This window comes from Phytopseudomonas daroniae, assembly GCF_004327285.1.
In the GTDB taxonomy this organism is placed as follows: domain Bacteria; phylum Pseudomonadota; class Gammaproteobacteria; order Pseudomonadales; family Pseudomonadaceae; genus Aquipseudomonas; species Aquipseudomonas daroniae.
Genome location: NZ_QJUI01000009.1, coordinates 113,736 through 167,728 on the forward strand (window position 1 = coordinate 113,736; position 53,993 = coordinate 167,728).

60 protein-coding genes and 5 pseudogenes (1 of these 65 only partly in view) are annotated in these 53,993 nt (G+C 60.2%); 40 read left to right on the plus strand and 25 right to left on the minus strand.

The features are described 5' to 3' along the window. Positions 1–292, minus strand: the 5' end (the start) of a protein-coding gene (locus tag DNK06_RS11780; RefSeq protein WP_131180209.1) for an NADP(H)-dependent aldo-keto reductase. 746 nt of this gene lie to the left of the window's left edge; 292 of the gene's 1,038 nt are visible here — the first part of the coding sequence; its start codon is at positions 290–292; its stop codon lies beyond the left edge, outside the window. Between the two features lie 246 nt (positions 293–538). Here DNK06_RS11780 and rplM point away from each other — a divergent pair, with 246 nt between their 5' ends. From rplM to DNK06_RS11825, 9 genes are all read left to right on the plus strand, one after another. Beyond that, positions 539–967, plus strand: coding sequence for a 50S ribosomal protein L13 (rplM, locus tag DNK06_RS11785; RefSeq protein WP_042556349.1), 429 nt, complete (start codon positions 539–541; stop codon positions 965–967). Between the two features lie 14 nt (positions 968–981). After that, complete coding sequence (gene rpsI, locus DNK06_RS11790) at positions 982–1,374, plus strand: 30S ribosomal protein S9 (protein WP_013789890.1); 393 nt, start codon at positions 982–984, stop codon at positions 1,372–1,374. Positions 1,375–1,938: 564 nt separating this feature from the next. Beyond that, on the plus strand, positions 1,939–2,532 hold the full coding sequence (petA, locus tag DNK06_RS11795; protein WP_131180210.1) for a ubiquinol-cytochrome c reductase iron-sulfur subunit: 594 nt from the start codon (positions 1,939–1,941) through the stop codon (positions 2,530–2,532). Further along, positions 2,532–3,758: a cytochrome b gene (locus DNK06_RS11800; protein WP_131180211.1), complete on the plus strand. Its 1,227-nt coding sequence runs from the start codon at positions 2,532–2,534 to the stop codon at positions 3,756–3,758. Before petA ends, DNK06_RS11800 begins: the two co-directional genes overlap by 1 nt. Next, positions 3,758–4,540 (plus strand): cytochrome c1, encoded by a 783-nt coding sequence (locus tag DNK06_RS11805; protein ID WP_131180212.1) that lies wholly within the window; start codon positions 3,758–3,760, stop codon positions 4,538–4,540. The genes DNK06_RS11800 and DNK06_RS11805 overlap by 1 nt, the downstream gene beginning before the upstream one ends. Positions 4,541–4,772: 232 nt before the next feature. Continuing rightward, positions 4,773–5,390 (plus strand): glutathione S-transferase N-terminal domain-containing protein, encoded by a 618-nt coding sequence (locus tag DNK06_RS11810; protein WP_131180213.1) that lies wholly within the window; start codon positions 4,773–4,775, stop codon positions 5,388–5,390. Between the two features lie 49 nt (positions 5,391–5,439). Further along, a complete protein-coding gene (locus DNK06_RS11815) occupies positions 5,440–5,853 on the plus strand; it encodes a ClpXP protease specificity-enhancing factor (protein ID WP_131180214.1) in 414 nt (137 codons plus the stop codon). Between the two features lie 364 nt (positions 5,854–6,217). Beyond that, complete coding sequence (locus tag DNK06_RS11820) at positions 6,218–6,583, plus strand: BON domain-containing protein (RefSeq protein ID WP_131180215.1); 366 nt, start codon at positions 6,218–6,220, stop codon at positions 6,581–6,583. Positions 6,584–6,644: 61 nt separating this feature from the next. Next, positions 6,645–6,842: a CsbD family protein gene (locus tag DNK06_RS11825; protein ID WP_131180216.1), complete on the plus strand. Its 198-nt coding sequence runs from the start codon at positions 6,645–6,647 to the stop codon at positions 6,840–6,842. A 147-nt stretch (positions 6,843–6,989) separates the two neighbouring features. Here DNK06_RS11825 and DNK06_RS11830 read toward each other — a convergent pair whose 3' ends face one another. Then, complete coding sequence (locus DNK06_RS11830; protein WP_131180217.1) at positions 6,990–7,940, minus strand: threonine dehydratase; 951 nt, start codon at positions 7,938–7,940, stop codon at positions 6,990–6,992. An 81-nt stretch (positions 7,941–8,021) separates the two neighbouring features. On the opposite strand from DNK06_RS11830, the gene DNK06_RS11835 reads away from it, so the two are divergent. Both DNK06_RS11835 and amn read left to right on the plus strand, forming a co-directional pair. Beyond that, on the plus strand, positions 8,022–9,359 hold the full coding sequence (locus tag DNK06_RS11835; protein WP_131180218.1) for an aminotransferase-like domain-containing protein: 1,338 nt from the start codon (positions 8,022–8,024) through the stop codon (positions 9,357–9,359). A 74-nt stretch (positions 9,360–9,433) separates the two neighbouring features. Beyond that, complete coding sequence (amn, locus tag DNK06_RS11840; protein WP_131180219.1) at positions 9,434–10,909, plus strand: AMP nucleosidase; 1,476 nt, start codon at positions 9,434–9,436, stop codon at positions 10,907–10,909. A 42-nt stretch (positions 10,910–10,951) separates the two neighbouring features. On the opposite strand, the gene DNK06_RS11845 is transcribed toward amn, so the two are convergent. Both DNK06_RS11845 and DNK06_RS11850 read right to left on the minus strand, forming a co-directional pair. After that, positions 10,952–11,176 (minus strand): hypothetical protein, encoded by a 225-nt coding sequence (locus DNK06_RS11845; protein ID WP_131180220.1) that lies wholly within the window; start codon positions 11,174–11,176, stop codon positions 10,952–10,954. A 76-nt stretch (positions 11,177–11,252) separates the two neighbouring features. Next, on the minus strand, positions 11,253–11,717 hold the full coding sequence (locus tag DNK06_RS11850; RefSeq protein WP_131180221.1) for an Lrp/AsnC family transcriptional regulator: 465 nt from the start codon (positions 11,715–11,717) through the stop codon (positions 11,253–11,255). Positions 11,718–11,944: 227 nt separating this feature from the next. Between DNK06_RS11850 and DNK06_RS11855 the strand changes: the two genes are divergently transcribed. Beyond that, positions 11,945–13,075 carry a cysteine desulfurase family protein gene (locus DNK06_RS11855; protein ID WP_131180222.1) on the plus strand — a complete coding sequence of 377 codons (1,131 nt, stop codon included), beginning with the start codon at positions 11,945–11,947 and terminating at the stop codon, positions 13,073–13,075. An 18-nt stretch (positions 13,076–13,093) separates the two neighbouring features. Continuing rightward, positions 13,094–13,969, plus strand: a complete 876-nt coding sequence (locus tag DNK06_RS11860) for an MBL fold metallo-hydrolase (RefSeq protein WP_207389984.1) — start codon at positions 13,094–13,096, stop codon at positions 13,967–13,969. 242 nt (positions 13,970–14,211) lie between these two features. Here DNK06_RS11860 and DNK06_RS11865 read toward each other — a convergent pair whose 3' ends face one another. Further along, complete coding sequence (locus DNK06_RS11865; RefSeq protein WP_131180223.1) at positions 14,212–14,985, minus strand: alpha/beta hydrolase; 774 nt, start codon at positions 14,983–14,985, stop codon at positions 14,212–14,214. Between the two features lie 88 nt (positions 14,986–15,073). Here DNK06_RS11865 and DNK06_RS11870 point away from each other — a divergent pair, with 88 nt between their 5' ends. Then, positions 15,074–16,513, plus strand: a complete 1,440-nt coding sequence (locus tag DNK06_RS11870) for an HD domain-containing phosphohydrolase (RefSeq protein WP_131180224.1) — start codon at positions 15,074–15,076, stop codon at positions 16,511–16,513. 68 nt (positions 16,514–16,581) lie between these two features. Here the strand turns inward: DNK06_RS11870 and DNK06_RS11875 are convergent, their stop codons facing one another. Next, positions 16,582–17,499 carry a LysR family transcriptional regulator gene (locus DNK06_RS11875; RefSeq protein ID WP_131180225.1) on the minus strand — a complete coding sequence of 306 codons (918 nt, stop codon included), beginning with the start codon at positions 17,497–17,499 and terminating at the stop codon, positions 16,582–16,584. Between the two features lie 120 nt (positions 17,500–17,619). Here DNK06_RS11875 and DNK06_RS11880 point away from each other — a divergent pair, with 120 nt between their 5' ends. Beyond that, complete coding sequence (locus tag DNK06_RS11880) at positions 17,620–17,949, plus strand: nuclear transport factor 2 family protein (protein WP_131180226.1); 330 nt, start codon at positions 17,620–17,622, stop codon at positions 17,947–17,949. Further along, positions 17,946–18,722, plus strand: a complete 777-nt coding sequence (locus DNK06_RS11885; protein WP_131180227.1) for an SDR family oxidoreductase — start codon at positions 17,946–17,948, stop codon at positions 18,720–18,722. The genes DNK06_RS11880 and DNK06_RS11885 overlap by 4 nt, the downstream gene beginning before the upstream one ends. Before the next feature lie 270 nt (positions 18,723–18,992). Here the strand turns inward: DNK06_RS11885 and DNK06_RS11890 are convergent. The 8 genes and pseudogenes from DNK06_RS11890 to phnD all read right to left on the minus strand — a co-directional run. Then, positions 18,993–19,112: pseudogene (locus DNK06_RS11890) on the minus strand (hypothetical protein); the annotation flags it as partial. A 94-nt stretch (positions 19,113–19,206) separates the two neighbouring features. Next, positions 19,207–20,034: a phosphonoacetaldehyde hydrolase gene (gene phnX / locus DNK06_RS11895; RefSeq protein WP_131180228.1), complete on the minus strand. Its 828-nt coding sequence runs from the start codon at positions 20,032–20,034 to the stop codon at positions 19,207–19,209. Positions 20,035–20,113: 79 nt separating this feature from the next. After that, positions 20,114–20,425, minus strand: a pseudogene (locus DNK06_RS11900) (LysR substrate-binding domain-containing protein); the annotation flags it as partial. Between the two features lie 15 nt (positions 20,426–20,440). Then, a pseudogene (locus tag DNK06_RS25475) lies at positions 20,441–20,596 on the minus strand (MFS transporter); the annotation flags it as partial. Positions 20,597–20,713: 117 nt separating this feature from the next. Continuing rightward, positions 20,714–21,805 (minus strand): iron-containing alcohol dehydrogenase PsrA, encoded by a 1,092-nt coding sequence (gene psrA / locus DNK06_RS11910; RefSeq protein WP_131180229.1) that lies wholly within the window; start codon positions 21,803–21,805, stop codon positions 20,714–20,716. A 225-nt stretch (positions 21,806–22,030) separates the two neighbouring features. After that, positions 22,031–22,849, minus strand: a complete 819-nt coding sequence (phnE, locus tag DNK06_RS11915) for a phosphonate ABC transporter, permease protein PhnE (protein WP_131180230.1) — start codon at positions 22,847–22,849, stop codon at positions 22,031–22,033. 1 nt (position 22,850) lies between these two features. After that, positions 22,851–23,645: a phosphonate ABC transporter ATP-binding protein gene (gene phnC / locus DNK06_RS11920; protein ID WP_131180231.1), complete on the minus strand. Its 795-nt coding sequence runs from the start codon at positions 23,643–23,645 to the stop codon at positions 22,851–22,853. Continuing rightward, positions 23,642–24,508: a phosphonate ABC transporter substrate-binding protein gene (phnD, locus tag DNK06_RS11925; RefSeq protein WP_131180232.1), complete on the minus strand. Its 867-nt coding sequence runs from the start codon at positions 24,506–24,508 to the stop codon at positions 23,642–23,644. The genes phnC and phnD overlap by 4 nt, the downstream gene beginning before the upstream one ends. Before the next feature lie 110 nt (positions 24,509–24,618). Here phnD and DNK06_RS11930 point away from each other — a divergent pair, with 110 nt between their 5' ends. Further along, a complete protein-coding gene (locus DNK06_RS11930) occupies positions 24,619–25,503 on the plus strand; it encodes a LysR substrate-binding domain-containing protein (protein ID WP_131180233.1) in 885 nt (294 codons plus the stop codon). Positions 25,504–25,534: 31 nt separating this feature from the next. Here the strand turns inward: DNK06_RS11930 and DNK06_RS11935 are convergent, their stop codons facing one another. Then, positions 25,535–26,422, minus strand: coding sequence for an AraC family transcriptional regulator (locus DNK06_RS11935; protein WP_131180234.1), 888 nt, complete (start codon positions 26,420–26,422; stop codon positions 25,535–25,537). A gap of 138 nt (positions 26,423–26,560) precedes the next feature. Between DNK06_RS11935 and DNK06_RS11940 the strand changes: the two genes are divergently transcribed. The 4 genes from DNK06_RS11940 (at position 26,561) to DNK06_RS11955 (ending at position 29,450) form a co-directional block, all read left to right on the plus strand. After that, positions 26,561–27,304, plus strand: a complete 744-nt coding sequence (locus DNK06_RS11940; RefSeq protein ID WP_131180235.1) for an SDR family NAD(P)-dependent oxidoreductase — start codon at positions 26,561–26,563, stop codon at positions 27,302–27,304. Positions 27,305–27,322: 18 nt separating this feature from the next. Continuing rightward, on the plus strand, positions 27,323–27,724 hold the full coding sequence (locus tag DNK06_RS11945) for a VOC family protein (protein WP_131180236.1): 402 nt from the start codon (positions 27,323–27,325) through the stop codon (positions 27,722–27,724). Then, complete coding sequence (locus DNK06_RS11950; RefSeq protein ID WP_131180237.1) at positions 27,721–28,698, plus strand: saccharopine dehydrogenase family protein; 978 nt, start codon at positions 27,721–27,723, stop codon at positions 28,696–28,698. Before DNK06_RS11945 ends, DNK06_RS11950 begins: the two co-directional genes overlap by 4 nt. 308 nt (positions 28,699–29,006) lie before the next feature. Beyond that, complete coding sequence (locus DNK06_RS11955; protein ID WP_131180238.1) at positions 29,007–29,450, plus strand: EF-hand domain-containing protein; 444 nt, start codon at positions 29,007–29,009, stop codon at positions 29,448–29,450. Between the two features lie 299 nt (positions 29,451–29,749). On the opposite strand, the gene DNK06_RS11960 is transcribed toward DNK06_RS11955, so the two are convergent. Continuing rightward, positions 29,750–30,145 carry a winged helix-turn-helix transcriptional regulator gene (locus DNK06_RS11960; RefSeq protein ID WP_131180336.1) on the minus strand — a complete coding sequence of 132 codons (396 nt, stop codon included), beginning with the start codon at positions 30,143–30,145 and terminating at the stop codon, positions 29,750–29,752. Positions 30,146–30,243: 98 nt separating this feature from the next. Between DNK06_RS11960 and DNK06_RS11965 the strand changes: the two genes are divergently transcribed. The 4 genes from DNK06_RS11965 (at position 30,244) to DNK06_RS11980 (ending at position 35,198) form a co-directional block, all read left to right on the plus strand. Beyond that, positions 30,244–31,164 (plus strand): aromatic alcohol reductase, encoded by a 921-nt coding sequence (locus DNK06_RS11965; RefSeq protein WP_131180239.1) that lies wholly within the window; start codon positions 30,244–30,246, stop codon positions 31,162–31,164. A 349-nt stretch (positions 31,165–31,513) separates the two neighbouring features. Then, positions 31,514–32,023: a (2Fe-2S)-binding protein gene (locus tag DNK06_RS11970; protein WP_131180240.1), complete on the plus strand. Its 510-nt coding sequence runs from the start codon at positions 31,514–31,516 to the stop codon at positions 32,021–32,023. Then, positions 32,020–33,009, plus strand: a complete 990-nt coding sequence (locus tag DNK06_RS11975; protein WP_131180241.1) for an FAD binding domain-containing protein — start codon at positions 32,020–32,022, stop codon at positions 33,007–33,009. Before DNK06_RS11970 ends, DNK06_RS11975 begins: the two co-directional genes overlap by 4 nt. Then, on the plus strand, positions 33,006–35,198 hold the full coding sequence (locus tag DNK06_RS11980; RefSeq protein ID WP_131180242.1) for a xanthine dehydrogenase family protein molybdopterin-binding subunit: 2,193 nt from the start codon (positions 33,006–33,008) through the stop codon (positions 35,196–35,198). The genes DNK06_RS11975 and DNK06_RS11980 overlap by 4 nt, the downstream gene beginning before the upstream one ends. Here DNK06_RS11980 and DNK06_RS11985 read toward each other — a convergent pair. Together DNK06_RS11985 and DNK06_RS11990 are read right to left on the minus strand one after the other, a co-directional pair. Then, the gene (locus tag DNK06_RS11985) at positions 35,169–36,614 is read right to left on the minus strand and encodes a heavy metal sensor histidine kinase (protein WP_131180243.1); all 1,446 of its coding nucleotides are present in this window, start codon (positions 36,612–36,614) and stop codon (positions 35,169–35,171) included. The two genes, DNK06_RS11980 and DNK06_RS11985, sit on opposite strands and share 30 nt — an antisense overlap. Further along, the gene (locus tag DNK06_RS11990; protein ID WP_131180244.1) at positions 36,587–37,282 is read right to left on the minus strand and encodes a heavy metal response regulator transcription factor; all 696 of its coding nucleotides are present in this window, start codon (positions 37,280–37,282) and stop codon (positions 36,587–36,589) included. Before DNK06_RS11990 ends, DNK06_RS11985 begins: the two co-directional genes overlap by 28 nt. 246 nt (positions 37,283–37,528) lie before the next feature. Here DNK06_RS11990 and DNK06_RS11995 point away from each other — a divergent pair, with 246 nt between their 5' ends. The 6 genes from DNK06_RS11995 (at position 37,529) to DNK06_RS12020 (ending at position 42,253) form a co-directional block, all read left to right on the plus strand. Then, positions 37,529–38,134 (plus strand): hypothetical protein, encoded by a 606-nt coding sequence (locus tag DNK06_RS11995; protein ID WP_131180337.1) that lies wholly within the window; start codon positions 37,529–37,531, stop codon positions 38,132–38,134. Between the two features lie 79 nt (positions 38,135–38,213). Next, a complete protein-coding gene (locus DNK06_RS12000) occupies positions 38,214–38,837 on the plus strand; it encodes a cytochrome b/b6 domain-containing protein (protein ID WP_131180245.1) in 624 nt (207 codons plus the stop codon). Continuing rightward, a complete protein-coding gene (locus tag DNK06_RS12005; protein WP_131180246.1) occupies positions 38,830–39,600 on the plus strand; it encodes a molybdopterin-dependent oxidoreductase in 771 nt (256 codons plus the stop codon). The genes DNK06_RS12000 and DNK06_RS12005 overlap by 8 nt, the downstream gene beginning before the upstream one ends. A 523-nt stretch (positions 39,601–40,123) precedes the next feature. Further along, positions 40,124–40,519, plus strand: coding sequence for an HvfA family oxazolone/thioamide-modified RiPP metallophore (locus DNK06_RS12010; protein WP_131180247.1), 396 nt, complete (start codon positions 40,124–40,126; stop codon positions 40,517–40,519). A gap of 89 nt (positions 40,520–40,608) precedes the next feature. Further along, positions 40,609–41,466 (plus strand): HvfB family MNIO-type RiPP peptide maturase, encoded by an 858-nt coding sequence (locus DNK06_RS12015; RefSeq protein WP_131180338.1) that lies wholly within the window; start codon positions 40,609–40,611, stop codon positions 41,464–41,466. Further along, a complete protein-coding gene (locus DNK06_RS12020) occupies positions 41,459–42,253 on the plus strand; it encodes an HvfC family RiPP maturation protein (protein ID WP_131180248.1) in 795 nt (264 codons plus the stop codon). Before DNK06_RS12015 ends, DNK06_RS12020 begins: the two co-directional genes overlap by 8 nt. Positions 42,254–42,986: 733 nt before the next feature. On the opposite strand, the gene DNK06_RS12025 is transcribed toward DNK06_RS12020, so the two are convergent. The 4 genes from DNK06_RS12025 to DNK06_RS12040 all read right to left on the minus strand — a co-directional run bounded on the left by DNK06_RS12025 (position 42,987) and on the right by DNK06_RS12040 (position 46,442). Continuing rightward, positions 42,987–43,490 (minus strand): HvfX family Cu-binding RiPP maturation protein, encoded by a 504-nt coding sequence (locus tag DNK06_RS12025; protein WP_131180249.1) that lies wholly within the window; start codon positions 43,488–43,490, stop codon positions 42,987–42,989. 70 nt (positions 43,491–43,560) lie between these two features. Next, entirely contained in the window at positions 43,561–44,199 is a 639-nt protein-coding gene (locus DNK06_RS12030) for a ferric reductase-like transmembrane domain-containing protein (RefSeq protein WP_131180250.1), read from the minus strand. A 195-nt stretch (positions 44,200–44,394) separates the two neighbouring features. Next, positions 44,395–45,705 carry an ATP-binding protein gene (locus DNK06_RS12035; protein WP_131180251.1) on the minus strand — a complete coding sequence of 437 codons (1,311 nt, stop codon included), beginning with the start codon at positions 45,703–45,705 and terminating at the stop codon, positions 44,395–44,397. Continuing rightward, complete coding sequence (locus tag DNK06_RS12040) at positions 45,702–46,442, minus strand: response regulator (RefSeq protein ID WP_131180252.1); 741 nt, start codon at positions 46,440–46,442, stop codon at positions 45,702–45,704. The genes DNK06_RS12035 and DNK06_RS12040 overlap by 4 nt, the downstream gene beginning before the upstream one ends. Positions 46,443–46,737: 295 nt before the next feature. Here DNK06_RS12040 and DNK06_RS12045 point away from each other — a divergent pair, with 295 nt between their 5' ends. From DNK06_RS12045 to DNK06_RS25305, 4 genes and pseudogenes are all read left to right on the plus strand, one after another. Then, positions 46,738–47,001 (plus strand): DUF2790 domain-containing protein, encoded by a 264-nt coding sequence (locus DNK06_RS12045; protein WP_131180253.1) that lies wholly within the window; start codon positions 46,738–46,740, stop codon positions 46,999–47,001. 53 nt (positions 47,002–47,054) lie between these two features. Continuing rightward, on the plus strand, positions 47,055–47,375 hold the full coding sequence (locus DNK06_RS12050; protein ID WP_131180254.1) for a hypothetical protein: 321 nt from the start codon (positions 47,055–47,057) through the stop codon (positions 47,373–47,375). 126 nt (positions 47,376–47,501) lie between these two features. Next, entirely contained in the window at positions 47,502–48,734 is a 1,233-nt protein-coding gene (locus DNK06_RS12055) for a cytochrome c biogenesis protein DipZ (protein ID WP_131180255.1), read from the plus strand. A gap of 86 nt (positions 48,735–48,820) precedes the next feature. Further along, positions 48,821–49,046 (plus strand): annotated as a pseudogene (locus DNK06_RS25305) (LysR family transcriptional regulator); the annotation flags it as partial. A gap of 293 nt (positions 49,047–49,339) precedes the next feature. Here DNK06_RS25305 and DNK06_RS12065 read toward each other — a convergent pair. Both DNK06_RS12065 and DNK06_RS12070 read right to left on the minus strand, forming a co-directional pair. Continuing rightward, positions 49,340–50,029, minus strand: a complete 690-nt coding sequence (locus tag DNK06_RS12065) for an SDR family NAD(P)-dependent oxidoreductase (protein WP_131180256.1) — start codon at positions 50,027–50,029, stop codon at positions 49,340–49,342. Between the two features lie 368 nt (positions 50,030–50,397). Further along, positions 50,398–51,303 (minus strand): LysR family transcriptional regulator, encoded by a 906-nt coding sequence (locus DNK06_RS12070; RefSeq protein ID WP_131180257.1) that lies wholly within the window; start codon positions 51,301–51,303, stop codon positions 50,398–50,400. A 241-nt stretch (positions 51,304–51,544) separates the two neighbouring features. On the opposite strand from DNK06_RS12070, the gene DNK06_RS25525 reads away from it, so the two are divergent. The 5 genes and pseudogenes from DNK06_RS25525 (at position 51,545) to DNK06_RS12085 (ending at position 52,871) form a co-directional block, all read left to right on the plus strand. Then, positions 51,545–51,658, plus strand: coding sequence for a phage integrase (locus tag DNK06_RS25525; protein ID WP_423228054.1), 114 nt, complete (start codon positions 51,545–51,547; stop codon positions 51,656–51,658). 42 nt (positions 51,659–51,700) lie between these two features. Then, positions 51,701–51,847 (plus strand): annotated as a pseudogene (locus DNK06_RS25440) (phage integrase); the annotation flags it as partial. Positions 51,848–51,924: 77 nt separating this feature from the next. After that, positions 51,925–52,110, plus strand: a complete 186-nt coding sequence (locus DNK06_RS25445; RefSeq protein WP_278248833.1) for a tyrosine-type recombinase/integrase — start codon at positions 51,925–51,927, stop codon at positions 52,108–52,110. A 79-nt stretch (positions 52,111–52,189) separates the two neighbouring features. Further along, positions 52,190–52,555 (plus strand): type II toxin-antitoxin system RelE/ParE family toxin, encoded by a 366-nt coding sequence (locus tag DNK06_RS12080; protein ID WP_131180258.1) that lies wholly within the window; start codon positions 52,190–52,192, stop codon positions 52,553–52,555. After that, positions 52,548–52,871, plus strand: coding sequence for an XRE family transcriptional regulator (locus DNK06_RS12085; RefSeq protein WP_131180259.1), 324 nt, complete (start codon positions 52,548–52,550; stop codon positions 52,869–52,871). The genes DNK06_RS12080 and DNK06_RS12085 overlap by 8 nt, the downstream gene beginning before the upstream one ends. Before the next feature lie 239 nt (positions 52,872–53,110). On the opposite strand, the gene DNK06_RS12090 is transcribed toward DNK06_RS12085, so the two are convergent. Next, entirely contained in the window at positions 53,111–53,803 is a 693-nt protein-coding gene (locus tag DNK06_RS12090) for a hypothetical protein (RefSeq protein ID WP_207389983.1), read from the minus strand. Between the last annotated feature and the right edge of the window lie 190 nt (positions 53,804–53,993).

Genomic DNA, 53,993 nt, shown 5'->3' on the forward strand with positions numbered 1-53,993 from the left:
TGTGGGTGATGCCATTGCCGGGGCCAGCGATCTTGCTGGCCAGGATCCAGTCGGCACGGTCGCCGCGTTGCTTGAAGTATTCACCGATGATCTGTTCGGTCTTGCTGTAGGTCTCTGCCCGTGGTGGTACCGGGTACATCTCCGCGGTGTCGATGAAATTGATGCCGTAGGCCTTGGCGCGATCGATCTGCGCGAACGCCTCGGGAGCGTCGTTCTGTTCGCCCCAGGTCATGGTGCCCAGGCACAAGGCGCTGACATTGAGATCGGTTCGGCCGAGCTGGCAGTATTCCATTGGAGAGTCCTCTGACAAAAAGCGCATACAAGCAGGTTGAAATTTTTTTCGCAATCGGCATAATTCGGCACCTCTTTCTGCGGTGGAAGTGATGCGCCGCCTGCCGAAGAATCTTGCCGTACGCGGACGCGCTGACCCGAGCCCCCGATAGCGCCCGCATCCGGCTGCCTTTGACTTGTCAAAGTACGCACTATTCAGTAAGATCCGCCGTCTAATTTTGCAGGGCGGCCCCTGAGGCTATAAAGAATGAAAACTTTTACCGCTAAACCAGAAACAGTAAAGCGCGACTGGTTTGTGATCGACGCTGCTGGCCAGACCCTGGGTCGTCTGGCTACTGAAATCGCTAGCCGCCTGCGTGGCAAGCACAAGCCCGAGTACACCCCTCACGTTGACACCGGCGACTACATCGTCGTCATCAACGCCGAGCAGGTTCGTGTGACCGGTGCCAAGACCACCGACAAAATGTACTACTCGCACTCCGGTTTCCCGGGCGGCATCAAGTCGATCAGCTTCGACAAGCTGATCGCCAAGGCGCCTGAGCGCGTGATCGAGACCGCGGTTAAAGGCATGCTGCCGAAAAACCCGCTGGGTCGCGACATGTACCGTAAGCTGAAAGTCTATGCGGGCGCTGCTCACCCTCATACTGCTCAGCAGCCCCAAGAACTGAAGATTTAACGGAATAGTTCATTATGTCGGCGACTCAAAATTACGGCACTGGCCGTCGCAAGACTGCAACCGCACGCGTTTTCCTGCGTCCGGGCACTGGCAAGATCTCCATCAACAACCGCACCCTGGACACCTTCTTCGGTCGTGAAACTGCCCGCATGGTAGTTCGCCAGCCGCTGGAGCTGACCGAGACTGTCGAGAAATTCGACATCTACGTTACCGTTATCGGTGGCGGTGTGAGCGGTCAAGCTGGTGCGATCCGCCACGGTATCACCCGCGCTCTGATGGACTACGACGAGACTCTGCGTCCGGCTCTGCGTAAAGCAGGCTACGTGACCCGCGATGCTCGTGAAGTCGAGCGTAAGAAAGTTGGTCTGCGTAAAGCGCGTAAGCGTCCTCAGTACTCCAAGCGTTAATTCGCTGCGGTACTCGAAAACGCCCAGTTTCCTCACGGAGCTGGGCTTTTTTTATGGCCTGCCATCCCTGGCGGCCACCCTGCGGGCCGTCGCAAGCGACGTTAAAAATGGCTCCCGGCCATTTTTTCATTTCTGCTTCAGGCCACGCCTATTCCTGTCTGCTCCGCTCGAGCACCGGCGTTTCAGCCTACTCATCGCTTCGTTGATGCGCGTCATGAGTCGCCCCGCCAGCCTGTGCGAATCTCGCGCCGGATTGCAGCCAAGCTGATCTGGATGCACGAGCATCGGGGGCTTCTGTCCATCAATCGCCCTTGGGCGACGCGGCAGGTAATAACCTGCTCCGGCCGTCGGGCTGTGGGAATGGATTAAAGTCCTTGATGAACGTCGAATCGATTGCGGCCCTGTACCGCAGCGTTGCAGCTCACGCTCTGCAAGGGTTTCGGCCTTTCGGAAACATCCTTCTCGAAAGGTTTTTCATGACCATCTGGCCGCTTTTCCGCGCGACCAACACTTACTTATTAGAGGCCTGAACAACAGGCCGGAAAGCCGATGGGAGACGACTGAATGAGCAATGACGGCGTGAATGCGGGCCGGCGTCGCTTTCTGGTGGCAGCCACTTCAGTGGTTGGGGCTGCTGGAGCGGTGGGGGCTGCAGTTCCGTTTGTGGGGTCGTGGTATCCGAGCGCCAAGGCCAAGGCCGCAGGTGCTCCGGTCAAGGTGAATGTCGGCAAGATCGAACCCGGGCAGCAGATGGTCGCCGAGTGGCGCGGGCAGCCGGTGTTCATCATGCGGCGCACCGAGGCGATCCTGAGCGACCTCGCCAGGATCGAAGGGCAATTGGCCGACGCGAATTCCAAGAACTCCGTACAGCCGGCCTACGTCGATCCCAAGACTCGCTCGATCAAACCCGAGATTCTGCTGCTGGTTGGGCTCTGCACCCACCTGGGGTGCGCGCCGTCGTTCCGCCCCGAGGTGGCACCTGCCGATCTCGGCGAGAGCTGGGTCGGCGGCTATTTCTGTCCGTGCCACGGTTCGCGTTACGACCTCGCCGGCCGGGTCTACAAGTCGCAGCCGGCACCGCTGAACCTACCGGTGCCGCCGCACACTTACGAGTCGGCTGACGTGATCATCATCGGCGTGGATCAGGAGCAAGCATGATGAGCAAATTCATGGAGTGGGTGGATGCACGTTTTCCCGCCACCAAGATGTGGAACGACCATCTGGCCAAGTACTACGCACCGAAGAACTTCAATTTCCTGTACTTCTTCGGCTCCCTGGCCCTGCTGGTACTGGTCAACCAGTTGCTCACCGGCGTCTGGCTGACCATGAGCTACACGCCTACGGCCGAAGGCGCCTTCGCCTCGGTCGAAGGCATCATGCGCGACGTGCGCACTGGCGATACGCCCCACGGCGCGATCCTGCGCTACATGCACTCGACCGGCGCGTCGGCGTTCTTCATCGTCGTCTATCTGCACATGTTCCGCGGCTTGCTCTACGGTTCGTACCAGAAGCCCCGCGAGCTGGTGTGGATCTTCGGCATGCTGATCTACCTGATGCTGATGGCCGAAGCCTTCATGGGTTATCTGCTGCCGTGGGGGCAGATGTCCTACTGGGGCGCCCAGGTGATCATCTCGCTGTTCGGCGCCATCCCGTTCATCGGCGATGCGCTGACCGAGTGGATCCGTGGCGACTACCTGATTTCCGGCATCACCCTCAACCGCTTCTTCGCCCTGCATGTGGTGGCCCTGCCGATCGTCATTCTCGGCCTGGTGGTGCTGCACATCCTGGCGCTGCACGAGGTCGGTTCGAACAACCCGGACGGCATCGACATCAAGAAGCACAAGGACGAGAACGGCATTCCGCTCGACGGCATTCCCTTCCACCCGTACTACACGGTGAAGGATATCGTCGGCGTGGTGGTGTTCCTCTTCGTGTTCTGCTTCGTGGTGTTCTTCTTTCCGGAAATGGGCGGCTACTTCCTGGAGAAGCCCAACTTCGAACAGGCCAACCCGTTCAAGACGCCCGAGCATATCGCGCCGGTCTGGTACTTCACGCCCTTCTACGCGATCTTGCGGGCGATCCCGGACAAGCTCATGGGGGTGATCGCCATGGGCGGCGCCATCGCCGTGCTGTTCGTGCTGCCCTGGCTGGATCGCAGCCCGGTTCGCTCGATGCGTTACAAAGGCTGGCTGAGCAAGATCTGGTTGCTGGTGTTCTGCGTGTCCTTCGTCATCCTCGGCGTGCTGGGTGTCTTGCCGCCGACCCCGGGCCGTACGTTGCTGTCGCAGGTGTGCACCTTCCTGTACTTCGCGTACTTCATCCTGATGCCTTTCTACACCAGGATGGAAAAGACCAAACCGGTTCCTGAAAGGGTGACAGGCTGATGAGAAAGCTATTTGCTGCATGGGTAGTCGCATTGCTGCCTGCTCTGTCCCTGGCGGCCGGTGGTCATGGCGTGGCGCTGGACAAGGCCGATATCGACCTGACCGACAAGGCGGCGCTGCAGGATGGCGCGCGTACCTTCGCCAACTACTGCATGGGTTGCCACAGCGCCAAGTTCCAGCGCTACGAGCGGGTTGCCGCGGATATCGGCGTTTCCGAAGAGCAGATGATGGAAAACCTGGTGTTCACCGATGCCAAGATCGGCGATCACATGAACATCGGCATGACCCCCGAGGATGCCAAACGCTGGTTCGGTGCCGCGCCGCCCGACCTGACCCTAGTCGCCCGGGTTCGCGGTAACGATTGGCTGTACACCTACCTGCGTACCTTCTATGACGATCCGGGGCGGCCGCTGGGCGCCAACAACCTGGTGTTCCCCAACGTTGGCATGCCCAACGTGCTGGGTGGCTTGCAGGGGCGTCAGTACATGGGTTGCAAGCAGGTACAGGTGGTGGAGAACGGCAAGAAGCAGTACGACCCACTGACCGGCACGCCACTCACCCACGAAGCCTGTGACCAACTGATGCTCGAGCCCAACAGCGGCAAGCTCAGCCCGCAGGCGTTCGATGACAAGGTGCGTAACCTGGTGACCTTCCTCGCCTACTCGGCGGATCCGAACAAGCTGCATATGCGGCGCATCGGCACCTATGTGTTGTTGTACCTGGCGTTCTTCTTCGTGTTCGCCTATCTGCTCAAGCGCGAGTACTGGAAAGACGTGCACTGACCGCATCCGGTATCATGGCCGACCTGCGTGCTTCCCTGGGGGGGACGCAGGTTTTTTTGTGGCTTGCCATCCCTGGCGGCCACCCTTCGGGCCGTCGCGAGCGACGTCAAAAATCGCTCCTGGCGATTTTTTGTGGCCTGCCATCCCTGGCGGTCGCCCTTACGGGCCGTCGCGGGCGACTTCAACAAGCGCTCCGGCGATTTTTTGTGCTCTAAGAATCTGGAGGATCGCCTTGGCTGCGACCAATAGGTTGGCCTGTTATTCCGACCCCGCCGACCACTATTCCCATCGCGTACGCATCGTGCTTGCTGAAAAGAGCGTCGTCGCGGAGATCATCAGCGTCGAGCAGGGCCGCTCTCCAACCAAGTTGCTGGAGGCCAATCCTTACGCGAGCCTGCCGACCCTGGTCGACCGTGACCTGGCGCTGTACGAGCCGACGGTGATCATGGAGTACCTGGAGGAGCGTTATCCCCATCCTCCGCTGATGCCGGTGTATCCGGTGGCACGCGGCAACACGCGCCTGCTGATGCACCGTATTCAGCGCGACTGGTGCTCGCTGGTCGACCTGATCCTCGATCCACGCAGCAAGGAGGCCGCTCGCGTCCAGGCGCGCAAGGAACTGCGCGAGAGCCTGACCGGCGTTTCGCCGCTGTTTGCCGAAAAGGCATTTTTTCTCAGCGACGAGCTGAGCTTGGTAGACTGCTGCCTGTTGCCGATTCTCTGGCGCCTGCCGGTGCTGGGGATCGAATTGCCAAAACCGGCCAAACCGCTGCTCGACTACATGGATCGGCAGTTCGCTCGCGAGAGCTTTCGCCAGAGCCTGTCCGACGTCGAACGTGACATGCGTTAACCCATTCCCGTGCGCGCCCCAGGCGGCGTGTCCAAGCCCAGGAGGTTTGATGAACTCCAGTCGTCCCTATCTGATTCGTGCACTCTACGAGTGGATCGTCGACAACGATTGCACGCCCCATCTGCTGGTCAACGCCGAGTACCCGGGCGTCAAGGTACCGCCGGGTTTCGTCAGCGACGGGCAGATCGTGCTCAACGTATCGCCCAGCGCCGTGCGCGAGTTGGCCATCAATAACGATGCGGTGAGCTTCGAGGGGCGTTTCGGTGGCGTCGCGCACAGCCTGTTCGTGCCATCGCCTGCCGTGCTGGCTATCTATGCGCGGGAGAATGGCCAGGGCATGGTCTTCGACCTGGAGCCGCCGGTCGCGCAGAGCGACATCGAGGAGGTAGAAGAAGAGCAGAGCCCGCCTGACGACGAACCACCGCGGCCGAGCGGACGACCCAGCCTCAAGGTCGTCAAATAAGCCGCTGCCTCTGGTCGCGAATCGAAATGCCGGTCAATTGACCGGCATTTTTTATGGCCTGCCATCCCTGGCGGCTCCTTGGCCGTCGCAAGCGACGTTAAAAATGGCTCCCGGCCATTTTTTTATGTTTGCGGCAGACTATTCGCAAGGCCGGCAATTGCTTTAGGGATTTCGTGCAATCTGCCTGAGGCATTTCTCTTCAACATGCAGTTTGCACGGAAAACAGTATTGGGTTTATTTTTAACTTATTGATTTGTATGAGTAATTTATCATTCAAAAACCTGGCACAGCGCTTGCGATAGTAAGGGGGAAGCCACTGCTTACCAGTGTCGGTGGCTCCTTCGAATTAACAGGAGTGATACCCATGAAACAGCCAATCAATAAGTTCGCCTTTGCCGCTATCACTGCGACCGCCCTGAGCTTGTCCGTGGCGGGTACCGCTTTCGCTGACAGTTACAGCAGCACCCAGCCGACCATGCTGGCTGCCAACACCATGGACAAAGCTGAAGAAGCCGTGTCCGACACCTGGATCACCAGCAAAGTGAAGTCTACCTTCCTGGCAGACGATGGCCTCAGCGCCCTGGACATCAAGGTCGAAACCAACAAGGGTGTAGTTGCCCTGTCTGGTGTGGTGGCTACTGAAGCCGAGCGTGATCTCGCTGTCGCCAAAGCCAAAGAAATCAAAGGTGTACAAGCAGTCTCCGCTGATGGCCTGAAAACTGCCGACTGATCATGTTTCCGGGCAGGCTCCATGAGCCTGCTTTCTTCCCTGTGTACAGGAGAGCTGAATCATGAATTCCGACATTATCAAAGGTAAGTGGAAGCAGCTCAGCGGTGATATCAAAGCCCGCTGGGGCAAGCTGACCAACGACGACCTGGATGTCGCCGAAGGCCATAGCGAATACCTGGCTGGCAAGCTGCAGGAGCGTTACGGCTGGACCAAGGAAAAGGCAGAAGATGAGTTGCGAGATTTCCGCAGCAAGTACTGACTTGCCGCTGGCGCTTGATACGCCACCGTTTTCGCAGAAAGCCCCGGCCACAATGCCGGGGCTTTCTGTTTTCAAGCGTCGTGGCCGTCAATGTCTCATTGAGCCGCGGGTTCTAAGCCTCAGCGGTCGTTTCTCCTCTCATGGCGCTCACGCCAGAATCGAGGCCAGCGCTGCGCGGTCGATATTTGCACCGCTGAGCACAACAGCCGCGCGCTCGCCCTGATTGACCTCGCGTTCCTGGATCAACGCCGCCAGGGCCGCGGCGCCTGCGCCTTCGGCGAGATTGTGGGTGTCTTCGTGGAGGATGCGAATGGCCTGGCGGATCTCGTCGTCATCGACTCGCACAATACGTGCAGCACCGGCACGGATGATCTCCAGCGCCTCGGGCTGCGGCACGCGGCAGGCCATGCCATCGGCGATGGTGTCGGCGCTGTCGGTACAGATGACTCGCCCGGCGGCGAAGCTCTGTGCGTAGGCATCGGCAGTACTCGATACCACGCCGATCACCTCGGTATCCAGGCCGAGCAGGTCGCGAGTGCGGATCACCCCGCAGATACCCGAGCCCAGGCCAATGGGCACGTAGATGCGTTTCAGCGGCGGTGTCGCCTCGAACAGTTCCAGGGCATAGGTGGCCACGCCGCGAATCAGATCCGGGTGCAGCGAGGGTACGAAATGCAGGCCGCGCCGCTCTGCCAGCTCGGCGGCTCTGGCGCGAGCTTCGTCGAAGTCGCGGCCGTATTCGATCACTTCGGCGCCCAGCGCGGCCATGGCGGCATTCTTCTCACGGGCGTTACCCAGCGGCACCACGATGCTGATCGGCAGCCCGGCCTTGCGTGCGGCCAGTGCCATGCTCTGCCCGTGGTTGCCGCGGGTGGCCGAGACCAGGCCGACGGTGTTCGGCTCGTGGCGCATCAACGCATCCACATAGACCAGGCCACCGCGCACCTTGAAGGCCCCCGTCGGCGTGTGGTTCTCGTGTTTGACCCACACTTCGCAGCCCAGTCGTTCGGCCAGCAGCGGCCAGGCGAACTGTGGCGTCGCCGGGACGCTCGGGCGAATCAGAGTGGCGGCTTGGCGTAGCGCGGCAAGGTCGAACATCTTGGGGGCTCCCGAGTGGCTTTGACCTGATGCTACGGCCCTGTCATTGTATGGGTAAATATTTATATTGCATGGCAAACAATGTGGTTACCTGATCTGCAAGGCAGTTCGTTGCCCACCTACCTGGCGCTGGTCGAGGCGATTTCCAGTGCCATCGGCAAGGGCGAGCTCAAGCCCGGTGAGCGCCTGCCGCCGCAGCGTCGGCTCGCCTGGACGCTGGGCATCAACCCGAGCACGGTGATGCAGGCGTATCGGGAAGCCGCCCGCCGGCACCTGGTGTCCGGCGAGGTCGGCCGCGGCACCTATGTGTTGGCGGATAGCCACGAAGCCAGCCTGTTTCACCTCAAGCAGCCTGGTCAGCCGGCGCAGGGCATCGACCTGTCGACCAATGTGCCGGTGCATGATGGCGACAGCGATGACCTGTCGCGTACCCTGCAGCGGCTGATCGAGGAGGGCCGCCTCGATGCGTTGCAGGCCTACGCGCCGGCCGAGCTGGAAATGCGTGGGCGGCTGGCCGGTAGTCTGTGGCTGCAGCAGCGCGGCCTGCACACTCCGCCGTCGCGGGTACTGCTCTGCGCCGGTGCCCAGCAGGGTGTTTCCGCCGCGCTGCTGGCGCTGTGCGAGCCGGGCGATCCGGTTTTGGTCGAAGCCTTCACCGCGCCGGGTATCAAGGCCGCAGCACGGCAGTTGCGTTTGCCGCTGCATGCTGTGGCGATGGATGGGCGTGGCATCCTCCCCCAGGATCTCGACCGTCAGGTGCGTGCCACCGGCGCGCGGGTGCTGGTGCTCACGCCTTGCCTGCAGAACCCCACGGGCAGCAGCATGGATGCCGAACGTCGCCAGCGCATCGCCGAGCTGGTGGAGCGCCATGGGTTGTGGCTGATCGAGGATGACGTCTATGGCGCGCTGGGCAGTCAGGCGCCGCTCGCCGCGTCGGTGCCGGCGCATAGTCTGCTGGTCACCAGCCTGTCGAAAACCGTCGCACCAGGGCTGCGGTTGGGCTTCGTGCACGGGCCGGAGGCGCTGCTCAAACGCATCGATCCGCAAGGGCACGCCACCGGTTGGGCGGTTTCGCCACTCTGTCTGGCCCTCGCTTGCGAGTGGATCGAGGATGGCACCGCGGCGCGCAAGCTGGCCTGGCAACGCGACGAATTGCAGCAGCGCTGGCGCCTTGCCACGCGGGTGCTCGGGGCGCGTATGCCCCAGGGCCGTGAGGTTGCGCCGCACCTGTGGCTGGAGGCCGCGGATAGCCGTGACCTGGCTGCTGAATGCCGAACCGCCGGTGTCGAAGTGGTGCCGGCCGAGGTGTTCGCCGTTGGCCCAGCGTCGGCCAGTGCGATCCGCATCAGCCTGGCCGCCGCCCGCAGTCGCGCGGAACTCAAGCAGGCGCTGGAGCGCATCGTTGTCGCCTGGCCGTAATGATCGGCGCACTTGCACCCAGGCTGTAATGCGTGTCAGCTATGTTCCGTGAATTCCACGATAAGGATCCGTGCATGTCCCTTTCCACAGACGGCGCTTTTATCGTCGTCAACTCTGCCGAAGAAGCCGTCGAACGTCTGGCCGCGCTGCACCAGCGCGCCACCGAAGGCCTGAGCCAGGCCCTCAAGCGCTACCTCAAGGATCGTATTCGCCCGGATGCCGAGCAGCACGAACTGTTCCGCTACCCCGAACTGCGTCTGACCTACCTGTGCCAGGGGGAGGTACCGACCACGGTGCGCGCCTACGCCAAGGTGCAGGTGCCCGGCACCTACAGCATCACCATCACCCACCCGGCCGCGTTCCGTAAATACCTGCTGGAGCAGCTGCAACCGCTGATGGCGGACTTCACCCTGACGGTCGAAGTCGGCGTCAGCCAGCAGTACATCCCCTATCCGTACGTGGTGGAGCAGGGCGATGAGCTGGCCGGTTCCGGTGTGACGGCGGCAGAACTGGCGCGGGTATTCCCCAGCACCGACCTGTCGGCCGCCACCGATGGCACTGCCGATGGCCTGTACGACTGGGAAAATACCGATCCGCTGCCGCTGGCGCTGTTCGACGCCGCCCGCGTGGATTTTTCCCTGCGTCGCCTGGTGCATTACACCGGCAGCGACTGGCGCCACGTGCAGCCGTGGATTCTGCTGACCAACTATCACCGCTATGTCGACCAGTTCATCCGTAACGGGCTGGATATGCTCAATGGCGAGTCGCGCTTCGAGCGCATGGTGCTGCCGGGCAATGTGGTCATCGAACGCGGTATGCCCGAAGGCGAGATGCAGGCGATCATCGAGACCGTGGTCTGGCACCGCTACCAGATGCCGGCCTACCACCTGCAGGCCGCCGATGGCGATGGCATCACCTTGGTCAACATCGGCGTCGGTCCGTCCAACGCCAAGAACATCACCGACCACCTGGCCGTGCTGCGCCCGCATTGCTGGCTGATGATCGGCCACTGCGGCGGCCTGCGTCAGTCGCAGACCATCGGCGACTACGTGTTGGCCCACGCCTACATGCGCCGCGACGGTATCCTCGACCGGGTACTGCCGCCGCACATTCCGCTGCCGGCCCTGGCCGAGGTGCAGCAGGCGCTGCAGGATGCCGCCGCCCAGGTCACCGGCGAGCGCGGCGACGATCTCAAGCGTCGTCTTCGCACCGGCACCGTACTGACCTACGACGACCGTAACTGGGAACTGCGCTGGGCTCAGGAACGGCCGCTGATCAACCTGTCACGGGCTGTCGCGGTGGACATGGAAAGCGGCACCATCGCCGCCCAGGGCTATCGCCTGCGGGTGCCTTACGGCACCTTGCTATGCGTATCGGACAAACCGTTGCACAGCGAGATCAAGCTGCCGGGCGCGGCGGGGGCCTTCTACGAGCGGGCGGTGACCCAGCACCTGCACATCGGTATCGCCGCCCTGGATCTGCTGCGCGGGCAACTCAACTCGCTGCACTCGCGCAAGCTGCGCAGCTTCGATGAGCCGCCATTCCGCTGAAGGCCGCCGAAGGCTCCAGGCTCACGCTGAGCGGGCTCGGCGCTACTTCTTCGGCTTGCCGAACATCATCCGCCAGCGGTTGCGGTTGAGCAGCACGTAACCGGTGAGTTGCATGCCCGCAGCCACGACCAGGCTGCGGGTCAGATCCGGATCAGCGGGGCGTGGCCCGCTGTAGATGGCGTACAGCGCATACACGACGCCGATCAGGCCGAGGATGAAAAACACCAGGCCGAGAATGGTCAGGCGATGAAGGTTGCGTGGGAACATGGCGGAAATCGTCGTGGGTAACGGGGCGGCCAAACTAACCCGGAATCCGCAGTTTCGCCAGTCGCCCGTCAGTCGCTCATTTGCCCACTTGATGCAGCGGCAGTGCGGTGGTCGATTTGATCCGCTCCATGGCGAAGCTGGAGCTGATGTCGGCGATCCCGGGAATTTCGATCAGGCGCTTGTACACCGCGTCGTAGCCTTCGATGTCGGGCACCACCAGGCGCAACAGGTAATCGGTGACGCCTGCCATGCGGTAGAAATCCACCACTTCGTCGATCTCGGCCACCTGTCTGTGGAAGTGCTTCAGCCACTCGGCGTTGTGCTGATTGGTGCGCACGAACGCGAAAACCGTCACTGGCACACCGACCTGTCGTGGATCGAGCAGAGCGACCCGTGCTCCGATCACGCCATTTTCCTCGAGTTTCTGAATGCGCCGCCAACAGGCCGTGTTACTCAAGCCGACGCGTTCGGCGATCTCGCCCAGCGGTTGGGTGCAGTCCTGCTGTAGCAGCGCGAGGAGGGCTCGGTCGAACTTGTCCACGGTCGGGAAAACTCCTGATAAGACGATTGGGGAATATCGTCAGTATGAAACGGGCTAAGTGTGGAAAATAATTTCGATTACTTTAGCGAGGTGGGAAATTTATTCCGTTTCATGGGCCTGCGAACAGCGAAATATCAAAGTTTTTCACGTTCTGCTCTCTTAGCATGTGTCCCCCGACAACGCCGTCTACGCGGCGCCTTTTACCTACTGCAACGGCCGTTACCCCTATGCCAGAACTCTATTTCGATTACGCCGCTACCACCCCCATCGACGACGCGGTCATTCAGGACATGCTGGCATGCATGGGCCGTGATGTGGTTTTCGGCAACCCCGCTTCCGCCTCCCACTCCTTCGGTCAGCGTGCCCGTCTCGCCGTCGAGAAGGCGCGCAAGCAGGTGGCGGCGCTGGTGGGCACGAGTGCGGATCGTCTGGTCTGGACATCCGGGGCGACCGAGTCGAACAACCTGGCGCTCAAGGGCGTTGCCGCGATTGCCGATACGCGTCGGCATATCATCACCAGCCGCCTGGAGCACAAGGCCGTTCTGGATACCGCCGGGCAACTGGAGCGCGAGGGCTTCGAGGTGACCTGGCTGCAGCCCGATAGCGACGGCATCATCCAGCCGCAGGCTGTCGCGGCTGCCTTGCGGGACGACACTCTGTTGGTCTCGCTGATGCTGATCAACAACGAACTCGGCACGCTGACCGATATCGACGCGATAGGCGAGCTGGTTCGCCAGCGAGGGGCGCTGTTCCATGTGGACGCCGCCCAGGCCACCGGCAAGGTGGCGATCGACCTGTCCACGTTGTCGGTGGATCTGATGTCCTTTTCCGCCCACAAGACCTACGGCCCCAAAGGTATTGGCGCGCTTTACGTCGGTGAGCGCGCACGTCCGCTGATCCAGGCGCAGATCCACGGCGGTGGACACGAGCAGGGGCTGCGTTCCGGTACTCTGGCCACTCACCAGATCGTTGGTATGGGCAGCGCGTTCGCCCTCGCTGGCGAGCTCATGGCCGAAGAGAACGAGCGCATCGCTCACCTCTGCGCGCAGTTGCGCGAAGGCCTGCTGGCGCTGCCCGGCGTGCGCCTCAACGGCTGTGCCGAGAAGCGTGTGCCGCATACCCTCAACCTGTGCATCGACCATCCCTGGTTCGATGCCGAGAATCTGCTGGGGACGCTGGCGTTCTCGTCCACTTCGGCCTGCAACTCGGCCAGCAGTGCACCGTCCCATGTGCTGCTGGCGCTCGGCCTGGATGATACCCAGGCGTATCGCAGCATCCGCCTGAGCCTTGGCCGCTACACCACGCTCGCCGATGTCGAGCAGGCCATCGATGCCATTCGCCGTTGTCTGCCTGAGTGACGAGTCAGTGATGGCTCGATGAGCATTGTGCGAGAGGGGGCACTGCAGGTCGAAAGCTTCTTCGACCCACAGACATCGACGTTCAGCCATCTTGTCCATGCTGGCGTTGGCAGCGCCTGTGCGGTGATCGATCCGGTGCTCGGCTATGACACCGAGTCTGGTCTGCTCGATAGCGCTCCGGCGGATGCCTTGTTGAGGGCGATAGAGGCCAAGCGATTACAGGTGCAGTGGATCCTGGAAAGCCATATCCATGCCGACCACCTCACCGCCGCGGCTTATCTGCGTGATCGTAGCGGCGGCAGGATCGCTGCCGGCCGGAGTATCCGCGAGGTGCAACGTACCTTTCAGGTGCGCTTCGATCTGCCTGAGGATTACTGCCAGGCGAGCGGGCAGTTCGACCACCTGCTCGCCCCCGGCGAACACTTCACCATCGGCTCGTTGTCGGCCAGGGCGTTGCACGTGCCAGGTCATACACCGGCTGACACGGCCTTCCTGATAGGTGAACGGCAGGCGTTCATCGGCGACACCCTGTTCCAGCCAGATATTGGAACGGCGCGCTGCGATTTTCCTGGCGGCAGCGCTGCTCAGCTTTATCGCTCCATTCGACGTTTGCTCGAGCTGCCGGGCGATACTCGCTTGTTCATGTGCCACGACTACCCGCAGGATCGAGCGCCACAGGCTTGGTGCTCCGTGGAGGAGCAGCGTGTGCATAACCAGCACATGCATGAAGGTGTCAGTGCAGCGCAATTCATCGAATGGCGAGAAGAGCGGGATGCAGGCCTGGAGCCACCCAGATTATTGATCCCCGCCCTGCTATGGAATCTTCGTGCAGGCGTCCTGCCTGCAGGAGAGGTGGCTGGGGTGCGCTATCGCTGGGCATTGCAGGCTTGCTGAGCGGTTTGCGCCATCGTTCGCCGCCGACTTGCCCGCTGTGAAAGAAAAGGCCCCTGATGCTCGATGAGCACCAGGGGCAGGGAGTCAGCAGCATTACTCGGCGGTACGTGCCAGTTCCTTTTCGCCTACGTGGTTGTCAGCACAGGGATGTGCGCACCTTACTCACCTGCTCGGAGACACCGCGGGCAACCCATATCGATACAGCGAGTGACGTCGCGATCAGTCATGCCAGTGAGCGGCGATCACTGCTCGCCAGCGTTTCGTACCGCATTGAGAATCACCTCGGCGACCTCTTCAGGTTTCGACTGCTGTGGAACATGGCTTGTGCGCAGCTCAGTCAAGGTAGCGCCGATACGCTTGGCGGCGGTTCGCTGAACCTCGGGGTGGATCATTCGATCGTCGGTGGCGAGTACATACCAGGAAGGCTTGGTCTTCCAGGCCGCGACCGTCGTTCTGTCATCGAAGGCGGATGCCTTGATGGGGCCTTGCGTCGCGGCCATGACGGCGGTCTGCTCCGATGGGAGATCCTGGGCGAAGTCCTTGGCCATGCCTTCCGGGGTCAGATAGAGGAAACCGTTGCCGTCTGCCTTGATCTGACTGATGCCCGGAGGTGTAGGCGCGCCCTTGCCCTGTTCGCCGCTGGCCTGTCCGGCATCGGGCGCGAACGCTGCGACGTACACCAGTGCGCTCACTTTCTCGTGGCTACCGGCCTCGCTGATCACGGTGCCGCCCCACGAATGCCCGACCAGCACTACTTGGCCCGGCTGGTTGTCCAGCGCTCTTTGCGTAGCGGCCACGTCGTCGGCAAGAGAGGTGAGCGGGTTCTGTACTACCGTTACCGCAACCCCTTCGGCCTGAAGAAACGGCACTACCTTGGCCCAGTCGGAGCCGTCGGCGAATGCCCCATGTACGATCACCACGGAGGGCGTTGCATCTTCGGCCTGACTGACACTGACTACCAGCAGGCTTGCCAGCGCGAAGACGGCGGTGACGATTTGCGATCTGAATGTTTTCATTGGGTAAGCTCCTGTGTAGGGAGCTCAAATTTTGCTGACAGGCCTGCTCAGCGGGTATCGGTCATTTATCCGACCCTGGGGTTTTTCCATGGATAACGCGAAGCGACTCGACATCTCATTAAGCGGAGCATTGGGGGCTATCTCCCAGGTCGGGGATCTCAGCATGGGGCAACCACTCGGGCATTCCCGACGCGTTGCCAGGTTGGCGCGAATGCTGGCGCAAGCCGGGCACGGCAAGGGCGACCACCTGAGGGTAGCGGAGCAGGTCGCCTTGCTGCGTTGGTCCGGCTGCACCGCTAACGCCGAAGGGTTCGCTCATCTGCTGGGTGACGATGTCGAAGGACGCCGCGCGATGCTCGACCAGACTCTGGGCGCTGACGATATGAACGCGGTGCACCAGGCGACTTCGCTCGCCGTCGTACACTGCGAGGTGTCTGGCGAAATTGCGAAAACGCTGGAGCTCGGTACCGCTGTCGAGTCAGGGTTGTGTCGGGTGTTCGAAACCTATGACGGAACCGGCCGGCCGTTGGGGTTGGCGCATGAGAGCATTCCGGAAGTGGCCTACCAGGTGGTACTTGCCGGGGATCTGGACATTCTCAGCCGGACACATGGCCTGGACGCGGCGCTGAGCTGGATCGGCAATCAGTCTGATCGACGTTATCCCGCCTCCCTCGTCTCGTTGCTCGTACGAAATGCGGAAGAGTGGTTGGCGGATCTTGAGAGCGCTTCCGAGGGGGCGGACGACGCCAAGGCCGAACGCCCAGTGTCGCTGACACTGGTGGGGGATGTGATCGATCTGAAATTGTCCTGGTTGGCAGGCCATTCCAGGCAGGTGGCGCATGTCGCCACCGAGGCGGCACGTTTGTGGGGGCTGCCCGAGCCAGCCCTGACGGAAATTGGCAAAGCAGCCCTCATTCACGGTCTCGGGCGGGCAGCCGTATCCAATCATCTCTGGAATACCGCAGGGCCGCTGCCATACGGGGCAGCGGAGCGAATACACCTCGTTCCCTACTGGACGCAGAAAGCGTCGAGACAAATCAGCGAGCTGGCCACGTCTGGAGAGATCGCCGCCCATGCTTACGAACGGCTCGACGGCAGTGGTTACTTTCGAGGTGCGTCAGCAGATTCCCAGTGCTCCGAGTATCGGTTGCTCGCCACCACCGTAGCCTGGGTCGCGTTAAGGGGAGCCAGGCCCTGGCGGCCAGCCTACAGCGAATCGGAGGCGGCGAGGCTGCTCAAGCAGGACGCCAACCGCGGATTGTTCGACGGTGAAATCTGCGAAGCGGTGATCGCCGCTTCGCGTGGTGAGCGCAGGCGCCCTCAGCCCAAGAATCCGTTACTCACCCCCCGCGAGTGTCACATTCTCCTGGAGATCAGCCGCGGCGCCAGCAACAAGGAAGTGGCGCGGCGGCTGGATATCAGCCCGAGTACTGTTCGTACCCACGTGGAAAGCATTTTCCGCAAGCTGGGTTGCTCCACTCGAGCGGCGGCCACATTGAAGGCGCTGACGTTAGGTTTGATCGCCTGATAGCTGTCCTCTGGGCAGCGGATTGCTTTCGGGCCGCTCGTGCAGAACTACGCGGATGGCCGGATGAGTTATGCGAGTCCGCCTTGGCTGCACAGATTGGCGCGGGCCAGGGTTGTAAACGCCTTGAGCGCAGCGGAGGGGTTGCGTCGGTTCGGGTAGTACAGGCACAGGTTATCTCTGGGAGGTGTCCAGCCCTGCAGGACTCGCTCGAACTGTCCGGTCTCGATTTCGCTCTGAACGTCCTGTTCCATGAAAAAGCCGAGCCCCACGCCTTCCTGCACCACAGCCTTGGCGACACTGGGCTCGTCAAGCGTGAGCTGCCCGGCCACGTCAAGCCTGGTCACTTCTCCCCCTCGCTCGAAATGCCAGGGGTAAATTGCGCCATTCGGTAGGCGGATACGTATGCACTGATGGTGGAGGAGATCGGGTGGCGTAAGGGGCCGGCCGTATTTTTCGAAGTACGCTGGCGTACCGACCACGGCGTAACGTTGCGGCTGGCCAAGGGAGATCACGATCATGTCACTGGGCACGAGATTCGCGGAGCGTACACCGAGATCGAAACCGTCAGCGACTATGTCTACCAAACGGCCTTCGGTCACGAGGTCGATGTGCACCTTCGGGTAGCGTCGCAGAAACTCCAGAATCAACGGCAGCAGCGCTGCTCGGGCGGCACTCGCGAACGCATTGATGCGCAGAACGCCCGAGGGCCCGGCGTTGTGGGATCGCACCGCTTCGAGCCCGGCGCGTACATCATGCAGGGCCGGGCCAACCTGCTCCAGAAACATCTTGCCCGACTCGGTCAGAGACACGCTGCGTGTCGTGCGATTGAACAGCCGCGTTTCGAGATTCGCCTCCAGTTTGGCAATGGTATTACTCAAGGCGGTGGTTGATACATCCAGATCGATAGCGGCCTGTCGGAACGAGGCCCTGCGCGCCACCGCCATTACCGCTTCCAGCTCATTGAGGCCAAGGCGAGAGTCAGGCATTCGATTATCCTGATTTTAGGGATTGGTCATTAATGTCTATCCCAGTTGAGCAAATTATCAACTGGGCGGCAAGATCACAGTCGTGAACCCCAACCAACTGTGAGAGAGGAGATCAGACTCATGAGTCTTCAACTGCCTGACGCCGTGGAGACATACTTCGCTATCAGCAATGGCGGCGATGTGTCACGCCTGGCGAGCTGTTTCTGCGCGGATGCCACGGTGTTCGACGAAAACAAAACGCATGAGGGAATTGAGTCCATCAAATCCTGGCAGCATGAGGCACAGCAGGCGTTCACCTACCATGTCCAGCCTCTGGAGGCCCTGCACGAAGAGGGCAGGCTGACCGTCATTGCGCGTATTACCGGCAATTTTCCCGGCAGCCCGGTCAAGCTGAACCATGTGTTTGTGCTGAAGGATGATCGGATCCGCTCGCTGGAGATTACGCCATGATGGATCTCGGCCTGGCCGGCAAGCGGGTGCTGGTCACCGGTGGCACCAAAGGCGTCGGGAGCGCTGTCGTCAAGCTGTTCCGTGCAGAGGGCGCGCAAGTGCTCACCTCGGCCCGGCAGGCGAACACCGACATGCCGGATGCCCTGTTCGTTGCGGCCGATCTCACGACCCTGGAAGGTTGCGAAACACTGGTGGCCGCGACTAAACGGCTCTTGGGCAGTGTGGACATAATCGTCCACGTCCTCGGTGGTTCGTCCGCGCCCGGCGGTGGATTCGCTGCGTTGAGCGAAGAACAGTGGCAACGCGAGCTCGATCTGAACCTGTTTCCTGCCGTACGCCTCGATCGCGCATTGCTACCGGATATGCTGGCGCGAAGGGACGGCGTCATCATCCATGTGACCTCCATTCAAAGTCGGCTGCCTCTGCCTGAGGCTACAACTGCCTACGCGGCTGCCAAGGCTGCGCTTTCGACCTACAGCAAAAGTCTGTCGAAAGAAGTCTCGCCAAAAGGTGTGCGTGTTGTCCGGGTTTCGCCGGGCTGGATTGCAACCGAGGCGGCGGTCGCACTGGCCGAGAGACTGGCTCAGGAAGCAGGTACTGACTACGAAGGCGGCAAGCGGATAATCATGGATGCACTGGGTGGCATTCCGCTCGGCCGCCCCTCGACACCGTCAGAAGTGGCCAGCCTCATTGCGTTCCTGGCTTCGTCCTGCGCGGCATCCATCACGGGGAGCGAATTTGTCATCGATGGCGGAACGATTCCGACAGCCTAGCTGCGGCTACCTTACTTGAACGCGGCAACCACATATGGCGACGATTGGCGTTTGACTGTATTCGAACTAAGGCATTAATCGTTGTCCGCGTCTGGCCGCCGATTGCAGCCTTCCGCCACCAACTGCTGTGGGGCGATCATCGGATGCATGCAGTAGTCAGTAGGCGGTTGCTATCGGCCCGTAGCAGAGTCTGCGGCAGGCTGCTGGCGGCCAGAAGCGGGCGTTTAGAGGTCGAACAAAACCTGCTTGGCAGGTTTTGTTTGGCATCGATCAGAAGAAGCCCAAAGGATTGATGTCGTAGCTGATCAGCAGGTTCTTGGTCTGCTGATAGTGGTCGAGCATCATCTTGTGGGTTTCGCGCCCGACCCCGGACTTCTTGTAGCCGCCAAATGGTGATCACCTCTTATTGTAAGTTGGCCGCGGTATCGCGCCCGAGTGCGGGGCAGTCAGCCTCGCTGACTGCCTCAAATCCTGCGTGCAGGGCTCAGGTGTTCTGAGGCACTTCACCTCTCGACAGGCGTGCGTTGATGTCATCGATCACCGCGGGCAGCTCGGCGATGGTGTCGATCAGGTAGTGCGGACGCGAGCCTTCCAGCATGCGGCCAATGCGAATGCGCTGCTGATCCAGCTTGTCCTGAGGCATGCTCTTGTACTGCTCGTAAGTCACTCCAAGGGCGTTGCCCGAACAGGTCAATGCCACTGTCCACATACCGGCGCTGCGGCCTTCCAGCATGCCAGGCCAGGTGTCGTCGATTTTCACGCAAGCAGCCACATCATTGATGCCGAGCGCGATCACGTTGGCCAGCGATTGAGCCGGGTAGGGGCGGCCATTGGGTACTTCATCGCTGGCCACGACGTGATCCGGCACATAGCCGTTCTGGCGTGCCAGCTCCACGACTTTTTCCATGACCACCGCCGGATAACCGGAGCAGGTACCGATCTTCAGCCCCTTTTCGCGTAACGCTGCGATGGCTTCCAGCGCACCGGGAATCAGCGCCGAGTGCAGGCCGATCTTGTCTATCTGCAGCGGCATGAAACGCTCGTAGATTGCCGTCACGTCGGCATCGGTTGGGGTTCGACCAAATTTCGCGTGGTAGCGCTCAGCAACGGCAGGTCGATCGCAGAGCGTGCGGATGTGATCCCACTTGCCCATACCCATTGGCCCGCGCGCTTCCTCAAGGGAAACCTCGACACCGAACTCGCCAAAGGCTTCGACGAAAATCTGCGTTGGTGCGAAAGAGCCGAAGTCGACAACGGTACCTGCCCAGTCGAGAATCGCGGCTTGCAATTGAGTCGGTTGCTTGTAGTTCATGGTGTATCTCCAAACGAAGGATGAGAGAGGCCTGTCCTCCCCGTCGACAGGGCAGGCTGAGTTATGAATTCGATTGCATTCAGGTGGGTGGCGGTATGCTGCCCTCGAACAGCTCGGCGATCATCGGTCGGTTACGACGGATGCCCAGGCAGCACAGGTGGTACTCGATGTGAAACGGATGGTCGACGAAGGTGATCGGCCGGGTGCCAGGCGTCTCTGCATACTCAACCGCTGAAACGAAACCGATGCCGATTCCCTGAGCAATGGCATGCACAATCGCCTCGCGGCTGTTGAGTTGCATGGCGCAGTCCAGCTCAATACCGGCTCGTTGACACGCTTCCTCCACCAGTTGCCTGGTGCGTGAGCCCCGCTCGCGCAGGATCACCCGCTCACCGTTACCGTTGATGGCCTGCATGCCGGGAATTGCAAAGCCGAAGGTCTGTCGACCGGTGTAGAAAAACAGGTAGCAGAACATCGTCGCCAACAGCATTCGCCACTGAGCCAAGTGAAAGGATGGGGTGGCGGGAACAGCGAGACCAGACAGAGAATGCTCACGATTCATCATATTTTCCTTCTTGTTACGCTCCCTCCAACCAGGCTGCTGGAGGAACGGCACTCTTATTCGGTGCAACAGGAAACAGGCGACCTGAACAGCCGCCCACGTTAGGTAGGCGACGTATCAGGCGGCGCGTGAGCCGATGAAATTCTTTCCACGAGCGCCCTGCATGGCATACAGAACCATCTCCTGCGCCTCGACCTCCGTCACCCCGTAATCGGTGAATTCGGTCTTCACGTCCAGGCGATGGAGAAAACCTCGCAAGCGCTCTTGAGCCTTGGCCAGATCAGGCCCGAAAACCCGCTGTAGCGTCTGATCCCGAGCCGCATCCCGTCCCCACGCCAAGCCCAGCACGTAGGGCAAGGTAAAGGAGCACGCAATGCCGTGAGGCAGACCATGGCGCAGGGTCATTTCGTAGGAAATGGAATGGGCCAGCGCCGTCTTGGTATTGGAAAAGGCCAGGCCTGCCTTCAGAGCCGCCAGGGCCATGCGGGCGCGCAGTTCGCGGCTGCTCAGGTTTTCGCGCAACCGAGGCAGGCAGTCGAGGATGTCTTCGATAGCGGAGATCGCAAAGGTGTCGGAGATCGGATTGGCATTGACGTTCCAGATCGACTCCAGCGCGTGTGACAGCGCATCGAGACCGGTGGATACAGTCACGCCCGCCGGTACCGTAAGCATGAGATTCGGATCGATGATTGCCGCTTTGGGCCAGGTGCATTCCAGGTGCAGCGAATACTTCTTTTGCTGTCCCGCGTCCCAGATGGTTGCCCATGGCGTCACTTCACTGCCGGTACCTGCGGTTGTAGGCGCCGCGATCAGTGCCTTGCAGCGCGCCGGGGTAAACGGCTTGCCACTGCCCAGCAGGGTCAGCAACTCATCGAAGCGCCCGGACGCCGTGCCGACGATCAACGCCTTGGCGGTATCGATGGCGCTGCCGCCACCTACCGCCAGCACCGTTTCACAGCCGCCGGCCTGTGCCCAGAAACGCTCGTATGTGGCACTCAGTTGTGCGACATCCGGATTGGGCTGCACGTCTTCCACCACATGAATCAGACGCTCCCCCAACAGCGCCTGGATCTTGTCTATCACACCCAAGCCGCGGGCCTCGGGAAAGGTTACCAGGGCGACCGTCTGGCCTTCGGTGAGTGCCGCGATCTGGCTCAGGCTGCCACTACCAAAATAGGTAGCAACTGGATTGTGGAAGTGGGCAGACATGGCATTTCCTTTCTTGTTGTTTGAATGTGGGGCCATGTTTGCTGCCGAGTTAACTGGGCTCAAATCGATTGATTCGAGCTCTGCATCGGTTGAGCCGATACTGTCTGGCGTTAGAGAAGCGTGCGTCACCGCTGCGATACTCCGCTCGATAAAGTTGCGTGTAGTTACTTGGAGAGACCGTACTGGACGACACGGCCGTTTGGGAGCAGTTGTCGAAACGGTTACTCAGTGCCTACCGCTTTGCTGAATCGAGGCGCGCAGTCGGCTCGATAGCATGTCGGCGGCAATCACCATCAGCGTGATCACGATGATGCAGGTGGCCGTTTCCTGGTATTTGAACAGCTTGATGCTGCTGACCAGTTCGAAGCCGAGCCCACCCGCGCCGACCATGCCCAGCACGGTAGCCGAACGCAGGTTGACCTCGAAGCGATAGAGGATCACGGCAATCCAGGCCGTGATGACTTGCGGGAGCACGCCGAACACGATCACCTGCAGAGGCCGAGCGCCTGTGGCTCGAAGTGCCTCGAGAGGGCCTTGATCTATCTCTTCGATGCTCTCGGCGAAGAACTTGCCGAGCATGCCTACCCCATGCACTGCAAGAGCCAGGACACCGGGAAATGGCCCCAGGCCAACAGCGGAAACGAAGACCAGGGCGAGGATCAGCTCATTGATACTGCGAATGACATTGAGCGTTTGCCGGGTTCCCTGGTACAGCCAGCGATTGCTCTGCAGATTGCGGGCAGCGAGAAAGGCCAGAGGTACAGCGAAGAGAATCCCCAGCAGTGTGCCCCAGATAGCGATCTGCAAGGTTTCCAAGGCCGGTGCGATCAGCTTGGGCAGGATATCCAGATTTGGCGGCACCGAGCGCGAGAGGAAATCGCCAATTTGCGGGAGGCCTGACGCCAACTCCCCCCAACTGAGCTGCGCGCCATTGGCGCTCCAATGCAGCACGACCACCAGCATCAGCACCCATGCAGCAGTCGAGGCCCAGCCGCGCAGACTGTCCGGGGTTTTCACCATCCAGCGATAATTTTGGGTGCGCATGTCAGCCTCCCAGGCCATTGGTATAACGCAGCTGCAAGGAGCATTCGGTCTCGGTCTGGCTGTTTTCGTTCGCGCCGGGATAGATGCGATGCAACGTGGGCTGGTCGAGACCATCAGCGTCGCCATCGTAAACAAGGCGACCATGTGCCAGACCGATGATGCGGTCGCCAAACTCGCGGGCGAAGTCCACCTGATGCAGGTTACAAACCACGGTAATCCCCAGATCCCGACTGGCATCACGCAGGTACTGCATGACCAGACGCGCAGTCTTTGGATCGAGGCTCGCGACGGGCTCATCGGCGAGGATGACCTTGGGTTGCTGGGCGAGTGCACGAGCGATACCCACCCGCTGCATTTGCCCACCTGAAAGAGAGTCGGTGCGAGCTTCAGCCTTGTGCATCAGCTCGACCCGACGCAGACATTGGTGCGCCAGCTCCACATCGGCTCGACTGAAAAGCTGCAAGATCGAGGCAAGCGTCGACAGCGATCCCAGGCGGCCGGTGAGCACGTTCTTCAGCACCGAGAGACGTGGTACCACATTGTGGTGCTGGAAAATCATCGCAACCTGGCGGCGCAGGGCACGCTCATCGCGTGCTTGCATGGCATCGATTCCAGCGACCTGGAGTTCGCCGCCATCTGCCTGAGCCAAGCGGTTCATGCAGCGCAACAGAGTGGATTTTCCCGCGCCAGACTGACCAAGCACCACGACGAATTCGCCAGCACCGATCTGCAGATCGATTCCTCTCAGCACGGGATTGTTCCCATAGTGCTTGGTGAGCCGGTGGACGCTGATCATTTCATTTTGCTCAGATCGAGATCGAGCACCTTGGCGGTGTCGCGAACCACGTCATAGGCACTATCGCGGGTCGGCTGAAAGCCGTCGAGCATGCCCTGATCACCCCAGGGGATATCCTTGACCTCGGCGAGTGCTGCAGCCAGCTTCTGCTTCAGCGCCGGATCCAGATCCTTGCGCCAGACCATCGGCGACTCGGGGATATCTGAAGAGCTCCAGACGATGCGCAACTCGTCCGGTTTGACCTGGCCCTGCGCCGTAGCGGTGGCAAGAATGCGGTCAGCCACAGCGGCGGCATCCACCTTGCGATTGGCCACTGCCAGGATGCTGGCATCGTGCGAGCCCGAGAAAATCACCCGTGAAAACAGCTCGTCCGGCTGATAGCCGGCCTGCTCGATGCCTGCTTTGGGGAAGAGGTGACCGGAGGCGGAGCTTGGATCGACGAAGGCGAAAGTATGGCCTTTTAGATCGGCCAACGATTGGATACCGCTGTCGGGGCGAGCAACGATAAGACTGCGGTAAGCGCTCTTTCCGGTCTTCTTCGTCACGGCTACGGCGAAGGCCTCGACATCGGCCACCTGGCTTGCGAGCACGTAAGAGAACGGCCCCAGATAGGCGACGTCCAGCTTCTTGGAGCGCAACGCCTCGATCACGCCGTTGTAGTCGGTAGCCACGAACGGTTTAACCGGCATGCCCAGCTTGGCCTGCAGTTGATCGAGCACCTGCTGGCTGCTCTCGATCATCGACTGCGAGTCTTCAGAGGGGATAAGGCCGATCCTGAGTGTCGTCTCGGCAAACACTTCACCACTGATCAACAGCGGTAACGACACACTGACAGTGCACAACAGCTTACGGAGAGTTTTCATGGCATATCCGAGTTGTGGTTGGAATGCCGCTTACCCTAATTTTGTAATGTGACCGTCATGCCATCGATTCAATATTGGTTTACTCGCAAAACTATTGAAGGAATCTATGGATGTCGAACAGTAAGCTGCGCGCCTTCCTGGCTGTGGCACGACAGGGCAGCTTCAGCGCGGGAGCACGATCACTTGGGCTCAGCCAACCGACCGTGACCACTCAGATACAGGCATTGGAGCGCCTGCATAATCTCGAACTTTTCCACCGCCGTGGTCGCCGTGCCGAGCTGTCGACGGTTGGTCGGCAGCTATTGCCCATCGCGCAGCAACTGATGGCTCTTGAAGCTGAAGCACACGGGCTGTTACGTGATTCCGGAACCTTGGTCAGGGGCCAATTGCGGCTAGGTGCGGTTGGCCCGTTCCACGTCATCGAGATGGTCGATGCCTATCGTCGCGACTTCCCCCAGGTCGAGCTGTCGATCCGTGTGGGTAACTCGGCGTCGGTATTGGCTGACCTCGAAAACTACGTGACGGATATCGGTGTGTTAGCTGGGCTGCATGAAGATCCCGCTTTCCACTCGACGCTGTACGCCCGCCATCGCATCATCGTGTTCGCCCATCATGAGCATCCCTTGGCCCAGCACGATACCGTGCGGCTGGAAGAGCTGCAGGGGCAGCCGATGTTACGACGCGAGCAAGGTTCGACTACGCGTTTGGCGTTCGAGCAGGCGCTGGCCGATCGTGAGGTGACGCCGCGTATGGTCATGGAGATTGGTAGCCGTGAGGCACTGCGCGAGGCGGTGGCGCGAGGCATTGGCTTGGGCGTAGTGTCAGAAGCCGAGTACATCCCCGGCCCCAACCTCAAAGCCATCCGTCTGGAGGGCGATCCGGTGCACACCGAGACGTATCTGTATTGCCTGGCCGAGCGCCGCAGCCAGGTGATCGAGACGTTCCTCGCCTGTGCAAACCAGGCCCGCCTCAAGCGCCCCAGCGACTCGGATTAGCTACGGCTGCGTCCCCATTCACCCGTTGGTTTCAGGAGACCTTCGTTTCCCCCAGAATTCTTCCTGCGTCTCTCGCAGGAGGAAGGCCAAATACCCGCGCATAATCCCGGCTGAATTGCGTCGGGCTTTCATACCCCACCTCGAAGGCCGCGGCCGTGACATTTTTGCCGCCGGTCACCATGAGCATTCGCGCCTGGAGCAAACGAACACGTTTTTGATACTGCAATGGACTCAAGGTCGTCACCGCTTTGAAGTGACGGTGAAAGGCCGAGACACTCATCGCCGCTTTCTGCGCCAGGAATTCCACCCTGATGGGTTCGGCAAATTCTCGCCGAATCCACTGGATGGCCAGGTTTACGCGAGCCATGGCGGTATCCGGTGCGGCGATTTCCCGCAGCATCCAGCCATGGGGGCCTTGTAGCACGCGAAACAGAATCTCGCGTTCGTACGCAGGCGCGAGGGCCGCGATGGCATTGGGGTCGCCCATCAATCGCAGCATACGCACCCAGGCGTCCATCAGCTCGGGCGTAACGGCGGCCACCGAGAAGCCAGGGTCGTTGTCATGGCGAGAAACGGGTTTGGGCAAGTCCGTGAGCAGGGTGGATAACACTGTCGGATCAAGTGTCAGGCTGACGGCCAGATAGGGTTCGCCTGATGCGGCAGGGTGCACCGTGCCCACCGCTGGCAGCTCGATGGACATGACGAAATAGGTCGCCGGGTCATATCGCAGCGTGCTGTCGCCCACTGTCATGGTTTTGCTGCCTTGCAGGATCAGATTGATCATCGGGTCATAGACCGCCGCCAGCATATGCTCTGGAATCTTGCCCTGAACCATGGCGACGCGCGGAATGCCCGTCTCTGTGCGGCGGTTTTCGGCCTTGGCGGCTAGAGCGCGGAGTTCATTCAGTTGCTCGTTCATGCTGGCAATGCTGTATGCAGGATGAGGTGCAGTGCAAGCAGAAAGCAGAAACAGGCAGGTTTCGAGTAGGAACAGCTGCGTTGGCGATGACGATGCTCCGTAGTGTGGCGGCTTATTCAGTTAGCCATGGAGCACATCATGGGCGTTATCGTCATTACTGGAGGCAGCCGAGGTATTGGTGCCAGTGCAGCGGAACACGCTGCCCGACACGGCATGGGCGTCATCCTCACGTACAACCATCATCCAGAGGCCGCAGCTGAGGTGGTGCGAAGCATCGAACGAGCGGGAGGTAAAGCCGTTGCGCTCAAGCTCGATGTCGCAGATGTCAAAAGCTTCGAGGCTTTCCGGGAGGCGGTCGTCGCTGCACTGCATGAGACTTGGGGCACGAACACGCTCGCAGGCTTGGTGAATAACGCAGGTTACGGCCTGTTCGTCCCGTTGGCATCTGTCAGCGAGGAGCAGTTCGATGGTCTGTTCAATGTTCATCTCAAAGGCCCCTTCTTCCTGACGCAGACCCTGCTGCCGTTACTGGAAGAAAACGCCAGCATCGTCAACCTGACTAGCGCTACCACGCGCGTGGCCACTGCTGGGGTTGCGCCTTATGCGGCGTTCAAAGGTGGCCTGGAGGTGCTCACTCGCTATATGGCCAAGGAATTTGGCGATAGGCGCATACGTGCCAATGCTGTTTCCCCTGGAGCGATTCGAACTGAGTTGGGCGGCGGGCTCAATGACGAATTCGAGGCGATGCTGGCTGCGCAAACGGCGCTGGGCAGAGTCGGTGAGCCAGAAGATGTGGCACGGATCATTGCCATGTTGCTGTCGCAGGAGGGCGCCTGGATCAATGCCCAGAGCATTGAAGTCGCTGGCGGATACATCATCTGAACAATCGAGGGCTTTGCCATGCTGGATCACATTTTTTTGTCTGTGAGCGACCTTGAACGCTCGATCCGTTTCTATGAAGCTGCCCTGGCACCGCTCGGTATCACCGCGCGCCTGGATTACGACGGTAAGGACGGCCCACCAGGGCATCCCGACCTGAAAGGCTTTGGCGCCAACGGTCGGATGTTCTTCTGGCTGCGCAAGGGGGACGCTGGTGGGAGAGCGCTGCATGTTGGCTTTGTGGCAAACAGCAGAACCGAAGTCGAGGCCGCCTATGCGGCCGCGTTGAGCCATGGCGCGACCGAAAACGGCGCACCGGGGGTACGTCTGCACTACGACCCGGACTACTACGCCGCAAATGTCCTGGATCCTGACGGGTACAGCCTGGGATTTGTCTACAAGAACTGGCAGCACGTCCAATGAAGAGATTGATGATCTATGGCGCAACCGGATACATGGGGCGCATGGCGGCCGAGTACGCCGTTGCGCAGGGACTGGCCATTGTCCTTGCCGGGCGCAATCACGACAGGCTGCGGGCTCTGGCTGCACAATTGAATGTTCCGTATCGCCTGTTCACGCCCGATACCCAGGCAGCACAATCCCTTGAAGGCATCAGCGTGCTACTGAACCTCGCCGGACCTTTTGCGCAGACAGCCGATGCATTGATGCAGGCCTGTATCGAAGCTGGCGTCGACTATCTGGATATCACGGCCGAGATCAATGTCTACCGGTTGGCCGAGCGATTGGGCGCTAAGGCGGCCGAGTCCGGCGTCATGCTCCTGCCTGGCGTCGGCTGGGACGTGGTGCCGACAGACTGCCTGGCGGTGCATGTCGCTCGTCGGGTGCATGCGCCGCAGTCGCTTAATATTGCACTTCAGGTTGCGGGTTCGATGTCGCGTGGCTCCGCCCTGAGTGTCAGCGAAATCATTGGTGCAGGGCTTCTGGCGCGGATTGACGGGTTGTTGGTTGCAACTCCCGATGCGCAACCACGGCACTTCGATTTTGGCTACGGCCTGGAACTGTGTGCGCCGTTGTCTTTCGGTGATCTGGTCACCGGCTGGCACTCCACCGGCATTCCCAACATTTCCATGTTCGTGCATTTCTCCGGCAATCCCTTTCCCGAAGGAGATCTCTCACAGCTTCCTGAGGGCCCGGACGCGCAACAACGCGAAGCTCATCGCGCCCGAGCAGTAGCCGAAGTGACCGGCGCCGACGGCACAGTTGCGCGTTCAGTGATTGAGACCGTCAACGGCTACACCTACACACCGATTGCTGCCGTGGAGGCTGCGCGCCGGGTATTGGGTGGCGAGCGACGGCCGGGTTTCGAGACGCCGGCAAAGCTGCTGGGAGCTGGGTTCGCCGAGAGCATCGCCGGTACGACCATCACCGATCGCTGAAGTCTTCCGGGCGATAGCGGCATTATTCAGTCCTCGGCTGGGCCGGCGGCGTCATACGCCATCATTCAGGCTAGATTCCAGCACGCAGCCGCTATAGCACATGTGGGCTATGGAACACTGGCTCAGCCACGGCTACGGTGCCGACCGAGGCTGTCCGTGACCACACCCCAGATCAGTTCGTAGGGTAGGACGACGCTTCACCCTTTACGCCACTCCACCACTGCAATGGCAGATGCTGTGTGGATAACACCAACGTCTGGCTCATCCCGCTATGCTGCTTTTCACATCTATCAACAGGGAGTTTCCACATGCTATCGCTTACCCGGATGTTTTCCACCGGCCTGCTTCTCGCGTTCGTAGCCACCAACGCGACCGCGGCGGAGATCGACGACATTTTTCGTTCGGAGGATAGCAACGGCGATGGCGCAATTTCTGTCGAGGAAGCCCGGGCTGCGGCACCGGCGACCTTCCGTACCATCGACCGTGATGGTAACGGCATCCTCACCGTAGACGATATCGCCGCGCATATGGTCGCCGAGAGTGGTTCTGACATGGTTTGGCCGGCCGAGGTGTTGGCTTCGGTGGCGCAGAAGACGCTGGAGTATTGGGATGGCAACCGCGACGGCAAAGTAACCGAGCAGGAGTACGTGGAAGCTGCGATTGCTCTGATGCTGCTAGCCGATATGGACGGTGACCGCCGGGTGACCCGTGAAGAGTTGCAGCGCTTTCGTGGTGAGTCAGTCACGCCCTGAATGAGCCAGAGTCAGCGATTTGCAGAGCGGCTGAAAGGGACTGATTGAGTCTCTTCGATCAGCTAGAGCTGCCGGGTACCAGTCATGTAGTCGATGAGCATAGCTACCCGATCACCCGCTCCGCACTTGGCTGCACGTGCTACGTTCTTGGCGTTATGGTCAGCCAGGTCAATGAAGATCGGCCAGGTTCGGAAGCATTCTCCTTTTCCCAGCACAGGCAGGTTATCGGCCAAGAGCAGTCAGTCGTGGCAACGCTGACGGCGCACCACAGTCGCCACTTTCGCTAATCCCTTGCACTCTCATACGTCGTCGAATCGAACGCGCGCTGCGCGAAAATCTTCTGCGTGTTCCAACAGCCAGATCCATAGCGGCACCATGTGCACCAGAAAGCTTCGACCCAGCGGGGTCAGCTCGTAATCGACACGTGGCGGCACCTCGCCGTGATCGCAACGCGCGATCAATCCGTCTCTTTCAAGTTGCCGCAAGCTGCGGGTCAGCATGCGCTGGGTGATACCAGGCAGGCGACGGCCGATTTCGGCGTGTCGCAGTTTTCCCGCCACCCCCAGTGTGTGGACGATCCCCAGCGACCAGCGATTGCCCGCATGGGTCAGAACCTCACGCTTGAGTCCGTCGTCCTCGTCACTGAGTGCGTCGCACGTGGCTTGTGACAAGCGGATCACCTCTTCTTCAGTCATCGTGTTCATGCGGTATCACTCGTGTGCCTTCTTCTGAATGTTCGCCAATGGTGACAGGATAAAAACGATCATCGTCGATCATTCACCGGGAGTAACCGATGCACCCGCACACCCTTGCAGAAACCGACAATATTCTCGTTCTGGGCGCCGGCGAACTCGGCATGGCCGTGCTCCGCGAACTGGCAGCCCAGCCGACAGCGCAGGTAACCGTCATGCTGCGACCATCCAGTCTCGGCACTACGTCTGAAGGCAAACGCCAGACCCTCGAAGAACTGAATACCCTGGGCATCGAGGTGGTGTCTGCGGATGCCGTAAACGATTCCGAAGAACAGCTCGCCGCACTGTTCAGTGGCTTCGACACGCTGGTAAGTTGCCTGGGATTCGCCGCAGGTACAGGGATACAGCTCAAACTGGCCCGCGCAGTATTGCAGTCGAATGTGAAACGCTATGTGCCCTGGCAATTCGGCGTGGATTACGACGTGATCGGCCGCGGCAGCCCTCAAAACTTGTTTGACGAACAACTGGACGTGCGTCAATTGCTGCGCGGCCAGTCACGCGTGCAATGGTTGATCATCTCCACCGGCATGTTCACCAGCTTTCTGTTCGAACCTGCGTTCGGGGTAGTCGATCTGGATCAAAACATCGTACGCGCCCTGGGTAGCTGGGACACCGCCGTGACGGTTACCACGCCAGAAGACATCGGCCGCCTGACGGCTTCCATCCTGTTCGAGCCAGAGCTGGCTAATCGAGTCGTCTTCACTGCGGGCGACACTCTCACCTACCGGCAATTGGCGGATACTGTCGATCAATTACTCAACCGCAAGGTTGAACGCGTGGAGTGGACGGTGCCAGCGCTCAAGGCCGACCTGGCCGCCGCGCCCGATGACTCGATCCGCAAGTACCGGGCGGTGTTCGCCGAAGGCAAAGGCGTCGCTTGGGCAAAGGCGGATAGCTACAACGTCGAACGGCAGATCGAAACCACCACCATCGGCCAATGGATAGAACAGCATTTGCTCTGATTACGCGGCGCCGCGCATTTCGGCTGCTTTCGGCCTGAAGCGGGCAGGAAAGTGCCATCGCTTGGGGCACTCGGTATGGCAGGAGGCGAGGGTGCCTGCGCGACACCAGCAGCGCTTTCGCGTCATGTTTGCTGCAACTGCCGACGGGCAAGGCGCCAAGTTGCTGCTCGGCACGAGTAGGGAAGATGTTGGCGGTCGACGATCCGGGCAGCCTCCCGCGAGCCGACCATGCTGCGAATCTGCTGCGCTGGCCGGCCACTCCTCGCTCGACCTGAACGATTTGCAAACCCGCAACCTCTGAACCGAAACGGACGCACGAAGACGTCCTGAATAACCGGAGGTTGCCCCCATGAGCGAGACCCGCACGAACGGCTTCGAACGTCTTGAAATATCTCTGTCCCTGAACGGAGCTCCCTTGCAAGTCGAGGTCTATCCCTGGATCACCGCCCTCGACCTGCTGCGTGAGCAACTCGATCTGATCGGCACCAAGAAGGGCTGCGATCATGGTCAGTGCGGTGCCTGCACCGTGCTGCTGGACGGTCGCCGGATCAACGCCTGTCTGACGCTGGCGGTAATGCTCGATGGTCGTGAACTGACCACCATCGAGGGCCTGAGCGAGGGCGGCGAACTGCATCCGATGCAGCGCGCCTTCGTCAAACACGACGCCTTTCAGTGCGGCTACTGCACGCCGGGGCAGATATGTTCCGCGCTGGGTCTCGCCAGTGAAGGTCGCATCGGCGACGCTGCCGACATTAGCGAGCGCATGAGCGGCAACCTCTGTCGCTGCGGAGCCTATACGAACATTCTCGCCGCCATTGAAGAAGCCCTGCCGGACTGTGTAACGGAGGTTCGCCAATGACCCCGTTCGCCTATAGCAAACCGCTGCACGTCGACGAGGCTCTGGGCCTGGCCGGCCCCGGAAGCCTGTTCATCGCCGGCGGCACCAACATGGTCGACCTGATGAAGGAGAACCTGCTACGGCCCCAGCGTCTGATCGACATCAACGCCTTGCCCCTGCGCGAGGTGGAGCCGACGGAGGAGGGTGGCCTGCGTATCGGCGCACTGGTCAGCAATGCCGACCTGGCCTGGCACCCCGAGGTCGAGCGCCGCTATCCGCTGCTGAGCCAGGCGTTGCTGTCGGGTGCGTCGCCCCAACTGCGCAATATGGCCAGCGTCGGTGGCAACCTGTTGCAGCGCACCCGCTGCCACTACTTCTACGACAGCCAGACGCCTTGCAACAAGCGCGAGCCTGGCAGCGGTTGCCCGGCGCGCACCGGTCTCAATCGCTACCACGCGCTGTTCGGCGCCAGCGAGCAGTGCGTCGCGGTGCATCCCTCGGATCTCTGTGTGGCACTCGCGGCGCTCGATGCCCAGGTACTGGTCGCCGGCACCCGGGGCCAACGCCGTATAGCCTTCGCTGACTTTCACCGCCTGCCTGAGGACGAGCCACAACGCGATACCCAGCTCGCCAGCGACGAGCTGGTGCTGGCCGTGGAGCTGCCCGCAGCCGGCTTCGCAGCGAACAGTTCCTACCTCAAACTGCGCGACCGTGCCTCTTTCGCCTTTGCTCTGGTGTCGGTCGCCGCGGCGCTCGACTTCGACGCCGACGGCCGTATCCGTGAGGCGCGTCTGGCGCTGGGTGGCGTGGCCCACAAACCCTGGCGGCGGGCGGACGTGGAGCGCAGCCTCGCGGGTCAGTTGCCGCTGGCGGCAAACTTCCAGGCGGCCGCCGACCTGATGCTGCAGGACGCACGACCACTGACGCACAACGCCTTCAAGGTAGAACTGGCGCGTCGCGCCATCGTTCGTGCCCTGACTACCGCTGCCGGAGGGATAGCCCCATGAATGCCCCGATACTTGGCCGTCCGCTCGACCGGGTCGACGGCCCCCTCAAGGTGACCGGCCAGGCCCGTTACGCAGCTGAGCACACTGCTGCCGGACTGCTGCATGGCAGCGTGATCTGCAGCCCCATTGCCCGCGGCCGCATTGTCGAGATAGATGCCTCCGCTGCGTTGGTTCTGCCTGGAGTGACACTGGTGCTTAGCCACCAGAATCGTCCACCGATGGCGGCGGACGACGAAAGCTACGAGGACGACGATGCGGCGGATGGCTCGCCCTTTCGCCCCCTGTTCAACGCGCAGGTGCACTACAGCGGGCAACCGGTAGCCCTGGTGGTGGCCGAGACCCTTGAACTCGCCCGGCACGCCGCTTCCTGCGTGAAGATTCGCTATGACGAAGAACCCCATGCCACCGATCTGCAACAGGCGCTGGGCAGCGCCCACCAAGCGCCGGCCGAGTTGCCGGAGCCCAGAGGCAATGCCGAAGAGGCCATCGCGGCCGCGGCCATTCGTCTGGAACTGGAGTACGAACTGCCCAACGAATATCACCATCCGATGGAGCCCCACGCGTCGACGGTGATCTACCAGGCCGACAGCCTGTTGATCCACGATAAGACCCAGGGGCCGCAGAACAGCCAGCAGTACCTGTGCAACGTGCTCAAGCTGGAAACCTCACGAGTCAGGATACTGTCCTCCTTCGTGGGCGGTGCATTCGGCTCCGGCCTGCGTCCGCAATACCAGCTTCCGCTGGCCGCCATGGCCGCCCTGAAGCTGCACTGCTCGGTGCGGGTTACGCTCACCCGCCAGCAGATGTTCACCTTCGGCTATCGGCCGCGCACCATCCAGCGCATGCGCCTGGGTGCGTCGAGCGACGGCAAGCTGCAGGGCTTGGTGCACGATGTCATCGGCCAAACCTCACGCTTCGAGGACTTCACCGAACATGTCGCTGAATGGTCGGGGATGCTCTATCACTGCGACAACCTGCGCTTGAGCTATCAGCTGGCGCCTCTGGACGTCTATACCCCGCTGGACATGCGTGCTCCAGGCGCCGCCACCGGCCTTTTCGCTCTCGAGTCGGCGATGGACGAGCTGGCCTGGGCCGCTGACGTCGACCCTGTGCAACTGCGCCTGCTGAACTACAGCGAAACCAACCAGAACGAGGGCAAGCCTTACTCCAGCAAGGAACTGCGTGCCTGCTATCAGCTGGGTGCCGAGGCTTTCGGCTGGAAGCGCCGCAGCGCGCAGCCACGCAGCATGCGCGAAGGCGATCAGTTGATCGGCTGGGGCATGGCCACCGGCGTTTGGGAAGCCATGCAGATGCCTGCCAGCGCTCGCGCTACGTTGAGTGCCGACGGTCGTCTGCTGGTCGCCAGTGCGACCTGCGATATCGGCCCGGGCACGGCCACCGTGATGACCCAGATCGCTGCCGACACGCTCGGCCTGGATCCCGTCCTCGTCACCTTCGAACTGGGTGATTCGAGCCTGCCGAAGGCGCCTCTGCAGGGTGGTTCCTTTACCGTTTCGTCGGTGGGCAGCGCAGTGCGCCTGGCCTGCCTGGAACTGGCGCAGCGCCTGTGCGATGCCGCGCGCCAACTACCTGATGCACCCTTCACCGACGCCAGCCAGTTGCGCTGCATCGACGGACGAATCGAGCAGGCCGATGACAGCAGCCGCGCCATCGAACTGCGCGATCTACTGATGTGCCACGGCAGCGTCGAAGCGCAAGTCGAGGCCAAACCGGGCAAGCTGCGCGAGCAGTTCGCCAGTGCCACCCACTCAGCGGTATTCGTCGAGGTGCAGGTAGATGAGGCATTGGGTAGCGTGCGGGTCAGGCGCGTGGTCAGTGCCATCGCGGCCGGTCGGGTGGTCAATGCAAAGACCGCACGTAGCCAGATTCTCGGCGGTGTGGTCTGGGGCATTGGCATGGCCCTACATGAAGAAGCCATGATCGATCACCAACTGGGTCGCTGCATGAACCACAACCTGGCTGAGTATCACCTGCCGGTTCACGCCGACATGGGTGACATCGAGGTAATTTTCGTCGAGGAGCATGATGAGGTGGTGAATCCGCTGGGCTCCAAGGGTGTCGGCGAGATCGGTATCGTCGGCGTCGCCGCAGCAGTGGCCAACGCGGTCTATCACGCCACCGGCAAACGCATTCGTCGACTACCCATTACCCTGGACAAATTGCTTTGAACCGGCAGGCGGTCTCACTGCACCCGTCGCGGGGAAAAACAACGTGAAGCAGATCGTGCCTGGCCGGGGCTGTTTCACGCTCACCTTGCCTCCATGCAGTTGCATGATCGCCGCGACGATGGCCAGGCCCAGGCCGTTCGAGTCGGAGCGTTGATGGCGCGAAGCATCGCCCCGATAAAATCGGTCGAACAGCTTGCCCAGCGTCGCATCGGTCAGCACCGGCCCCCGATTCTCCACATCGATTCGCCAGCCATCGTTGGCAGCTGTCGCGCGCATCAGAATCTCGCTGCCTTCGTCGGCGTAGCGAACCGCGTTCGCCACCAGGTTGCTCAATGCCCGGCGTAGCAGTAGCGGGTCAGCTTCCAGGGTGCCATTGCCGGTGGCATGCAAGGAGAGCTGCCGCTCTTCGGCCAGGCCTTCGAAATAACCGGCGATACGCTGTAACTCATCATGTAGCGACAACGGCTGACGCTCGATCACCGATTGCGCTTCGTCGGCGCGCGCGAGGAACAGAATGCTTTCGACTATGCGTGAAATGCGCTCCAACTCCTCCAGGTTAGAAGCCAGCAGCGCCTGGTATTCGTCGGCGCTACGCGACTGACGCAGGGCGACCTGGCAATGCCCCATCAACGAGCCCACGGGCGTGCGTATTTCGTGAGCCAGGTCGGCGGAAAACTGCATCAGGCGCTGATAGCCGTTGGCGAGACGATCGAGCATGGCGTTGTAGGCATCACTCAATTGTTGCAGTTCAACCGGTGTGTCTTCGCTGTCCATTCTGCTGTCGAGCCGCTCGGGCGTTATGTTTGCGGCATGCGCGGCCATTTTGCGCAATGGACGCAGGCCGCGATGCAGCAGCATGTAACCGAGCGTCGCAGTGAGTAGAAACGCCAGGGTCACCGCCAGGTAAATACGCTTGCGGAATGCCTCGAGCATGGCCATCTCCTTGACCATGATGTGCGCGGCAGTGAGGCGTACTTCGCGGCCGCCGGACGTCGTCAGCACGGTAGCGGCGCGCAATGGCACGCCCGAGTCGGTCATGCCGCTGCGCAGGTCGTTCACGCTCAAGGCCGTCCCTGGTTCGATCACTGGCAGATCCGGCAGCGTTGCGTTCAGTGGGTTGACCATGATCACCGGCTGTTGGCCCGGCTCACCGATGATGAAGATGTCTTCTTCGCTGTCGAGCATGTTCTTGAAGATCTGCGGGCTGTCGCGCAACTTCTCCAGGGCCAGCTCGTAATGCAGCAGCTTGCGAAAGTGATCCAGACGCCCCAGCACCGCATGATCGCTGTTCGTTAACACCGAGGCTTTCATCGACCCATACAAATAAAGACCGGCACCGGCCACTGTGAGCATTGCCACCAGCGAGAAAGCCAGCGTCGAGCGCAGGGTCAGGGATGGCTGGCGTCGGGGCCGCATGGCCTCACCTCGCACACATAGCCGATGCCGCGTACGGTATGGATCAGCTTGACCGGGTAAGGCAGATCGATCTTGTTGCGCAGGCGTTTGACCGCCACGTCCACCACGTTGGTATCGCTGTCGAAATTCATATCCCAGACTTCCGAAGCGATCTGCGCCCGGGACAGGACATCGCCCTCACGGCGCAGAAACAGATGCAGCAGGGCGAACTCCTTGTTGGTCAGCACGATCACGTGCTGCTGGCGAGTGACCCGACGACGCAGCAGATCCAGCTCCAGGTCGGCGATATGGAAGTGGTCGGCTTCCCGAACCACCCCACGCCGCAGGATGGTGCGAATGCGCAACAGAAGCTCGGTAAAGGAAAACGGCTTCACCAGATAGTCGTCAGCCCCCAGCTCCAGGCCGCGAATGCGGTCATGCAATTGATCGCGGGCGGTAAGAAACAGCACGGGTACGTCTTGCCTGGCGCGCAACAGCTCGATGATCTGAAAACCATCGATGCCGGGGAGCATCACATCCAGCACGATCAGGTCATAGGACGTTTGCAGCGCCATGTGCAGGCCATCGGCACCGTGCTGCATCCAGTCGACGTTGTAGCCGGACTCACCAAGCCCCTTTTTCAGGTACTCGCCGGTCTTGGTGTCGTCCTCGATCAGCAAAATATGCATTCAGGAGCACTCGGGTCTCACCGTGATGGGTTTTGGCCTGCGGCTGGGTTCGGGTAAGTGTCGAATCACTGCAAGCCGCGTCAGGGTTGCAGTGTAACCAGCCGTGGGGGTGGTGTTGGTTACATTTTTGTCATTCATGGGGCGTGGTTGCGGATGACGAAAATGTAATCTGGCGGTCATCGTGGGGTTCCAGTCGGGAGCAGAGGATGGCAGCACATAAACCCGCGAGGAATCGTCACGATGAAAATGAAGGCTGCTCTTTCCACCACGTTCGGCTTGCTGATGTTCAGTGCCGCTGTCATGGCCACCGCGGCCGATATGCCAGTGGTCAAACCTCTGCGCGGCACCGTTGAAAGTGTCAGTGACAACACGCTGACCTTCACCACCCGCACTGGCGCACACGAGACTATCGGTCTGACTGACAAGACCGGTATCGCCCAGGTGTCGAAGGCTGAGATCGATTCGATCAAACCCGACAGCTTCGTCGGCTCGGCAGCCATCCCGCAGGCTGATGGCTCGCTGAAGGCCCTGGAAGTCACCGTATTCGAGTCCAGCCTCAAGGGCAGCGGCGAAGGTCACTACGGTTGGCAGAACGCCGATGGCAGCACCGGCACCATGACCAACGGCACCGTGGGCAAGTTGTCCAATGCCAATGGCCGCACGCTGACCGTCACTTACAAAGGCGGCGAGAAGCAACTGGTCGTACCGGATGATGTGCCAATCGCTTACGTAGAACCGGGCAAAGCCGATGAGTTGGTCAAAGGCGCCAAAGTCGTCGTATTCCCAGCGGAAGATGGCAAAAACGCACGCGGTATCGCGGTCGGTAAAGATGGCTTTCAGCCGCCTATGTAATAGGCCACACCTGTTGCAGCGAGGCTCGAGGGGCCTCGCTTCAGCAGGGTTCGCCTTTCCCTGTACGGGAGGGAGAAACATGAAAAGAACACGTATCCATCCCTGGCCTGTGCGCCTCACACATTGGCTCAACGCCATTTGCATGGTCTGTATGTTCATGAGCGGCTGGGGAATTTACAACGCCTCCCCGCTGTTCGCCTTCAGGTTCCCGGCTGAATTGACGGTCGGGGGCTGGTTGGGTGGCTCACTGGCCTGGCACTTTGCGTTCATGTGGTTATTGCTCATCAACGGCCTCATCTATGTGTCGTATGGGTTGATCAGCGGTCATTTCAAACGCGATTTCTTGCCGGTGACGGCCCGGGCGGTGAAACGTGACCTGGCCGATGCGCTGCGTTTTCGACTGGTGCATGAGAAGGGCGTTTACAACGCGGTGCAGCGCCTGATGTATGGATTGGTGCTGGCGGCAGGGGTGCTGGTCGTGGTCTCGGGGGTAGCGATCTGGAAGCCCATTCAACTGCAAGAACTGGTAGCCCTATTGGGCGGCTATGACATTGCACGTTACGTGCACTTCGTGGCGATGGCGGCCATTGGCGCCTTTGTCGTCGTGCATCTGGCGCTGGTGCTGCTGGTGCCGAAAACGCTGTTGCCCATGATCACGGGCGGCGTACGGCCGATTGAAAGCGGAAAACTCGATCATGATTGAACCCAAAAAACGAGCGATTCAGCGCATCGGACTTGAGCCCGCGCAGCAGCTTCAGCTGGAAAGCATCCAGCGCCGCAATTTCCTGCGCGGCGGCTTGACCGTCGGCGCCATGGCGATGCTGAGCGGTTGTAACTTGCAGGACGGCGATCAGGTGGACAAGGTGCTATGGGCCATGTCGCGCTGGAACGACCGGGTTCAGGCCTGGCTGTTCAGTGGACAGAAACTGGCGCCAACCTTCACCAGGGCGCAAATGACCACACCATTTCCATTCAACGCGTTCTACGGCCAGGACGATATCCCGGAAGTCGACCTGTCGGGTTACACGCTCGCCGTTTCCGGCCTGGTACGGGACAAGGCGCCCTGGACACTCGAAGGCTTGCGCAAACTGCCGCAGCGCACCGACATCACGCGCTTGATCTGCGTTGAAGGCTGGAGCGCCATCGGGCAATGGGGTGGGGTGCCACTAAAGACCTTTCTGGAACACATCGGTGCAGACACCACCGCCAAATTTGTCGGCTTCAAGTGTGCTGACCGCTATTACTCCAGCCTGGATATGCCGACCGCGTTGCATCCGCAAACACTGCTTGCACTGGATTACGGCGAAGTCGCTTTACCGCCGGAGTATGGCTATCCACTGCGGGTTCGAGTGCCAACCAAATTAGGCTTCAAAAACCCCAAACATATCGTCGAGATATTCGTCAGCAATGATAATCCGGGCGGGTATTGGGAAGATCAGGGGTATAACTGGTTCAGCGGGATATGAGGGGGCAAGTCAAAAGCGCCGCTGTAGCTGTAACGCAGCATGGTGACCGCTCTCTAGAACAGCAAGGAAGCACAAAGGCTTCCTTGCTCAAATATGCAGCTGACCGAATGTGCCACCCAGCCAGGTACTTCGGCTACGTTGGACGACGATGGTGTCAGCGATTTGCTGGCCTTTGTTGGAGAGGCCTTCGGTTATCACCGAAGACCGTGAGTCCGTCGGGGTATCTCGTTAAGGTCTTGGTGGAACTCACCCAAAACTCACAGATCTGCTGATCTGGCCGCGTGGCAATGCTTGCACCATCGCCGCGCGATCCACTAAAGATCAACGCATGCCGCACTGACGGCTATGCCATGACTTTGTACCGGAGTGTATATAGGCGCTCCCTGGATACACTGCTTGGCTTTTGCGGCCTTTCTGCACACAGATGGGATACACGCCTGCGATTAACTGCGACCACCAGAAAGCAACACCGGGTTTGGTGCTGAAGCTGGTAACTCTCTAATCAATCGCAAGGAGTATCACCATGTTCAAACTCTCGAATGCATCCCTGGCTCTTGGTCTGGTTCTGGCTGGCGGCCTGGGCCTTTCGTCTTCTGCGTTCAGCATGAACGATCTGTCTCAGGGCTACACCCTGGCAGCTGCCGATCAGGTGAAAAGCTCGACCGAAGGCAAGTGTGGCGAAGACAAGTTCGCCAAGACCGATACCAACCATGACGGCAAGGTCTCGCGTGATGAATTCCGTGCAGCGGCTCCTGATCGTATAGCCGAGTTCGACAAGATCGACGCCAACGGTGACGGTTTCATTTCCCTGGATGAGGCCACGCAGTATCTGGCCGAGCAGGCGAAAAACAATGCCGAGGGCAAGTGCGGTGAAGGCAAATGTGGCGAGGGCAAGTGCGGCGCCGCTATCGAGCCTTGATTCCTGCCAATGGGGCACCCGCGGTGCCCCATGTTTCTTTCATCCGTTCAGATGAGGCCAGGCTTATGCAGCACAACAGTGTATTGCCAATGGACACGTCGTTCGCGGCGCCGAACCAGCGCTTGGCGCAGGGCAGTGTCGGGCTGGGTTTACGGCGGGCCCTGCTCAATGAGTTGCGGGCGGCCCCGGCTGGGGATTTTGATTTTCTCGAAGTCGCCCCGGAAAACTGGGTAGGTATCGGCGGTGCCCATGGCGTGGCATTGCGCGAGCTTGCCGAGCGCTATCCCTTGACCTGCCACGGTTTGTCGCTGTCGTTGGGGGGCTCCGCGCCGCTCGACGTGGCGTTCTTGCGGGAGGTTCGGGGCTTTCTGGATCGCTACCAGGTACCGCTGTACAGCGAGCATCTGAGTTACTGCAGCGATGATGGCCACCTCTATGACCTGTTGCCACTGCCGTTTACCGAGGAGGCGGTGCACCACGTCGCAGCGCGTATTCGTCAGGCCCAGGACGTGTTGGGCCGGCGGCTGGCGGTAGAGAACGTGTCCTACTATGCGGCTCCCCGGCAGGATATGGACGAGCTGACCTTCACCAATGCGGTGTTGCAGGAGGCCGATTGCGACCTGCTGCTGGACGTTAACAACGTGTACGTGAACTCGGTGAACCATCGGTTCGACCCGCATGCCTTTCTGGCTGGCCTGGCGCCCGATCGCGTGGTTGCCATGCATGTCGCCGGGCACTACGACGAGGCCGATGACCTGAAGATCGACACCCATGGCGCCCCGGTAAAACCCGTGGTGTGGTCATTGCTGGCGAGTGCCTATGCACGCTTCGGGGTCAGGCCGACCCTGCTCGAGCGTGATTTCAATTTTCCTGCTTTCGAGGTGTTGGTCGGCGAGTTGCAGACCATTCGCCAACTGCAGCATGAAGGCGAGGCCGCTTATGCTTAGGCCGAATGCAACGCTGCATCAGCAGCAACAGGCGCTGACCCGTTACCTGCGCGACCCCGACAACTGCCCACCGCCCGCCGGTATGGATGCGGCGCGGGTGCAGATCTATCGCGACCTGATTTTCGATAACCTGCTGTCGTTGCTGAGCGGAACCTTCCCGGTGTTGATAAAGGTGTTGGGTGTCAGCAAGTGGCGGGCGTTGGTGCGGGTGTTCTTGCGCGACTATCGCGCTTCCACACCCAAGTTCGGCGAAATCGCTCAGGAGTTCGTCAGCTTTCTCGCTTCGGAGCATCCAGCGCTTGTCCAGGGCGACTGGCCGCCGTTCATGGCGGAGCTTGCCCACTATGAGTGGGTGGAGATGGCGCTGCAGCAGTCCGAGGCAGAACCCTTGCCAACCGGTGACGCGAAGTTGCTGCTGAGCCAGCCATTACGGGTTTCGCCACTGGCCTGGCCGTTGGCCTATCGTTGGCCGGTGCAGCGCCTGGGGCCTGACTATCAGCCCGCGGAGTCGCCGGTGGCGCCGACTTTGTTGCTGGTTCGGCGCATGCCGGACTGGCGCGTGCGCTTTGCCGAGCTCAGCCCGCTGGCCTGGCGGTTGCTGGAGCGCATTGAGCAATTCCCCGAACTGGAAGGACGCAGCCAACTGCAAGGCCTGGCGGTAGAGGCTGAGGTGGCTGACGTGGACGACTTCATGGCCAACGGCCTGACCCTGTTGCAGCAGATGCACAGCGAGGGTGTGATTGGCGTTGGCGTACGTGCCGAGCACCCGTTGTATCGCGTGGTTTGACACGCTCGAATACCGGCCTTATCGGCAGCGCACTTGATTGAGTGTGTTGCGATGGGGCCGGTATTTTTGTTTTTCGCATTCCGTGAATCCCTCATAACACCACCTCTATTTTCCTATCGCCAACAACCTCGGCATGTCGGACGCGACGATGCTGCTGCCTTGCCGTTTCGCCTCGAAAACACAACGTCGGCGAAGACGCCAGGAGGTGGCGAGAGGGCTTCTATCCGACAGGCAGGCACCCGCGCAGCCATGTAGGGCAATCTCGGCGGTGCCAGCGAACAGCCCGCCCATCGTGTCGCTCAGGAAATAGCGGCGTACTGCTCGCGAGGACGCCCTACGGGACTGTTTTTGTTCTCAGTAATGGGCTTGGTATCGCCCTGGATCTTTGATGAAAACGAGAGTGTCTGGATATCTGCTGGGCAACCCCGAGGGACAATGGCCGCAATCTGCCGATTGATCTTGCGCAATGCTTATCTATTGGGATTACCCGGAAGGTCGACCATGTCGATATCGATGGACAACCTCGGCAGTCGAGTGCGAAGAAGTTGATGTCTGGGCCGCCTTTCATCGCAAGAATGTCGTGGATGCAGGGAAAGTAACCCGAGAGGAATTTATCCAATCACTGCTGACGTACTGGTAGGGGGATGTCGCTGCCTGTAGGCATGAAACGTACAACCGGGCTGTGCGCACAGCCCGGTGATTTTGCCGGGGAAGGGGATGTCGTTTCGCGCGTTTAGCGGCGCCAGATACGTTGCACCAGGGCATCCAGGCTCAGCTTGCCGGCACCGCTGAACAGCAGCGGCAGGAGCATCGCCAGGTAGATCACCGGCAGCTTGAAGTTACCGTGGCCTTTGTTGGTGATCGCGTAGCCCTGGGCCAGTTCGCTCAAGCTCGACCAGTCGGCCGGCCAATGCACCGCGGCGGTTGCCACCAGGGTCACGACGATCAGGATCAGTGCGGAAAACCGTGTGCCCAGGCCGACCAGCAGGGCCAGGGCGCAGAGCAGTTCTGCCCACATGGACAGTTCCCAGTTCAGGGTGCTGGGCAGGTGGTTGAACGGGAACGGAAAGGCGCCCTGGATGCTGGCGAACCAGTTTGTACCATTCCATTTTTCCAGCCCGGCTTCGAAGAATTCCCACGCCAGGAGTACGCGCAGGCTGAGGGGGGCGATCCAGCTGCCGATTCGGTCAAGCTGCTGGTACAGGCCTGTCAGGGCCGTTGAGAGAGTTGTGTACATGGGCGTGATTCCTGTGAGGTTCTTAGCCGGTGCGTAGCGGCGCAACACGGCGCGATGATGGGGCGGCAGGTCAGGAGGCTGTCGTGGCCGGTTGTGTCCTGTTCTGACTGCGCTTGTTGGCTTGGGCCAGCTTGCCGACCAGGCGGATGGCCACGGCGGCACAGGTGATGCCGAAGGGCAGCACGTACCAGGCACTCATGGGGATGCGTTTGAAGTTGGCGTAGGCGAACACGGCGACGATGATCCATATGCCGGTCGTGTGCAGGCTCTTCCAGGCTTTTGCCCCGAGCAGGCGGGCAGGGCCTTTGAAGGAAGTGAGAGCCATCAGCAGGATGAACACATAGGCGACCGTGCCGGGGGTGTTGTCGATCACCGTGCGGGCGGGCCAGAACTCTGTGTTCAGTTGCCCATAGGCGTAGATCAATAGGGCATGGACGAAGTGGGAAAAGGCGAAGGCCAGGCCGATAAAACGCCGCTCGCGCACCAGGGCTTTAGTGAGTGGCGAGGGAACCAGCACGGCAAAGGCCGAGGCGACAAAGGCGGCGAGAAACAACACAAAGGATGAGCGTGCCGTGGCGCGAATGGCGCTGCGCAATCCTTCGATCAGATCGGGCTGCAACGCCACCGCCAGTGCACTCATCATCAGGGTCAGCAGCGCGATCAGGCTGAACAACTGCCAGCCTCGGAAGGTATGGGTTTGGATGCTCATGGCAATACTCCTGTGGGAAGGGCCTTCGCCATCCGGGTAGTCCGGATGGCCAGCCGACCGTTGGGAGTCTTGCAAGGGCGTGTATGCCGGCTATGTCTGAAACCGGGCGTTGTGCAACGTTGTGTGTGTGCTGCAGCGGCGGATACAGTTCCATACAAACAGCATGGGTAAAAAACACTCTGCGCAGGCGCTGACCTATTTCTCGGCTGCCAGGTCGAGGGCTACGCAGAGGCCGCCACCGTCGCGGTTGCTCAGGGTCAGCGAGCCGCCAATGGCCAGGGCCAATTGCTGGGCGATGGCCAGGCCCAGCCCTGTGCCGCCGGTGCTGCGGTTGCGGGAGCTTTCCACGCGGTAAAAGGGTTTGAGGACTTCTTCCAGCACGTCTTCGGATATGCCGGGGCCGCGATCCAGCACCTTGATCGACAGGCCCGTGTCGGCCTTGCCTTCGATCACCACTTCGGCGGCGCCGGAGAACTTCACGGCGTTGTCCACCAGGTTGACCAGAATCCGCCGCAGGGCATGGGGGCGGGTATCGATGACCGCGCCATTCTTGCCTGAGAGTGTCACGTCCTGCCCGGTGTCCTGGTAGTCGAAGACCAGGCTGTCGAGGAACGAGTCGAGGTTGATACGGCAACTGATCTCGGTGGCGCCATGGATGCTGCGCGCATAGGCGATGCCTTCGCGAACCAGGTGTTCTATTTCATTGAGGTCATGAACCAGCTTGTCCTTCTCGGCCGAGTCATCGGCGAATTCGGCACGCAGCTTCATGCGGGTGATGGGGGTCTGCAGGTCATGGGAGATTGCCGCGAGCAGTTGCATGCGCTCCTTGAGATAGGCGGCGATACGGGCTTGCATGGTGTTGAAGGCCCGAGCCGCGTGGGCGACTTCGCGGGGGCCGTTTTCGTCCAGGTGTACGGGATGCGCGTTGGGGTCGAGGTTCTCGACCGCGTCGGCCAGGCGGCTCAGTGGGCGGATCGCAATGCGCACGGCGAGCCAGGTGCAGCCGATCATCAGCGCCAACTGGCCGAGCAGCATGAACGGCAGCCAGGGGGACAGCGGCATGATCGAGGGCCAGACGTCGATGGTGAGCGGGTTGCCATCGCTCAATTGCAACTGCGCCTGGAAGTGTTTCCGTGGGCCGGGGATTTCGGTGAAGGTCAGGGTGTAGTCATGGCCGATGGCGGCTTCGATCGAGTGCACCGCAATCGGTATGTCGTTCGGATCTATCGGCACACCGGGCTCGCGCTCGCTCAGCAGGTAACCGTAGTTGCGGCGTTGCAGGCGCTTGAGCCAGTCCGGGCGTTCGGCGGCTGGCAAACGGTCGAGGATGGCGATGGAGGTCGAGACATCGGTTTCCAGGTTGCCCAGCATCGTCGACTTGGTGCTCTGGTAGCGCTCGTAATACTGGGCGCCGAACGACAGGGCCTGGGCCAGGATCAGGCCGACCAGGAAGATCAGCGACAGCCGCGAGGCCAGCGTGCGCGGCCAGTGCAGCGCGAAGGTCATGACTGTTCCCCGAGGATCTCGACGGGGAAGGTGAACACATAGCCTTCACTGCGCACCGTCTTGATGTAAGCCGGGTCGCGCGCGTCGTCCAGCAGGCGCTGGCGCAGGCGGCTGACCAGCAGGTCGATGGAGCGGTCGAACAGGTCGGCATCGCGGCCCTGGGTCAGATTGAGCAACTGGTCTCGGCTGAGCACCCGCTGGGGGTGATCGAGGAACACGCGCAGCAAGCGGTACTCGGCACCGCTCAGGGCCACCAGGGTATCGTCCTCGTCCAGCAAATGGCGGGCGGTGGTGTCGAGGCGCCAGCGACCGAAACTCAGCAGGCGGCCGCTCTCGGTGACCACCAGGTTGGGTGGCAACATCCGCGTGCGCCGGAGCACGGCATTGATACGCGCGAGCAGTTCACGAGCCGCGAAGGGTTTGGCCAGGTAATCGTCGGCGCCCATCTCCAGGCCGATGATGCGGTCGGTTTCGTCGTTACGCGCGGTGAGCATCAGTACCGGGGTGGCCTTGTGCTTGCCGGCGCGCAGTTCGCGACACAGCAGCAGGCCATCGTCGCCCGGCATCATGATGTCGAGCACGATCAGGTCGACCTGGTTGCTTTCAAGGAAGGCGCGCATCTGGCGACCGTCCGCGACCACGGTGGTACGCAACCCGTTCTTCTTCAGGTAGTTGCCGACCAGCTCTCTGATCTCGCGATCGTCGTCAACGATCAAAACATGATCGACATGTTCCATCCCTTCAACCTCTATCAATGTGCACTGGTTGCGCAGTGTAGCGAGGCGTGATGTGCCTGCCCGCAGGCCTTTGTATTGCAGTGTATCTGGCGCGGCATGGATACAAACGTATGCAAATCAGGGGGGAATGTATCCCTCTGTATCCCCGCGCCCCTCTGACACGTAACGAATTCAACAGCGGCCTTGCTCGACACATTCGAGATACCTCACGGGCATTCAATGAGCTCCATCGAAGCGCGGCAACTCGCCTCGACAACCACACAGCGATTTACCCATTGAATGCGAGGAAATGATCATGAACTGGAAAGCCATCACGACTGCCTGCCTGTTTGGCGCACTGAACATCGGTCTGCTGCCAAGCCTGGCACACGCCGATATCAAGGTTGAGACTTACACCTATGGCACCCACCTGGACATCCAGAAGGTGCTCTCGCTGAGCGAGGGCACCGGACAGGGCTGCGACGTGGTGAATGCACGCATGACCTACCTGGACTCCCAGGGCCAGACCCGGATTCTCGAGTACATCAAGTTGGCAGAGAGCTGCAGCCAGGGGAGTTGATCCCTGGCTGTCCTCCCATCTCAAGCCTTAATTGTCGACTCAGGATGAATACCATGAAAAGCGTAAAGAGCTTTCTGACCGCAATCGTCTTTTCCCTGGCGGGTGTAGCCGTGCATGCCAACGCCGCCAGTGAGAATCACCGCGGTGACAGCCGCATCTGTTTCCAGCTAACGCCGCTGGCCGGCAAGGGGGCCTTGCCGGGCCTGGCGGAAAACGGCTTCAGCCGGACTCCGTTGGGCAAGCAACTGGAGCGACTGGCAGAGGATGGTTTCAGTCGCACGCCACAGGCTAAACAGCTGTTCGCCGAGGATGGTTTTAGCCGTACCCCGTTGGGCCAGGGGGTGGAGGGGAAAACCTCGGCTCATCAGGCTTGAGTCCTGCCGTGAGCAAGGTGACTGCTTGCCGCATGCCGTCCCATCCGTCTCTTGCCAACCATGCCCCAGCTGAACAGGCCTGCGTTATTGGCGCAGGCCTGCTCCCCTGAATTTATAGGTAATGCCATGCTTCTCATCGCCTTTCTGGGCGGGGTACTCACGATCCTCAGCCCTTGTATTCTTCCTGTGGTGCCATTCCTGTTCGCCGGTACGAATCGTTCGCGTGCCTCCATAGGCCTGACTCTGGGCGGCATGGCGCTGACCTTTGCCGCGGTGTCGAGCCTGGCCGTGGCCAGTAGCGAGTGGATCGTGCAAGCCAATATTGCCGGTCGCCAACTGGCCCTGATCATCCTGGTGCTGTTTGCCCTGTCGCTGATCTCCACCCGCTTCGGCACCTGGCTGGCGCGCCCTGCCGTTGCCTTGGCCAATCGTATCGATCCGTCCATTCTCGGAGCATCCAGTCCGCTTGCCTCTGTGCTGGTGGGTGTTGCCACCGGCTTGCTGTGGGCACCTTGTGCCGGGCCGATACTGGGCACCATCCTGTCGAGTGCGATGCTGCAGGGGGCGAGCGCGGAGACCAGTCTGTTGCTGCTGGCCTATGGGCTGGGGAGTGCCTGCTCCCTGGGCGTCCTGCTTTTTACCGGCCGAGGGCTGGTCGAACGCTTGAAACCCATGCTCGGGGTCACCACCTGGCTACGGCGTGGCACCGGCTGTGCGGTACTGGTCGCGGCCGCGCTGATTGCCACGGGCGCGGATCGGCAACTGTACGAGCGCGCATCTTCCGAGGGGAGCAACGCGGTCGAGCAGAGCATTCTGAACACCGTACCCAAGGCCATCGATTATGTGGTGAGCACAGCCAGTGCGGCCTCGTTGCCGGCGCTTGGCGATAAAGGCCGCATGCCGTCCCTGGCGGGGGCGGTCGAGTGGCTGAACTCGGCGCCACTGAGCGATGAGGCGCTGCGGGGCAAGGTCGTGCTGGTGGATTTCTGGACCTTTGACTGCATCAACTGCCAGCGCAGCCTGCCCTATGTAAACCAGTGGGCGAAGCGGTACGAGAAGGATGGGCTGGTGGTCATCGGTGTGCACACCCCCGAGTTCGCTTATGAAAAGCTCATCACCAATGTACGCCGGGAAGTGAAGCGCCTGGACATCGGCTACCCGGTGGCGGTCGACAACAACTACGCGATCTGGCGTGCGTTCAATAACCAGTACTGGCCCGCCCATTATTTTATCGATGCCAAGGGGCGAGTGCGTTTCAGCCATTTTGGTGAGGGCCGCTACGACACCCAGGAACAGGTGATTCAGCAACTGCTGGAGGAGGCCAGGGCAGATCGCGAGTCGACCACAGTGGGTGGCTGAGCGGTGGTGCACGATGTTCGCCGGAGCCGAGCGGCCTGTGGTGTCATTGAGTGCGCATGCGTTCGTTCGCACCTCAAGGCTCGCCGATGAGTATCGGTACCCGCATCAAGTTCCGCCACCTGGTCTGTTTCCTGGAAGTCGCCAGGCAGAGCAGTTTCGCCAAGGCGGCGGATGCGTTGGCGGTAAGTCAGCCGATATCTTCAAGACGCTCAAGGAGTTGGAGGAGATGCTGGCCGCTACGTTTTGCGAGTGCAGCAAGAGTGGTGTCAGCCTGACAGCGGCGAGGGGGCGTTCATGCGTTATGCCGGGCCTTGTCTGGGTGGCGCCCCAGGATGCCGTGCGCCTGGACATATGCCATGTCCTTCTTTTGCGGCTTTGACCTTGAGCTCTGAAAGGCGCGTTGTTGGGGCACCCATGGAATACTCCGGTGCTGTTTGTGTATGCCAAAAATTGCCAGCTCAGCGCTTGGAGTACACAAAAGCGTGGATGTAGCTAGACGTCCCGGGGCGCCATTAGAGCTGGAGACCGCATATTTACTGGGCTTTAGGCACAAAAAAGACGTCCGTGGACGTCTTTAGATGATGGATTGGGGGACGGTGAACGGATTACCAAGGCAGTTCGTTACCATGGCGGTCTGTAAAACGCAGACCTGGAATACCAGCGTTACTGGTCACGACATCCACGACCAGAGGAATACTTTCGGAGACTTCCAACAGAGCATCTTGAGTGCCCATGTCGGTACGAACCCAGCCCGGAGCGATTGCAAGCAGGGCGCGAGTATCTTCGGCGTGGCGAGCGTGGAAATGTTTCATCAACATGTTCAGAGCGGCCTTGCTGGAGCTATACAGTTCCCAGAAACCGTTAGCGTCGGTGATGCTGCCCAATTCCGAGGACATTACTGCCGCGACACCTTTGGCATTCAGGCGATCATAGAACAGCTCGATGAGGCGCATGGGGCTAAGTGCATTGGTCAGAAGCATGTCCAGGTAGTCTTTTTCCTCGACCTGAAGGGATGTCAGTTCGTTGGCCTTGCAGATGCCTGCGTTGACGAAAAGGACATCCAATTCACGAGTATCCAGGCGCTGGCGGAGCCCTTTCACCGAGTCCATGTTTACGACATCGACCTGTTCGATCTCCAGAGAAACGCCAAAGTGACGCTGCAGCTTGTCCAGCCCTTCCGAGCCGCCGCGGGAGGTCGCAATGACCTGCCAACCGCGAGTGCAGTATTCTTTGGCGAGCGCCAGGCCAAGGCCACGGGAGGCACCAACGATCAATGCGGTTGATTTGTTGCTCATGCTCAATCTCCTGAATAAGACCACCTTGGGTTATGGGGTGGCGTTAACGATTGATCGCAGGCTATCAACCGAGGTGGACTTGTGCGACGCATCAACTGTCAATTGAATGATGACGAAGTATCACGAATTTGATTTTCATAGGCGTCAAAAAATCACGACGCCCTGATAACGTTAACTTTTCAGCCGTATCGTCGTTATGGCGTGGTGGGGCGCCGAAGTGCGGAAAACACGCGGGACGTTAAGTTTGGAGATCAGATGTGGTCAGGCAGTGTTAGGAGTTATCGGACGTATCGCTTCGTTCGTTGGTGCTGCGATGTTGCTGCTTCGAGGAGCGTCTGACGGCTTGAGAGATCGTGCGGCGGAGCGGCTTAATCCACAATCGACTCCACAAAAGCCATAAAAGCTCGTGTCTTGGCGGGTAGATGCTTGCGTGAGGGGTACAGGGCATACAGCGGAAAGCGTTCATCTGACCAGTCCTGGAGTATGCTCACCAACTCGCCACTGGACAGCCAATGGCCTGCCCCAAGGGCCATCACTTGAGCGATGCCATAGCCGGCCAGACAAGCCCCGTGCAACGTACCGACGTCGTTGACCAGTAGTTGGCCGCCCAAGGCAAGCTCGAACTGCTCTTTCCCCTTTCGGAATGCCCACGTAAAGGGGCGCGACGTTTCCGGGTCGCGAAATTGAATGCAATTGTGCGACCCGTTTTGCAGTTCCAGGGGGGAGCTGGGGATTCCGTAGCGCTCGATGTATGCTGGCGAAGCCACGGTCAGGATGCGGGTCTCCAGTATTTTCTTTGCGACCAGTCGAGAGGGTTTGGGCTCACCAAAACGAATGGCCAGGTCGAAACCATCCGCAACCATGTCGCCAAGTTGTTCCCGCGCGACTAGATCAAGCGTCAGATTCGGATGAGCACGGAGGAAGCGATCAAGGCTAGATCCGAGAATAAGTTGTGAAAAAAACGGGTGAACATTTACTCGAAGCTTTCCACTTACATCACCATGCCCCAGTAGTGCCTGGGTCGTCGCTTCCTCCAGACCTTCCAGCAATGGGAGGATATGATCGAAAAGCTGTTGGCCCTCATCAGTCAACGACACGGCGCGGGTTGTGCGGTCGAAGACTCGAATCCCCAGTCGGTTTTCGAACCGCTGAACCGCTCTGCTTACACCTGAAGGGGTCATGTCTAGCGCCTGTGCTGCCGATGCGAAGCTGCCATTGTTGACGACGGCTGCCAGCACCCCCATACCGTTAAGAATTCGCTCATCAAAGGGCATCTACGTATACCTTGGCAAGTGCGGGAGAGGGCATATTTTCCGCTAACCGCGGTCATTCAGGAATGGAGCAATTACCTCTCTAGACAATGTCTCTGCGGATATTCCCGCGCTACTAGCCTGCACCCAACACCATAAGCTGTTTGATCAAGACCAAGGGCGAAGCCCAGCGCTTCGAAGCCTCATGCCGCACCAAACTGGTCGACAACAAGGACTGGTCACCCAACAAGCCCTGAACAATGAGCTGGGTTACCTGCGTGCGGTGTACAACGAGTTACGTGGGCTCGGAGTCATCGACTACCCGAGTCCGTTAGAGCAGGTGAAGCCGTTGTGCGTTCAGGAGCGTGAATTGTCCTAGCTGACCAGTGAGCAGATAGCCGAGCTACTGCAGGCCATTCGTTTGGGCTGCGATAACCCTCACGTGAAGATCATCGTGCTGATCTGCTTGGCCACTGGTGCTCGATGGTCAGAGGCGGAAAAGCTCAAGCCATCTTCGGTGCGGAACAGGGTAATTACGTTCAGCAGCACCAAAAGCGGCAAGGTGCGATCAGTACCGATTTCCGCTGACCTTGAGGCCAAGATGGTTCGGCACTGGCGACAGCATGGTCAGCCAAATCCAGCCACTTGGCCCGGACGACGATCAAGCTACCGAAAGGGCAGGCTGCCCATGTACTGCGTCATACCTTCGCTAGCCACTTCATCCAGAACGGCGGCAACATCGTCACGCTGCAGCGTATCCTGGGCCATTCGAGTTTGGTTATGACCATGCGGTATGCCCACTTGGCGCCGGATCATCTGAGGATTCGGTGAAATTTGGCCCGCTTTCAGCATAATATTTTGCACGTATCATTCCGTTGATGGAATATTCCTTTGGGGTTATATTTACGTCATGACTTGGAATGTTGAATACACCGATGAGTTTGGCGGTTGGTGGGAAGGCCTTTCAGCGGATGAGCAGGAGTCTGTTGCTGTTTCGGTTCGCCTTCTAGAAGAGCGCGGGCCGTCTCTCGGTTTTCCACATAGCAGTGGAATCAATGGTTCTCGTCACGGGCATATGCGCGAACTGAGGACTCAGCATGACGGACGGCCTATACGCACGCTTTATGCGTTTGACCCGAGGCGTTCCGCAATCCTGCTGATCGGTGGGGACAAAACTGGTGACAATCGCTGGTATGAGATCCAGATTCCCGCAGCTGATCGTTTATACGATGAACACTTGAAGCAGCTTCGTAAGGAGGGCTTGATTGATGGCTAATAAATTTTCCGATTTGCGCGTCAAGATGACACCAGATGCACAGGCCCGTGTTGAGGCTAAGGCCCAAAAAATGTTGGCAGAAATGCCGCTCAATGAGCTGCGTCAGGCGCGTGGCCTTTCACAGAAAATGCTGTCTGAGATTCTTCATGTCCAACAGCCGGCAATCGCCAAGATGGAAAAGCGAACTGATATGTACATATCCACCCTGCGTAGTCACATTGAGGCTATGGGTGGCCAGCTTGAGGTGGTTGCGCGTTTCCCGGAGGGGGCTGTGAGAATCAATAATTTTGGCGATCTCGAAAAACTACCGACCTAAGCTTTCGACACTTTTTCGACACCCAAAGAAAAACCCCTGAATTTCTCTAGGAAAATCAGGGGTTTATTTGGGCCGGGGTAATCTGAATTGTTGCTTTATCCTTTTGAAATATATAAGAAAAAACCGGTTTAATTTTTGCTTGGAATACCGTTTGGAATACCGGCTTACCGGATTTGAACTCAGGATGCTGTAGCGCTTCCTGGAGGTTGATCTTGCTGTCTCTGCCGGCGGAGCGTCATTCAATCGTCGGTGAGATATACGCCGGCTTCAGCTTCCATCCTCACCAGGTTCTCAATGATTTGAGCGCGTTTCATGCCATGCGCTTCAGCTAGCGCATCGAGCTGGGCGATCACCGTTTTCGAGAGCATGACGTTGACCTGCTTCTTATCGGCGGCGCGCTCGTCGAATTGCTTGCGACTCCATCGCCTCTTGATCTCTCGAATCATGGCCGTTCGTTCGTTGCGGCCTATATCTTCCTGGTCGAAGAACATCAGCAGCTCTTGGTGGTTGCTGATAGGAGGCTGTCTTGAAAATGGCGTCAGGTAATTCTTCTGGAGCCACTCCCAGGCGCAGGCACATCGCTTCTCGCCGTCTTTTTTATCGGCAAACCACTCGAACTCACTGTCCTTTGCTTTGTGCCTGAGCCAGTCCCGGTGAAGGAGTTCGACCTCGGATGCCTTCTCAGCAAGATCGACATTCCAAAGGTCGATCATGGCGATGAGGCGATCCCTGCCAGTGAGGTGGACTAGCCCGCGAGGCAGGCGCAGGCCAGTCATCTGCTCGATCTCGCGGAGCAGCCACCGATACTGCCGTTCATCCTCTGTGATCCATTCCAGTTTTTCGTTTGGAAGCAGGAGCCGGTCTTTCTCTTGAGGGATACGGGACTGGAGTAGCTTCTGATCCTTCAGGGATCTGGCTATCTCGTCACGCATGGTGAGGCCGTTGCAGGTTTTGAGATCAAGCCTGGCCTCTTTGTAGTAGTCGAGGTACAGCCACAGCCAGATGTCGTGGCGATGGTTTCGATGAGGATCTTGGAGCAGCTCGCTCAGCCTGTCCGCATCCTTGCTGCGTGCACGATTGTCAGTTTTTACGTCATTTCAATCCAGGTCTAAGGGCGGACTT

Coding starts and splice junctions, on each gene's coding strand:
- rplM (WP_042556349.1), top strand. CDS start 539: ATGAAAACTTTTACCGCTAAACCAGAAACAGTAAAGCGCGACTGGTTT.
- rpsI (WP_013789890.1), top strand. CDS start 982: ATGTCGGCGACTCAAAATTACGGCACTGGCCGTCGCAAGACTGCAACC.
- petA (WP_131180210.1), top strand. CDS start 1,939: ATGAGCAATGACGGCGTGAATGCGGGCCGGCGTCGCTTTCTGGTGGCA.
- DNK06_RS11800 (WP_131180211.1), top strand. CDS start 2,532: ATGAGCAAATTCATGGAGTGGGTGGATGCACGTTTTCCCGCCACCAAG.
- DNK06_RS11805 (WP_131180212.1), top strand. CDS start 3,758: ATGAGAAAGCTATTTGCTGCATGGGTAGTCGCATTGCTGCCTGCTCTG.
- DNK06_RS11815 (WP_131180214.1), top strand. CDS start 5,440: ATGAACTCCAGTCGTCCCTATCTGATTCGTGCACTCTACGAGTGGATC.
- DNK06_RS11820 (WP_131180215.1), top strand. CDS start 6,218: ATGAAACAGCCAATCAATAAGTTCGCCTTTGCCGCTATCACTGCGACC.
- DNK06_RS11825 (WP_131180216.1), top strand. CDS start 6,645: ATGAATTCCGACATTATCAAAGGTAAGTGGAAGCAGCTCAGCGGTGAT.
- DNK06_RS11830 (WP_131180217.1), bottom strand. CDS start 7,940: ATGTTCGACCTTGCCGCGCTACGCCAAGCCGCCACTCTGATTCGCCCG.
- DNK06_RS11835 (WP_131180218.1), top strand. CDS start 8,022: ATGTGGTTACCTGATCTGCAAGGCAGTTCGTTGCCCACCTACCTGGCG.
- amn (WP_131180219.1), top strand. CDS start 9,434: ATGTCCCTTTCCACAGACGGCGCTTTTATCGTCGTCAACTCTGCCGAA.
- DNK06_RS11845 (WP_131180220.1), bottom strand. CDS start 11,176: ATGTTCCCACGCAACCTTCATCGCCTGACCATTCTCGGCCTGGTGTTT.
- DNK06_RS11855 (WP_131180222.1), top strand. CDS start 11,945: ATGCCAGAACTCTATTTCGATTACGCCGCTACCACCCCCATCGACGAC.
- DNK06_RS11860 (WP_207389984.1), top strand. CDS start 13,094: ATGAGCATTGTGCGAGAGGGGGCACTGCAGGTCGAAAGCTTCTTCGAC.
- DNK06_RS11865 (WP_131180223.1), bottom strand. CDS start 14,985: ATGAAAACATTCAGATCGCAAATCGTCACCGCCGTCTTCGCGCTGGCA.
- DNK06_RS11870 (WP_131180224.1), top strand. CDS start 15,074: ATGGATAACGCGAAGCGACTCGACATCTCATTAAGCGGAGCATTGGGG.
- DNK06_RS11875 (WP_131180225.1), bottom strand. CDS start 17,499: ATGCCTGACTCTCGCCTTGGCCTCAATGAGCTGGAAGCGGTAATGGCG.
- DNK06_RS11880 (WP_131180226.1), top strand. CDS start 17,620: ATGAGTCTTCAACTGCCTGACGCCGTGGAGACATACTTCGCTATCAGC.
- DNK06_RS11885 (WP_131180227.1), top strand. CDS start 17,946: ATGATGGATCTCGGCCTGGCCGGCAAGCGGGTGCTGGTCACCGGTGGC.
- phnX (WP_131180228.1), bottom strand. CDS start 20,034: ATGAACTACAAGCAACCGACTCAATTGCAAGCCGCGATTCTCGACTGG.
- psrA (WP_131180229.1), bottom strand. CDS start 21,805: ATGTCTGCCCACTTCCACAATCCAGTTGCTACCTATTTTGGTAGTGGC.
- phnE (WP_131180230.1), bottom strand. CDS start 22,849: ATGCGCACCCAAAATTATCGCTGGATGGTGAAAACCCCGGACAGTCTG.
- phnC (WP_131180231.1), bottom strand. CDS start 23,645: ATGATCAGCGTCCACCGGCTCACCAAGCACTATGGGAACAATCCCGTG.
- phnD (WP_131180232.1), bottom strand. CDS start 24,508: ATGAAAACTCTCCGTAAGCTGTTGTGCACTGTCAGTGTGTCGTTACCG.
- DNK06_RS11930 (WP_131180233.1), top strand. CDS start 24,619: ATGTCGAACAGTAAGCTGCGCGCCTTCCTGGCTGTGGCACGACAGGGC.
- DNK06_RS11935 (WP_131180234.1), bottom strand. CDS start 26,422: ATGAACGAGCAACTGAATGAACTCCGCGCTCTAGCCGCCAAGGCCGAA.
- DNK06_RS11940 (WP_131180235.1), top strand. CDS start 26,561: ATGGGCGTTATCGTCATTACTGGAGGCAGCCGAGGTATTGGTGCCAGT.
- DNK06_RS11945 (WP_131180236.1), top strand. CDS start 27,323: ATGCTGGATCACATTTTTTTGTCTGTGAGCGACCTTGAACGCTCGATC.
- DNK06_RS11950 (WP_131180237.1), top strand. CDS start 27,721: ATGAAGAGATTGATGATCTATGGCGCAACCGGATACATGGGGCGCATG.
- DNK06_RS11955 (WP_131180238.1), top strand. CDS start 29,007: ATGCTATCGCTTACCCGGATGTTTTCCACCGGCCTGCTTCTCGCGTTC.
- DNK06_RS11960 (WP_131180336.1), bottom strand. CDS start 30,145: ATGACTGAAGAAGAGGTGATCCGCTTGTCACAAGCCACGTGCGACGCA.
- DNK06_RS11965 (WP_131180239.1), top strand. CDS start 30,244: ATGCACCCGCACACCCTTGCAGAAACCGACAATATTCTCGTTCTGGGC.
- DNK06_RS11970 (WP_131180240.1), top strand. CDS start 31,514: ATGAGCGAGACCCGCACGAACGGCTTCGAACGTCTTGAAATATCTCTG.
- DNK06_RS11975 (WP_131180241.1), top strand. CDS start 32,020: ATGACCCCGTTCGCCTATAGCAAACCGCTGCACGTCGACGAGGCTCTG.
- DNK06_RS11980 (WP_131180242.1), top strand. CDS start 33,006: ATGAATGCCCCGATACTTGGCCGTCCGCTCGACCGGGTCGACGGCCCC.
- DNK06_RS11985 (WP_131180243.1), bottom strand. CDS start 36,614: ATGCGGCCCCGACGCCAGCCATCCCTGACCCTGCGCTCGACGCTGGCT.
- DNK06_RS11990 (WP_131180244.1), bottom strand. CDS start 37,282: ATGCATATTTTGCTGATCGAGGACGACACCAAGACCGGCGAGTACCTG.
- DNK06_RS11995 (WP_131180337.1), top strand. CDS start 37,529: ATGAAGGCTGCTCTTTCCACCACGTTCGGCTTGCTGATGTTCAGTGCC.
- DNK06_RS12000 (WP_131180245.1), top strand. CDS start 38,214: ATGAAAAGAACACGTATCCATCCCTGGCCTGTGCGCCTCACACATTGG.
- DNK06_RS12005 (WP_131180246.1), top strand. CDS start 38,830: ATGATTGAACCCAAAAAACGAGCGATTCAGCGCATCGGACTTGAGCCC.
- DNK06_RS12010 (WP_131180247.1), top strand. CDS start 40,124: ATGTTCAAACTCTCGAATGCATCCCTGGCTCTTGGTCTGGTTCTGGCT.
- DNK06_RS12015 (WP_131180338.1), top strand. CDS start 40,609: ATGGACACGTCGTTCGCGGCGCCGAACCAGCGCTTGGCGCAGGGCAGT.
- DNK06_RS12020 (WP_131180248.1), top strand. CDS start 41,459: ATGCTTAGGCCGAATGCAACGCTGCATCAGCAGCAACAGGCGCTGACC.
- DNK06_RS12025 (WP_131180249.1), bottom strand. CDS start 43,490: ATGTACACAACTCTCTCAACGGCCCTGACAGGCCTGTACCAGCAGCTT.
- DNK06_RS12030 (WP_131180250.1), bottom strand. CDS start 44,199: ATGAGCATCCAAACCCATACCTTCCGAGGCTGGCAGTTGTTCAGCCTG.
- DNK06_RS12035 (WP_131180251.1), bottom strand. CDS start 45,705: ATGACCTTCGCGCTGCACTGGCCGCGCACGCTGGCCTCGCGGCTGTCG.
- DNK06_RS12040 (WP_131180252.1), bottom strand. CDS start 46,442: ATGGAACATGTCGATCATGTTTTGATCGTTGACGACGATCGCGAGATC.
- DNK06_RS12045 (WP_131180253.1), top strand. CDS start 46,738: ATGAACTGGAAAGCCATCACGACTGCCTGCCTGTTTGGCGCACTGAAC.
- DNK06_RS12050 (WP_131180254.1), top strand. CDS start 47,055: ATGAAAAGCGTAAAGAGCTTTCTGACCGCAATCGTCTTTTCCCTGGCG.
- DNK06_RS12055 (WP_131180255.1), top strand. CDS start 47,502: ATGCTTCTCATCGCCTTTCTGGGCGGGGTACTCACGATCCTCAGCCCT.
- DNK06_RS12065 (WP_131180256.1), bottom strand. CDS start 50,029: ATGAGCAACAAATCAACCGCATTGATCGTTGGTGCCTCCCGTGGCCTT.
- DNK06_RS12070 (WP_131180257.1), bottom strand. CDS start 51,303: ATGCCCTTTGATGAGCGAATTCTTAACGGTATGGGGGTGCTGGCAGCC.
- DNK06_RS12080 (WP_131180258.1), top strand. CDS start 52,190: ATGACTTGGAATGTTGAATACACCGATGAGTTTGGCGGTTGGTGGGAA.
- DNK06_RS12085 (WP_131180259.1), top strand. CDS start 52,548: ATGGCTAATAAATTTTCCGATTTGCGCGTCAAGATGACACCAGATGCA.
- DNK06_RS12090 (WP_207389983.1), bottom strand. CDS start 53,803: ATGCGTGACGAGATAGCCAGATCCCTGAAGGATCAGAAGCTACTCCAG.